A 55,117-nucleotide genomic window follows, 5' to 3' on the forward strand; every position below is an offset into this window, starting at 1 on the left:
GAACAGAGTGCTGCACGGATTCCTTTGAATTTATTGGCAGTAATAGAAATACCAATACCGGTTCCACATACCAGGATTCCCTTTTCGCAGTCTCCATTCTGAATTGCAATTGCAACTCTCTTAGCATAGATCGGATAATCTGTGGAGTCTGTGCTGTCACATCCAAAGTCCTGATATTCTATATGGTTCTCCTCCAAATATTTGATAATTTCCTGTTTCAGTTCATAACCACCATGGTCACATCCTAATGCTATCATTTCTTTTCCTCCTGTGCATTTATAATTTTATGTCCTGCTGCCTTTAAAAGGCGGTTCATAATAGCCTGTCCCATTCTCGGCGTATAAAATGCCTCAGAATAGATCAGATCTACCCGGTCATCATCAAAGTTTCGAAGGACTTCATAAAGATGATGTGCGATCGTTTCTTCTTCTTCTCTGCTTCCGATACTGAATACATCAGCGTGTGCATAACGGTCTTTTGTTTCATTAGTTGCAATCACGCCGACTTTAAGACCTTTCTTCTCTGCTTCTGCACTCAGTCGGTTAATGCAGTCTATTACCTGCTCCTCTGTCCCTTCCACTATGGAAAGATCAGCTTTCGGTGCATAATGACGGTATTTCATGCCCGGTGCCTTCGGATGTACACTGTTATCCGTGATCAGAAGCCCCCGGTCCATACGGACATCCCCCAGCGTTTCTTTCAGCATTTCCAGCGAAATATATCCAGGTCTTAAAACTACCGGAACATCCTCGGTGAAATCTACGATCGTAGACTCCAGACCGATCCCCACCTGTCCTCCGTCAATGATCATATCAATCGCATCACCGAGATCTTCTTCTACGTGCTCTGCCATCGTCGGACTCGGCCTTCCTGATGTATTGGCACTCGGTGCCGCAACAAAACCACCGGCTGCTTTGATAAGTTCCTGTGCGATCCGGTCACTTGGGAAACGGACAGCCACACTGTCCAGTCCTCCGGTCGTCTCCTTCGGTACAATGTCCGCCTTCGGAAGGATCATTGTCAGTGGACCCGGCCAGTATTTCTCCGCCAGAATCTTTGCACCTTGTGGAATCTCTGTCGTAATCTTTGCAAGCTGATCAATCTCTGCAATATGAACGATCAGCGGGTTATCTGACGGTCTTCCCTTCGCTGCATATATTTTCATGGAAGCCTGTGGATCCAGCGCGTTTCCGCCGAGCCCGTAAACCGTCTCCGTCGGAAATGCCACAAGTCCGCCTGCTTTCAGGATGTCTCCTGCTCTTTTTATGGCATCCATATCCAAATTTTCACTGGTCATTGCCACAATCTGCGCTCTCATATCTTATGCTTCCTCTCATTTATCTGTATTGTTTTTCATTATAGTCTAAATCCGTTAATTCTACAAGTCAGTTTATCTTTACGATATAGGTCGGATATTCCGAATCCTGAAATACCACTTCGCCCAGACCTTTCAGCAGGTCATTATTCAGATCGGCGCCGTACTTATTCCGCTCGCACGAACCGACAAAAATATAAGAAACATTGTACTCGTCCAGTAACTCTTTTACTCTTGTCTCATCTGTCGAAGTATATATTTCTTTTATTTCTTCTATTTTCGCATTCAGATCTGCCAGATTGCCTCTCCACAGCCATTCATGTACATACCAGCCCATGATCGTCGGAAGTCCGGTCATTGCAGATACACGTTCATATTCGGAATAGCTGTCACCATTTGCTTCAAGAACAACAGGTGCATCCGAAATATTTTCTTTCAGCCAACGTATACCATTTACATCTTCCGGAAAATCTGTTTCAAGAAATGCCGTTGCATTCAGTCCCTTATACTGTGACGGTTTCCAGACTGTACCAAACCAGGAATGTACACTGTTTCCAAAGTAACCACAGGTCCACACGAATAAAAACAGTCCAATGAATGCCAGCACTTTCAGAATCTTGTTTTTGCCAATGACAAGCAGACGGAAGATGGCATATATCATCGTCATACCAAACATTATATATGCCTGATAAGTCAGTTTGAACATTGTATTTGCCCTGGCATTGCCATTCTCATAAATATCACGGACATATACCAGTTCAGGAATCAGGACAAGCCCAATCGCGCAAAGTCCCATAAGTACTGCGAAAAGATCCGGCAGCCTGATCGATGTAAGCAGATGATAAAGTGATTTCTGCTCTGCTCCTCGTAATTTCTCAATAAGCAGAGAAACTACAAACAGAATTGTCAAAATCCCCGGCAGTCCCCAGAGCACCAGAAGCTGATGTGGCAGAGAATGATGCTTCGCAAGTGCGATTCCCTGTACCATATTGCTGGTATCAAACTGCAACGTAAACGGCAGGATGATCACGGTTGCCAGTGTCATGATTTCCACAGCCTGCGCCGCAGTTACTCCAAGTACCCATCTGATTTTTCCCTTCTGCCCGATGATATTCATAAACAGCGTCGCTCCGCAGGTTACCACAAAATAGATTACAAAATCCCAGTAGTTCGTCCAGTGGAACATTCCAAGGAGTGCACCTGCTGCCAGAAGCTGCGGCATCAGAAGCTGTTTTTTCCAGAATCCCCTCCTGCTCATACTTTCTCCTGAAAGTTCCGTCGTCCTTACTTTCTTCATCCACGCATAGAGAAGCCCCAGAAGAAGTAACACAAACATGATATCGACCACATGTGCATGCAGATCTCCAAGTACGAAGGAATAGCATGGAAATTCATGGATTGTCTTATCCTCTACATCCGGGTTAAATCCGATATAACGTGTGGCATCCGGGAACCAGTAGCTGCTGACTTCCTCACCTTTTAATTTCTGGATAAACGGAATGATCTGTCCGTAAACCACATAATGCATATTGCCGGCTATGGAAACAGAGATTCCCGCCAGGATTCCGGTTACGGATGGCAGTGCCTTTTTCCATCCGGTTCTGATCCTTCCGAGACGGTCAGTTACCATCTGATGCACCAGCGAAAACGGCATTGCAAAAGCAAGACCAGCAACAAATGTCCTCATCAGATTGTAAGTGAGTTCTACTTTTGCGCCGGATAACTTCGTCAGAAATACAGCAAAATACTGTCCGCCATAATAGTAGTTTATTTTTCCCTGTGAATACCAGAGGTCTGTCGCCGGCAGTGTTTTGTTTCGCATCATGGCTTCCATGAAACCATAATCCATAAATTTTTCTGTACCATATGCTGCCGGATGAAATCCAGCAAAATACGTCCAGAGAAGAAATGCTGTAAAAAACAGAAGTTCTTCTGCATATACCAGATCAAGATGTGCAAACGGAATACATTCAAATCCGGCTTTTTGTTCCCTGCCATACAAAATAAGTGAAGCTGCCGCACAGACCAGCGTCACCACAATACAGGTGACTGTCGTAAATTTAATAATTTTTACCGCAACCAGAAACCAGGTAAGGAAACCACTTACGGCAATCGCCGTCACTTTTGAAAACATCCAGCCTCTGTCCTGAAATCTCCGGAACAGTCGCCCGGTCAGCGGCATAGCAGCCACACCAAGTACCAGTGCAAGCAAATACCATGTCCAGAATGTCCACACATCTCCCTGCAGAAGAAATGCTGACAGTGCGACCAGCAACAGTGCCGGTATTATTTTAAAAATCTGTTTGGTTATCGTTTCAGGTTTCATAAATCCTTATTCTCCCATCTTCTGATTCATAAACCAGCGTAAACGCACTGGCAATCGTATCTTCTCTGCAGGCTTCCTGCTCGTATTGCATTCCATCTTCATAAAGAATATATGTGATTTTTTCCTGTTTGACAAGCTTCTTTATTGCCGCCTCATCTGTTGAGCTGTAGATTTCTTTTGCTTTCGCCGCACGGTCATATGTATCATACCCTGCAGACCACGCATAATACGGCCAGCCCATATACATCATCACACCGGACATCGTCACTTCATTGATGCTGTACTCCGGTGTCAGGATCAAATCATTATGAGTCAGATGCTCTGCAAGCCACCCCGTCAGTTCACTCTTCTGATTCACAGTCACACGATGCCCGGAATCATTATCTTTTAAAATAACTATAAAATCATAAATTCCCGTAATGCTCAGCGAAACGGCAAGAAGTACCGCCACGATCTTGCAACAAAGTTGTCTTTTAAACAAATTAAGAACTGCAAGACTCCAGAAAATTGCAAGGAACGCATACGCGATCATAATGTATTTGTGGTTTACTGCAATGTCCGGAGTCAGTGACATACAGAATGCAAAGATCAGTGGAAAGAAAAAACTTACCAGTGCAGCCCTCTGCCTGCGTTCTCTCAGAAAAAACGCGATCAGCACAGCTCCCACAAAAAAGACTCCGCTCATCTGTATAAGATACCAGAGTACTCCTGTAATACTTTTATTTTCTGACAGGAATCCCCAGTAAAAGGACGGACTTACCGCGTCGCCCCAGATAAAGATCTTTGTCTGAAGCACCGAAAAAATCACTGCTGTCACCGCCAGGATCAGATAATCCAGCTTCCCATCGGAAAATACAGCAAATCCCATCAGAATCAGAAGACCGCCGATCACTGCTGCTCCGTTCCAGAAAGAAGTAAGACCCAGAATCATACCGGCAAGCAGTGCAGTTTCTGAATGCACACATAGCCATGCTTTCTTTGTAAAAATGCGTTTTTTTATCCAACGGATACCAGTCTCCGGAGCGCTGCATCCGACTTCGAGCCAGTCCATAAATAACCAGAGCACGATTGCAACGATCAGAAGTCCGAATGCCAGATGGCGCTGATTCAGATATACATTAAAGTTCCAGAGACCCCAGTTTTCATTTGTCGTATAACCGATAAATGTCGTATTATCTCTCAGTGTTTCCCAGAGGTCTCCTGCATTCAGATGTTCTATAACAAAGCGAAAAAAACTTAAAGAACTTCTGAAAAAGAAGAAAAACACTGTCAGTACTCCTGCCGCAAAACTTCCGGCAAGTCGCTTCGCCATATGATACAGAAAAATCAAAAATCCCAGAAGTGCCAGAACACTTACCACATTGTACGCAAAATCCAGACGCAGTCCCAGAAATTCAAGATTTCCCACAAAAAACTGGAACATAAAGTGATACTTTACATCCTGCCCGCCAAAATGCGGATACTGTGTCGGAAAATTGTTTCCCATAGAAAAAGACCGCATCATCGCTGTATGCGGTGCATAATCCCCGTAAACTGTATAACCACTGTACAGCACTCCGTCTTTGATAAAAAAGACATAAAACATGATCCAGGTCAGAAAGACCAGTAAAGCACCGAAAAACACTGCTTCTTTTCGAAACAGCCTGCGCTCCGTAATCATCCCTGTTTCCAAAATCCCCTTAAAAGACCCCGCCTTATGGTATCTTTTCCAGTAAAGGATCACCACTATCAATACCGCCACAGCCATGACAACTGCATTTGCATAGATCAGCGGATGGACTGCACCGGCCTCGCTTGCTGCCCATGCAGTCATATAGGTTGCCCATCCCATTATAAGTACGCCTGTGCCAAAAGCTGCTGCCAGAGTAAGCCAGATCTGATTATATCCTATTTTTTTTGAAAGCAGCAGTCCTGCCAGTTCTTTTCCAATGAGCATACACAGGATTAAATAAATAACACCTAACATCATACACCTCTTCTGTAAATCTCTGTATAAAATACTTTCCATTCATACAGCAACAGTATAGCAAAGGAATTTTCGTATGGCAAACAAACTTCCTTTATTTCGTAGAAGTTCACAATATCTACACGTTTTGCTCTTTACTGCACATTCAGATATGTACGGATTCCTTCCGTGACTGCACCGGCAACTTTTTGCTGATACTCCTTTGTCTGAAGCTTTTGTGCTTCCTCCGGATTGGTCAAAAAACCACATTCCACAATCACGAGCGGTCCGCTGCTTCTTTTCAACAGATAATAACTGGTATTTCCCTTCACTTCTCGCGGGCGGTCCACTTCCAGGTTCTGGTTCAAACTGTTCTGGACTGCCTCTGCAAGTTTTTTTCCTTCCACAGAACCTTCATAATAAAACACCTGCGGTCCATGCACCCCTGAATCCTGATAGCTGTTCTGGTGAATGCTGACAGAAAGCACCGGTGCATGTTCCTGAATCATTGTAACCCGACGCTGCATATCCTGTACTTTTTTATTCGCCGCCCCACTGTCATACAGGCCTTTGTCCTCTTCCCTTGTCATGATGACTGAATATCCGGATTTTTCAAGTGTATCCCGAAGGAACAGCGAAATTGAAAGATTGATACCTTTCTCTTCCAGTCCTCCCATGCCGATCATTCCCGGATCGCTTCCGCCATGTCCCGCATCAACAAGAATCAGCGGCCCGGCTTCCCCCTTCGTCGTTTCTGCCTGATTGACGGAAATAACAGCGGCCTGTCTGGATAACAGGTAAAAACATACCAGCAGCAGACAGGCCATTGTCAGTTCGATTCTGTATTTTTTCATGCAGTTACACCTCTGCATCTTTTATTTTTATGTATATGCACGGAGTTTTTCGCCTAACACCTTACTCGTATTTTACTATTTCTTTTTTCAGGCGTTTCATGATCCGCTTTTCCAGCCTCGAAATATATGACTGTGAGATTCCCAGAAGATCCGCAACCTCTTTCTGCGTTTTTTCCTTTCCTTCCGCATTATTCAGTCCAAATCGCAGACGGATGATTGTCTGTTCCCTCGGACTTAATTTATTGATTGCTTTTGCAAGCAGCGTAATCTCTACTTCGTCCTCCAGTCGTCTTGAAATCACATCTTCATCTGTTCCAAGAATGTCCGACAGAAGAAGTTCATTGCCATCCCAGTCTACATTCAGCGGTTCATCAATCGAAACCTCCATTCTTGTCTTACTGTTGCGTCGCAGGTACATAAGGATCTCGTTTTCTATACAACGTGAAGCATATGTCGCAAGTTTAATATTTTTGACCGGATTAAATGTATTGATTGCTTTGATAAGCCCGATCGTACCAATTGAGATCAAATCCTCAACTCCGACTCCCGTATTGTCAAATTTCTTCGCGATGTACACCACAAGCCTTAAGTTATGCTCGATCAGCAGGGATCTTGCCTCCTGTTCCTGTTCTGTTTTAAGCTTACTGATCACGTAAGCTTCTCTCTTGGGTTCCAGTGGTGCCGGTAAGACATCACTCCCTCCGATATAATACAGTCCCCTCGATCTTGAAAGAACTAATTTCTGAAAAACCTGAAACGGACTATAATCCATCCCTGCTGCCGATCTGCTCATATCCTGCCCCTCCTAATGCAATAATCTGGAATTCAGTAATACTTCGTATTCTTTTCCCAAAGCAAAAGGTTCCGGTGACAGTGCGACAACCGGCTCTTTTATATGAACCGTATTCCCTTGGATCTGAATACAAAGTTCCTCCAGTGTCACAGCCAGAAGCAGCCGCTCTCCCCGTCCCACGGTCCGGCAGGACAGATAGTGTGGCTTAAGCCCGGCTATCTCCGTACTTTTTATTTTCTCAGGCTTTTCCTGCAGGCCTGCAAGTCTTTCTGTCAGATCTTCCGAAAAAAGTATCTTCATACATTTCCACGATGCGACAGACACCGGTGTTCCACTTATCGGATCCAGGAGATGATTTCCTGTATCAAGAAATCCTTCTGTACTCATCTCCTTTCCCTGATATTTAAGCACTACCGGATAAGAGCCGCTTCGTATATGTTCTGCGCTGTCCAGGATTCGAATCAGAAGACTGATTCCCAGATAGGTTCCAAACGCACACAATACAAAAATCACTCCGGTCGTTCGGATATTTCCCATCACTTCCGTCCAGATCCCACCGCTCAAGAATGCAAGCACATAAAATATCAGAACCGCCATTGCAAGTCTTTTCCAGGACCGGATCCTGTATGCAAGTATCAGCATTCCTGCCGCACAGAAAATCTCTACAATGCCCCACATTCGTGGAATCTGTTCTGCCGGTATACAGAGACTGATACTTGAAAAAAGCGCTCCGCCTGCCGCTGCCATAAGACAACGGCATCTGTTCCTGCCTTCTCTTATAAAAAATCCGGTCAGTCGCAGAAGAATATAATCCATCAGAAAGTTTGCCGCAAATACAGCATCTATGTATACATTCTGATACATAAAAAAAGCCCCCTGCAGCCTATAAATCCTTCACTTTGGTAAGTGAACTCATTATAGGTGACAGGGGGTGCGGATTTTGTCAAAACCGCGTGTCGTATGGCAAGAATTTCTCGTGTCCGTTCGACAGATTATTTATTCTCTTCCTGTACCTCGATCTTACGAATCGTTTTGTTTTTGATTTCTTCTTTGATCGCGCTCATGAAATCTCCGAGGTCTTTCATTCCTTCATCACCGAGGTAACGGCTTCTTACGGAAACTTTGCCCTCTTCCTCTTCTTTTGCACCAACAACCAACATGTACGGTACTCTCTCAAGACGTGCTTCACGGATCTTGTAACCCATTTTTTCGGAACGTCTGTCAACAGAGCAGCGGATTCCTTCTTCTTTCATCTGTGCTTCTACCTTGTCAGCATAAGCATTGAACTTTTCGGAGATTGGAATCACACGTACCTGTTCCGGGCAGAGCCATGTCGGGAACATACCTGCATATTTTTCGATCAGCCATGCCAGAGTTCTCTCATAGCATCCCATAGACGTACGGTGAATGATGCACGGACGTTTCTTATCCCCGTTTTCATCGATATAATACATATCAAACTGTTCAGCAAGAAGTGCATCCCACTGAATTGTAATCATAGTATCTTCTTTTCCGTATACGTTCTTTGCGTTGATATCAACTTTCGGTCCGTAGAATGCAGCTTCTCCGACATCCTCTGTAAACGGGATGTTCAGTTCTTCGAGCATCTGACGGATATGTCGTTCTGTCTCTTCCCATACTTCCGGCTCACCGATATATTTTTCTCTGTTGTTCGGATCCCATTTGGAAAGATGATACGTTACATCTTCTTCGACACCCAGAACCTGCAGACAGTACTGTGCAAGTGCAATACAGTCTTTGAATTCTTTGACCATCTGGTCAGGTCTTACAATCAAATGTCCTTCGGAAATAGTAAACTGACGAACTCGTGTCAGACCATGCATCTCACCGGAATCCTCATTACGGAACAGTGTGGATGTCTCACCGTAACGCAGCGGCAGGTCACGGTAACTGTGCTGTTCTGCTTTGTATACATAATACTGGAACGGACATGTCATAGGACGAAGTGCAAATACCTCTTTGTCTGTCTCTTCATCACCCAGAACAAACATGCCGTCTTTGTAATGATCCCAGTGTCCGGAAATCTTGTACAGATCACTTTTTGCCATAAGAGGTGTCTTTGTTCTTACATAACCACGTTTTGTCTCTTCATCTTCGATCCATCTCTGCAGTTCCTGCATCATGATAACACCGTTTGGCATGATCAGAGGAAGGCCCTGTCCGATAACATCTACAGTTGTAAAGATTTTCATCTCACGGCCAAGTTTGTTATGGTCACGTTTCTTGGCTTCTTCCATCTGCTCCAGATGTTCTTTCAGTTCATCTTTTGTAGCATATGCTGTTCCGTAAATACGAGTCAGCATTGCATTCTTTTCGCTGCCTCTCCAGTAAGCACTGGAAGAAGAAAGAAGTTTAAATGCTTTTACACCTTTTACACTCATCAGGTGTGGTCCGGCACAGAGATCTGTCCAGTCTCCCTGTGAATAGAAGGAAATTTCTTCTCCTTCCGGAAGATCTTCGATCAGTTCTACTTTATAAGGTTCGTTTTTCTCTTTGAAATATGCAATCGCATCTTCTCTGGATTTTGTAAAGCGCTCGATCTTTGCACCTTTCTTGATGATCTTCTTCATTTCTTTTTCGATTGCATCAAGGTCTTCACGAGAGAATGGTTCGTGAGCAAAGTCATAATAAAATCCTGTATCAATAGACGGTCCGATAGCAACCTTTGCTTCCGGATATAAGTTCTGTACAGCCTGCGCAAGTACATGAGATGCTGTGTGACGAAGAACAGCAAGCCCTTTTTCATCTTTTGCTGTGAGAATGTTCAGTTCACAGTCACTGTCAAGTACTGTACGAAGATCTACAACTTCTCCGTTTACTTCTCCGGCACATGCAGCACGTGCAAGACCTTCGCTGATGTCATAAGCAATGTCGATTACGGATTTTGCTTCTGAATACTCTTTTTTTGATCCGTCTTTTAATGTGATGATCATAGTTTTGAACTCCTTTTGTGTTTGAATAAATTTGTAAGTTTTTCCACAGGGACGAATGGATTTCTTTATTTTATCAACGTTTTTGTGTAATAGGAACATTACGGAGTAATTTTCTATTACACAAAAAAGTCCCTTACAATACACTTTATGTACTGTAAGGGACGAATAATCTACTCGCGGTTCCACCCTGCTTGCTGCGTCTGTCATAAGGCAGATCCAGCCACTCTTATAAGATGATAACGGAATCACCGGACCGTATTAGGGTCACTCGGAGATGGTCTTCGACTGCTTCCTGTTAAAATACTCTCAGCATGCGTATCTCTCTCTGGAACATTCCACAGTTTACTCTTCTCTTCAACGTGTTTCTTTATTCTGTTACCCATTATATCCACATGCTTTCCATTTGTCAATGGGTGATTTCACTTTTTGGTCAGACCAATATTACATAATCTGACTATAGCTCACCTGCGATTATTTAAAGTACTCTACACCGGATTCAAAGATCTTAATATCCTGCTCTCCATAAATATTGACAGCCACTCCATCGCCACGACGCTCGCTGTGTGCCATCTTACCGAGGATACGTCCGTCAGGACTTGTGATACCTTCGATGTTCATGTAGGAACCATTGACATTCCATTCTTCGTCTGCACTTAAGTTTCCATTCGGAGTTACATACTGAGTTGCAACCTGTCCGTTGGCAAAGAGTTTTGCAAGCCATTCATCGTTGGCAACAAAACGTCCCTCTCCGTGGGATGCCGGGTTACAGTATACACCGCCGAGCTGTGCTTTCTGAAGCCATGGAGACTTGTTGCTTACAACCTTGGTGTAAACCATCTTTGAGATATGACGTCCGATGGTGTTGAAGGTCAGTGTCGGAGAATCCTCTTTCTGTCCGCAGATCTCACCATACGGTACAAGGCCAAGTTTGATGAGTGCCTGGAAACCATTACAGATACCAAGTGCAAGGCCGTCTCTCTCATTAATCAGTTTCATAACGGCTTCTTTGATCTTTGCATTCTGGAATGCAGTTGCAAAGAATTTTGCAGAACCATCCGGTTCATCACCTGCGGAGAATCCTCCTGGGAACATAATGATCTGTGCCTGATCAATTGCTTTCTCAAAGAGTTCTACAGAATCATGGATATCTTCTGCTGTCAGGTTCTTGAATACTTTGACATCCACTTCTGCGCCGGCTCTCTCAAATGCACGTGTGCTGTCGTATTCGCAGTTAGTTCCTGGGAATACCGGAATAAATACACGCGGTTTTGCAACTTTGTGTTTGCATACATAAATGTTTTCTGCATGGTACAGCTCATCTTTTGCCGGTTTTTCATTTTCTTCACCGGAAACTGTCTTGAAGACTCTTTCCAGAGTTCCTTTCCATGCTTCTACAGCTTCTGCCTCAGTGATCACGGTATCTCCGTAGGAGAATTTGCCATCCTCGGTAACTTCACCGATCAGTGTATAGGTAATGGAAAGTTCTCCAACTTTGTCTGCCGGAACTTCCATGATAATGTCACCAAATCCCGGAGCAAAGAAATCTCTCGGATCCAGATTATGCTCGATCTTTACACCAAATGCGTTACCAAATGCCATCTTGGAAACAGCTGCTGCAATACCGTGGCGATCCAGTGCATAGGCAGAAACAACTTTGCCGTTCTGGATATCGTTATGGAGTTTTTCGTACTGATCCATGATTCCTGCGTAATCCGGCAGATCATACTGATCACGCGGTGCACGGAGCCATACAAGTTTGTTTCCTGCTTTTTTGAGTTCAGGAGTGATCACATCCTGGATCTTAGCTACATCAACTGCAAAGGAAACAAGTGTCGGAGGTACATCAATCTCATTAAAGGTACCGGACATACTGTCTTTACCACCGATGGACGGAAGGCCAAATCCCATCTGTGCCGCATAAGCACCAAGGAGTGCAGAGAATGGCTGACTCCATCTCTTTGGATCTTCGGTCATACGACGGAAGTATTCCTGGAATGTGAAGCGGATCTTCTTGTAATCACCACCTGTAGCCACGATTCTTGCTACAGATTCTGTTACTGCATAAGCAGCTCCGTGATATGGACTCCAGGATGAGAGATATGGGTCAAAGCCGTAGCTCATCATGGTAACTGTATCAGTCTTTCCGTTCTGTACCGGAACTTTAGCAACCATACTCTGAGTCTCTGTAAGCTGATACTGACCGCCGTATGGCATAAATACGCTTCCTGCACCGATAGAACCGTCGAACATTTCGACAAGACCTTTCTGGGAGCATACATTGAGGTCAGCAAGTGTCTCCAGCCATTTTGCCTTAACATTGGCAACGTCTGGTCTTTCTTCGAAGAGGTTTCCTTCCTTGTTCGGAATCTCAACCTCTACTGTTGTTTCCTGATGTGCTCCATTAGTGTCAAGGAATGCACGGGAAATATTTACGATTTCTTTGCCTCTCCATGTAAGAACAAGGCGTGGCTCCTCGGTAACGACTGCAACCGGGATTGCTTCGAGGTTTTCTTCGTTTGCAAAGCCAAGGAATTTGTCAACATCTTTTGGATCTACGACAACTGCCATACGTTCCTGAGATTCAGAGATTGCAATCTCTGTACCATCAAGACCGGCATATTTTTTCGGAACTTTATCAAGATCTACACGAAGACCTGCTGCCAGTTCTCCGATGGCAACGGATACACCGCCGGCACCAAAGTCGTTACATTTCTTAATGATATGACTGACTTCTTCACGTCTGAACATACGCTGGATCTTACGTTCTGTCGGTGCATTACCTTTCTGTACTTCTGCACCGCAGACTTCGATAGATGCCTCTGTATGTACTTTTGAGGAACCGGTTGCACCACCAATACCATCACGGCCTGTACGTCCGCCGAGCAGGATAATAATATCTCCCGGATCGGAATTTTCACGGATAACAGCACGTCTCGGAGCTGCACCCATAACAGCACCGATCTCCATACGTTTTGCAACATAATCCGGATGATAGACTTCTTTTACATAACCGGTAGCAAGACCGATCTGGTTACCATAAGAGCTGTAGCCATGAGCTGCACCTCTGACCAGTTTTTTCTGCGGAAGTTTTCCTTTAAGAGTTTCTTTTACGGATACTGTCGGATCAGCTGCACCGGTCACACGCATTGCCTGATATACATAAGTACGTCCGGAAAGCGGGTCACGAATAGCACCACCAAGGCAGGTTGCCGCACCACCGAATGGTTCGATCTCGGTCGGATGGTTGTGTGTCTCATTCTTGAAGTTGATCAGCCACTCTTCTTCTTTGCCGTCCACATCAACCGGAACAACGATACTGCAGGCATTGATCTCATCAGATTCTTCCTGATCTGCAAGTTTCCCTTCAGATTTCAGTTTTTTCATTGCCATCAGGGCAAGATCCATCAGGCAGACAAATTTGTCATCACGATCTTTGTAAAGGACTTCTCTGTCTGCAAGATATTTTTCATAAGTCTTTACGATTGGTTCTTTGTAGTCGCCCTCATCAAACTTCACATCGGTAAGCTCTGTGGAGAATGTGGTATGGCGGCAGTGATCGGACCAGTATGTATCAAGTACACGGATCTCTGTCATAGACGGATCACGTTTTTCTTCGTTTTTAAAGTAATTCTGGATGTGCTGGAAATCCTTGAAAGTCATTGCAAGATTCAGAGAATCATACAGTGCTTTGAGTTCTTCTTCCGGCATATCTTTAAATCCGTCAAAGATCTTGACATCTTCCGGCTCCGGGAATACAGTAACCAGTGTCTCTGGTTTCTCGAGGCCTGTCTCACGGGAATCTACCGGGTTGATGCAGTGATGTTTGATGGCATCAAATTCTTCGGCTGTTATATGTCCTTCTATTACATAAGTAGTTGCAGAGCGGATGATCGGCTGTGCATCCCCTTCCAGGAACTGTACACACTGGACTGCAGAGTCAGCTCTCTGATCAAACTGGCCCGGAAGATATTCTACAGAAAAAATCTTTGCTTCTTCGGATGCCTCGAATTTCTCAAGATAAAGATCATCTACCGGCGGCTCTGCAAACACGGTTCTGCATGCTTTTTCAAAAACTTCATCTGAAATATTTTCTACGTCATAGCGAATCAGCACTCTGACATTTGATACGGATTTGATTCCGAGATAACTGCTGATCTCGTGTTTTAATTCTTTTGCCTGTACTGCATAGGCTGGTTTCTTTTCTACATAAACGCGTCTTACGTTACTCATAAGTAAGAAACTCCTTTCAGATATGTGTTTGTCTTATAGTTATATATTATTTGTGACGCAGACACACTTGTGCTGCTTCAAAATATATAGTATCATAACAAATATCATTAGTAAAATTAATATATCTTATATTTTTTATTACTCAATCTTATCAATCAGGAGGTTCCTATGGACATCAATCTTGAACTCTACAAAGTTTTTTATTATGTTGCCACTTCTTTAAGTTTTTCGGAGGCATCCCGTCAACTTTTTATTTCTCAGTCTGCCGTGAGCCAGTCGATCAAAACACTTGAAAAAAAACTGAATCACACACTTTTTATCCGAAGCACAAAAAAAGTCCTCCTCACACCGGAAGGAGAACTTCTTCTGCAGCATGTCAAACCGGCTTTGCAGATGCTCGTCGAGGGAGAATCCCTGCTTTCCGGTGACAATATGCTGAAGGGACAGCTCCGTATCGGTGCCAGTGACACGATCTGCCGTTATTATCTGATCAGTTACCTTCAGCAGTTTCATCAGGCATTCCCTGATGTCCGAATCAAAGTTACCAACAGCACTTCGATCGGCTGTGTGGAACTTCTGGAAAAAGGCCAGGTCGATCTGATCGTCTGCAATTTTCCGAATTCACGTCTCGGCAATCATATACAGATCCGTGTCTTAAAAGAATTTCAGGATATTTTTGTAGGAAATCCTGAATATTTTCCTTTAAATGACGTGCCCCGTGAGATGAATACTCTGCTTGAGTATCCGATTCTGATGCTGTCCGGCAAGAGTACGACCAGCGAATACCTTCATCAGGCGTTTGCCTCTCAGGGGTTAAACCTGCTGCCGGAAGTCGAACTCAACAGCAACGACCTTCTGATGGATCTCGCCCGCATCGGACTCGGCATTGCCTTTATTCCGGATTATATGCTCTCGCCCGATGATTCCCTAAAACCGATCTCACTTATCAGTGGCCTTTCCCCCAGACAGCTTGTACTTATCTACCATGACGGTCAGCCGCTTTCACAGGCAGCGGAAAGATTTCTTGAAATATTGTAACTTCCGGATGATTGCAGAATAATTTTTTATAATGTAAAAGGCCCGGCAGCCGACGGAGTTTATCTGAAATTCAGATTTTCTCCGCCTCTGTCGGGCATTTATTTACTCTGGCATTACTTCGACTGCCTTCGCGATATATTCGTTGTTGATCTGATCAAATGCTCCGCTGTCAGCCCTGGAAGCATAATCCATATCGATCGGCATCTTGCCTACAACCGGTACCTTCAGCTCTGCTGCAATCTCATCGATGTGACTTTCACCAAAGATCTTGATTGATTTACCACAGTCCGGACATTTTACATAGCTGTAGTTCTCAACAATTCCAAGCACCGGAATCTTCATCATTTCAGCCATGTTGTATGCTTTCTTTACGATCATCTTTACAAGATCCTGTGGGGAACTTACGATCACGATTCCGTCGATCGGAAGTGACTGAAATACTGTAAGCGGTACATCACCTGTTCCCGGAGGCATATCTACAAAGAGATAGTCAATCTTGTCCCATACAACATCGGTCCAGAACTGTTTGACCATGTTTGCAAGGACCGGTCCTCTCCAGATGACCGGAGTGTCTTCTGTAGGAAGAAGCAGGTTGATAGACATTACCTTAATACCGTTGGCAGTCTCCATCGGATAGATACCGTTGTCATCCGCCTGAGCCGCACCTGTAAGACCATACATCTTCGGGATGGACGGCCCGGTGATGTCTGCATCCAGAATACCTACTTTATAACCTTTTGCTGCCATTGCGTTTGCAAGGGAACCTGTCACGAAGGATTTACCTACGCCTCCCTTACCGCTGACAACACCGATCACATGTTTTATATCAGAAAAAATATTTGCCGGTGCAAGAAAATTCTGTGGCTCGCTCTTGCCTTTGCTTGCACATCCTTCGCAGCTTGATTTGCTGCATGAGCTGTTACTGCATTCTTTTGCCATTTTATTGTTACTCCTTTATTTCATAAATCTGTCGATTGCCCGTTCCAGTTCTTTGATTGCATCTCTGTCACCATGCTCCACTGCATCCACAATACAATGCTCAATATGATCCTGAAGGATGATCTTGCCGGTATTGTTGATTGCTGACTTCACAGCGGAAAGCTGGATCAGCACTTCCGAACAGTCCCTGCCGTCCTCTACCATCCGCTTAATAGACTCCAGATGTCCGATTGCTCTGGATAATCTGTTCAGAACTGCTTTCGTCTGTTCATGGCTGTGATGATGACCATGTGGACCGTGAGAATGCTCGATCACTGTCCCGTCCTCACGAACATGTACATGGGTTTCTTTTGTCTCACTCATGTTTTCTCCTTTTGCCTGATTTTCAGGCATTCCGGTATTTTATTGCGTAAATATTATTATACCATAAATACTAAATCTCTGTAAAGGAGCATCGTTGTTTTATCTGAGAAGTCACAATATCAAATACAATCGTACCGTCCGGCAGAACAGTCTTGTCATAACTCACATCTTTTCCCTGAAATTTGTGTCTGACATACTCTTCCGGATCTGCAATCTCTACCTCTTCGACAAACACATCTCGCATCTGATTTCTGGGACACTTATTAAAAATCTCCCAGATCACTTCATATTCTTTCATAGTTTTCCACTCTTTCCGGATTTCAGACATCCAGCATCCACTTTCCTTCGATTTCTTCTGCAAATTCATGTTCCACCAATGCAAGGCAGTCCTTTTCTTCCTGCAAAACCGCCCAGGAAAGGCCGCAGCTTGCCGAGATCTCGCGTGGTACCGGAATCAGTCTTCCGGGAATCTCATGTTCTTTGCAGAAACGCTCCACCGCGATTGCACCACTCGTATTAAAAAAGGTCAGAAGATATCTCGGTACTTTCTTTATCATGGTTTTACGACTTTGGATGCTTTCGCCATCGTTTCTACGATATCATACATATTGGTCACTTCGCCTACTTTGAGTTTCTCAGTCAGTCCGTAATAATTAAGACAGGTGCCGCAGGTCTTGATCGTCACGCCCTGTGCCTCCAGACTCTTTAAATCATCGAGCGAATCGGAGTCTTCTGTCGTAAGCGTCGCACCGCCATTATAAAACAGCATGGTTTTCGGAAGCTCATCAAGCTGTGTCACTGCAAAAAGGAATCCTTTCATCAGGACCTGACCGAGTTCATCATTGCCTCTTCCCATAGTCGCGGTATCCACAGCGATCACAAAATCACCCTTTACATCCGGAATGCAATTTATTTCTTCCGTTGTCTCGACTGAAGGCTTTCTGTCTTTTACACGAAGGGTCACATGAAATTCTCTGTCACTTGTTTTCTCTGCAAGAACCTCCGCTCCGGCATTTTTACCCATTCTTGTAAGATTCTGAACTGCAGTTTCATTATCTACAAGAACTGTAATCTCTGCATCTCCCTGCACACTGTCCAGAACCTTTTTTGTCTTTACAACCGGAATCGGGCACTGCTCGCCCATTGCATTTACTGTATATTTCTGTTCATCCATTTTATTACCTCCTGATGTCTGCTATTTTCTGAAATTAACCTCATTGTAGCAGACCTCTCTGACTTTTGCAACGCAGGTTACTGTTCACTCCGTTCACAGCAACTTGGTCAAAATCCATTCCAAATCACCTGCGGTGATGGGATTTTGCCCCGTATGTCTCGGGATTTTGCCATTGTTCATGGCAAAACACCTCGCGGAATACTACCTGTGAACAGTAACCAACGCAGGCTCCTTTTTAAAAATTTTGTCGAAAAGAATTGAACTTCTTCGAAGAATAGAGTATCATTATTATAATTTTATGAAAACGCTTAGAAATCAAAGGAGAGAAATCATGCAGCTTTTAAAGGACCGTATACTGAAAGATGGAATCGTAAAACCAGGAAATATTTTGAAGGTAGACAGTTTTTTGAATCATCAGATGGATATTACTCTCATCAACGAGATCGGCAAAGAGTTTAAAAGACGTTTCGCAGATTGTCCGATTACTAAAATCCTCACTATTGAGGCATCCGGCATCGGTATTGCCTGTATTACCGCACAATATTTTGATGTACCTGTCATTTTTGCAAAAAAAGCCCAGAGCCTGAATCTTGATGGTGAAATGTACTGTTCCAAAGTGGAATCTTTCACACATAAAAAAGTTTATGACGTTATCCTTTCCAAGAAGTTCCTCGGACCGGAAGACCATGTACTTTTGATCGATGACTTCCTTGCAAACGGATGTGCATTACTCGGACTCATCGATATTGTTAAAGAATCCGGTGCAACTCTTGAAGGTGCCGGCATTGTCATTGAGAAAGGTTTCCAGAACGGCGGGCAGAAAATCCGTGACATGGGTGTACGTCTGGAATCCCTCGCAATCGTAGATTCCATGACAGATGACTCCTTAACTTTCCGTGACTAATCTTAACTACGTAAAAGGAACCCCTGCTAGCTGACAGAGGTTCCTTTTTTGTTTGTCTTTTATATAATTCAATTATTTATTCTTTGTGGAACGTTTTAAAGTTATGCGTTCCTTTGGAGTTGGTGTCACCTTTTCCGTCGGTGTTGGAGTTGCAGTCTCCTCAGATTCTTCGGTAACCTCCGGAGTTATGGTTGCTTCCGGGCTTTCTGTTACCTCTGGCGTAGCAGTAACATCCGGTTCCTCAGTAATCTCCGGTGTCACAGTCGGCTCTGGTGTCGGTGTAGTTTCCGGTTTTACCTCATCTTCTGTATAATATCCGCTATCGATCAGAATCTCGTAATTATCTATATTGATAAGCTGTGGTTCGCACAGATAAGAAGCAATGATCTTTGTACCATTGTCATACTGTTCATAATCATTAACTTCCGGATCGTCTTCTCCATGCAGATATACATTTACCATATCTTCTGCCTGATCTGCCAGTACTCTGCGATCCATAAAGACGCTGCATGCAATTTCACTCTCTGCGATGTCCCTTACTGCATCCGCATCACATCCGACTCCTGTAATCATCGGCCAGTTTTCTCCCGGTGTCAGTCCGTTATTCTGAAGTGCATTCACCGCTCCTTCTGCCGCACCGTCAAAGCCTGTACAGATGATATCCGGTGCCTCTCCGTCCTGATAAGCTTCCTCCAGAATATCTTCTGCACGTGACTGTGCCTTGTCCATGCTCCATCTTAAGATACCGGTCTCTTCAAATGTAATCTGTCCGGATTTGCATACCAGTGTACCGTCATCCAGATACGGCTGCAGTTTTTCCATCAGTCCATTATAGAAAAACAGTGCCTGTGTATCATCCAGAGAGCCCATAAGAAACTCGATTGTCTTTGATTCTTTTGCCTCCTGAAGTTTCTCCAGTTCTTCCTTATCAATGATTTCCTGTCCGATCAGCTGTCCGATCTGACGTCCGCCAAAAGTCACATAATATTTTACTCCATCCGTATTCATAATCAGATCATCATATGCAATTACTGGAATTTCAGCCTCTTTTGCAGCTTTAAGTTCCTCACTTAAGCCATATGGATCTACCGGTGCGATCACCATTGCAGATACGCCTTCCTCTGTCATGTCACTGACCTGAGATGCCTGCTCATCTGCGTCATCCTGTGCATACATGATTACCGGCGCATAACCATCATCCGTAAACTTCGCCTCGAGTTCTTTGGCATCTCTGGTCCATTCATCTTCATTCGGAAGCAGAATCGCAATTTTCTCAGCGTCTGATGCGTCTGTTTCTTCCTCCTGTCCTTCCGCCTCTGTCGGCACCGATGTATCTGTGGCAGTCTCCTCTTTGACTGAAGAATCTTTATCAGAGGAAGTTGCTTTGTCTGAGGAATCTTGATCGGATTTTTTTTCTGTTTCAGTATCAGTCTCTACGTCTTCTCCTGCACCTTCTTTTTCGGTCTGCGCACTTTCACTGGCTGCCTCTGTTGCCTTGTTTTTGCCACAACCGGTGAACATGGTTCCGGTCAGCAATACTCCGAGTATGATACAAACTGCTCTTTTTTTCATGCTGATTTCCTTTCTGTCCTTTATACACCTTTGTACTCTTTTGCAAGAGTCTTGAGATAGTCACGGTATGCTGCTGCCGTCTTTTTGGGTTTCAGGATATGTACATCTTTCCCCATTGCCGTCAGCCAGCCAAAAAACTGCGGACCGCTGATCTGCGGTGCAGTAATCTGAATTTCATCATTTTCTTTTGCTTTGTATTCTGCCACTGTTCCAAAGAATGCCCGCATCTCTTTTTCTTTTGATTTCCGGCACACTAATTTCATTGGCTTCTCTGCTTCCTGAATTTCAGATTTACAAAAGCTCATAAAACCGGTCTCTGTTTCGCCAGAAGCTTTTGAATGGGCAGCTTTCGTCGTTTTATCTGCTGCCGGCTTTTCCTGAAGTGGCGGAACATTTCCATTTTTCAGATAATATCCGCCCGGTCTGCCTCTTTTGAACTCTATATCCAGCCCAAACTCTCGCAGGGCCTCCAGATCATCGTAAATACTTTTTCGTTCTGCTGTAATGTCATACTCTGCAAGTCTGTCAAGAATCTCCTGCATCGTCACGATCTGATCCCGGGATGTGCCTGCCAGAAGATGTTCAAGGATCAGTATTTTTGCTTTCTGATTGTGTGATTTTGCCATTTGTATCCCCTTATCTGTTTTGTATAAATCGATGAAAGATATAATCGTTTGCTTCTTTTTCCTGACGGTCATCAAGCCCTGTAAGTGTCGTCTGATCTCCATATTTGCGCTGAAGGGCTTTCAGGATCAGCCAGTCCGCAAGCTGTGGGTTCTTCGGCAGTAACGGTCCGTGAAGGTAAGTGCCTATTACATTTTTATAAACAACACCTTCATATCCGGTTCTGCCATCATTTCCCTTTCCATACAGGACTTTGCCCAGCGGCTTGTTGTCTTTAATGCAGGTCCTTCCGCCGTGATTCTCGAATCCCACTACCGGCATTTCAAAAAGATCGCTCTTCAGGACAATGTTGCTGATCAGACGGCCTTCTTCCTGTTCTGTATACATATCTACCAGACTCAGGCCATCGATCATACCCTGATCTGTCTTGTAGTAACTTCCAAGCAGCTGATATCCACCGCATATCGCAATAACAACGCCGTTATCCTCCACATATGCCTTAAAATCCTTCTGGATTTCTTTTAATTTCTCACAGACGATCATTTGCTCTCTGTCTGAACCACCGCCCAGAAGCACGATATCCAGTTTGGAAAAATCAATGGTATCGCCCATCTCAAATGCGATCGTCTCAGCTTCAATGCCGCGCCACTGGCATCTCTTCATCAGGCACTGGATGTTGCCTCTGTCACCATAAAGATTAAGAAGCTCCGGGTATAAATGTCCTATTGTTAATTTCATCAGTGTTCTCCCTCCAGCTTCTTAAGTATATTTCTTGTGCTGAAAAGTGCCGTATAGTTTACCAGAACATATAAGTTTCCAGTTCCGTCTGCTACCCGGTCACGGATTGCCTTCTCTACATCAGATTCCAGAATAGATGGAATATCCACATATTTCAATCGCAGGCGCATATCCTGACAGCGGATACCGCTGACGGTGATCGAACGAATACTTTCTTCTCCGAGGCGGTCAAAATCCACATCCCAGAGCCAGGAAATATCGATGCCGTCCTGTGCATTGTCGTTGATTGCAATGATCACGTCTTTCGGATTGGTATCCTGCATAACAGCAGAAATATTCTGGTTAAAACCAGCCGGATTCTTCGCAAGATTCAGAGTCACTCCTGCACCTTTGATGCGGAACTGCTCCATTCTGCCGTTCTCCGGATTAAAGTTTTTGAGCATATCCATAAAATGTTCTGATTTAAAACCTGCGGTGCGGATGCCTGCATAAGCTGCCAGAATATTATATACATTATAGAATCCACGATAATTTGCAACAATTCGATTTCCCTCTACAGAGAAACTGAGCTGATCGCTGACTTTTACATCTTCTGCATCATAATCCGGAACCGGTCGTTTAAAGCCGCATTTCGGACACTGATAATCTCCAAGTTGGCTGTAATGATAAAAGCTGTACTGCAGACGCTCTCCGCATTTCTTGCAAAAACGTCCTTCACGGATCTCATTTGTCTCATTTTTCATGACCGGACGGCTGATTCCATAATAAACGCATGGGTTGCCACTGTCCATTGCCATATATGCTGACAATGCATCATCACCGTTTACGATCAGTTTCATATCAGGGACGGTACGGATCATCTCTTCCAGAATATTCATCGTAATGTCGATCTCACCGTAACGGTCAAGCTGATCACGGAAAAGATTGGTCATCACCATGTAATTCGGTTTCATACGCGGAAAAATATGCCTGGTGGATGCTTCATCTACCTCGATACAGGCATAATCTGCATCAATATGACCGTTTAATCCTGCGCCAAGTGCAAACGCTGCAACAACACCGTTCAGCATATTGGAACCTGTATGATTGCAGACCACCTTCTGTCCCTCTGCTTCCAGAGCTGCACAGAGCATATTGTTTGTCGTTGTCTTACCATTCGTTCCACAGACTACGAATATACCCTTTCTGACTTCTTCTGACAACTCCGTAAGGATCTGCGGATATATCTTCAATGCAATCTTACCTGCCCATGTCACACCCTGACGTCCCATCATTTTGCAACCTGCACCTGCAGCTTTCGCTGCCCAGATTGCGAGTAGCTTTCTTATCTTCATCTTAATTAACCCTTTATTTTCTTCATACTGTTTTGTAACTGATTGTACGCTAAAATGCAGAAATTATCAACCTTAAGGATAAAGTTACAAAAAAAAGGCAGCTTTTTGATGCAAAAAAGGGATGCCTCCGCAGAGACATCCCTTTTAATCATCGCAAAGATTATACTAATTCAATAAGTACTTCCATTGCTGCATCACCTTTACGCGGTCCGATCTTAACGATTCTTGTGTAACCACCGTTACGGCCAGCATATTTCGGTGCGATTTCTTCGAACATTTTCTTTGTCATGTCGACATCTTTGGTATTTTTCTTTCTGCCGGCACCTTTTGCAGGTACTTCTTTAACAGAGTAGAAAACTTTAGCCATCTGACGACGAGCGTGCAGTCTGGACGGAGCATCTTTAGTGATTTCCTTCTGAACTTCATCGTATACGGTAACTTTCTTGCCGTCTACAACTTCTTTCACTCTCTTACCATCAGCATCTTTACGTGCAACTTTTGCAGTTACAGTAACTGTCTCAAAGTTGTCTTTTTCACGTACTGCCATAGCGATAAGACTTTCGGCGATCTTGCGAATTTCTTTTGCTTTTGCTTCAGTAGTAACAATTTTTCCGTGATACAGAAGATTTGTCACCTGGTTTCTTAACAGAGCTTTTCTCTGATCAGATGTTCTGCTTAATTTTCTATATTTTGCCATTTTATTTTCCTCCATCTGCGGGACATCAGAACATGCTTGTTCGGTCTTACTGTCCTGATGCTTAGGCATCCCCGCTACTATTAATCTAACGGTGGATTATTCTTCAGTTGGCTGAAGCTGTAATCCCAGTTCTTTCAGTTTTGCAAGTACTTCTTCCAGTGACTTACGACCAAGGTTACGAACCTTCATCATATCATCAGAAGTTTTGTTGCACAGTTCTTCAACAGTATTGATACCGGCTCTCTTCAGGCAGTTGTAAGAACGAACGGAAAGTTCAAGTTCATCAATGCTCATTTCGAGAACTTTTTCTTTTTCATTGTCTTCTTTTTCGATCATGACTTCTGCGGTCTTAGCGTTTTCGGAAAGATCAATGAAAAGACTGAGGTGTTCGCTCAGAACTTTTGCAGCAAGGCTGACAGCCTCATCCGGATCCAATGTTCCATTGGTATATACATCCAGTGTAAGTTTATCGAAATCAGTTACCTGACCAACACGGGTGTTCTCTACAACCATATTGACTCTGTCAACCGGTGTATAGATAGCATCAACTGCGAGCACACCGATTGGCATATCTTCAGATTTGCCTTTGTCAGCACTTACATAGCCACGTCCACGTGTAATTGTAAGTTCCATAGCCAGTCTGCAGTCTTTGCCACCGTTGAGGGTTGCAATGACCTGATCCGGATTCATGATTTCGATATCCTGATCTGCCTGAATATCAGCAGCAGTTACAACGCCCTTGCCTTCACACTCAATGTATGCAGTCTTCGGTTCATTGTCAGCGCTATTATTTTTGATGGCCAGGCTCTTAAGATTCATAATGATCTCAGAAACGTCTTCTTTTACGCCCGGAATAGAGCTGAATTCATGAAGAACGCCATCAATCTTAACTTGGCTAACTGCTGCTCCCGGGAGGGATGACAGCATAATTCTTCTGAGAGAATTACCAAGTGTAGTACCGTAACCTCTTTCGAGCGGCTCTACTACGAATCTGCCAAATTTTTTATCTTCGGATATTTCCGTAATTTCGATTTTTGGTTTATTAAAATCAAACACTATAAGTCCCTCCTTCTGGGTTTGTCAACATTTGAGGGTATTTAACGAGCTAGTATGCATTATTTGGAGTACAACTCGACGATAAGCATCTCGTTTACCGGAACATCAATTGCTTCTCTTCTTGGAAGTTCTTTTACAGTTCCGCTTAAAGCTTCCTGATTTACATCAAGCCATTCCGGAACAAGTCTTCCGCCTGTTACTTCCAGAATACCTTTGTATCTTTCAGAACCTTTGCATTTTTCTTTGATTTCAATTGTATCACCAGCTTTTACAAGGTAAGACGGAATGTTAACACATTTGCCGTTTACAAGTACATGCTTGTGATCAACGATCTGACGTGCTTCACGTCTTGTTCTTGCAAGACCCATACGGAATACAACGTTGTCAAGTCTGCTTTCAAGAAGAACCATAAGGTTTTCACCAGTCTGTCCCGGCATTCTGTCAGCTTTGTTGTAGTAGTTGTGGAAAGGTTTTTCCAGAACTCCGTAGATGAATTTTGCTTTCTGTTTTTCTCTTAACTGTAAACCGTACTCAGACATTTTTCTGTTTGCACGTTTTAACTGTCTTGTAGATTTTTTATCAATTCCTAAGTAAATCGGATCCAGGCCGAGGGATCTGCATCTTTTCAGAACAGGAACTCTATTTACTGCCATTTCAAGCTACCTCCTAAATTAGACTCTTCTGCGTTTTGGTGGACGGCATCCGTTATGCGGAACCGGTGTTACGTCACGGATACTTGTTACTTCAAGACCACATGCCTGAAGGGCACGGATTGCAGCTTCACGTCCGGAACCTGGTCCTTTAACCATAACATCAACAGTTTTTAAACCATGAATTAAAGCAGCTTTTGTTGCAGTCTCTGCTGCCATCTGTGCTGCATAAGGAGTAGATTTCCTTGAACCTCTAAATCCAAGACCACCAGCACTTGCCCATGAAAGAGCGTTTCCTTCGTTGTCTGTCAGAGTAACAATTGTATTGTTAAAAGAAGACTGGATATGTGCCTGTCCGTGTTCAACGTTTTTCTTTACACGACGTTTTGTAGTCGCTTTTCTGGTTGCTTTTGCCATTTTAAAACTAACCTACACTTTCCTTTGATTATAAATTAATAAGCTTCTTGTCTAAGGAAGTTCGATTCACTCAATTCAGCCTTCGTTATCACCCGGCTTCATTAAGTTTCTTCGAACAAAGTTCACACCAGCCTCAAGCTGCGATTATCAGCTTGCTTTCGCTAAGTGTTCTACTTTTTATTTTTTCTTATTAGCAACGGTTCTCTTAGGACCTTTGCGTGTTCTTGCGTTTGTTTTGGTCTTCTGGCCACGAACCGGAAGTCCTTTACGATGACGGATACCTCTGTAGCATCCGATTTCCTGCAGTCTCTTAATATTCAGAGCGATTTCACGACGAAGATCACCTTCTACCATCATTGTCTCATCAATGACAGCACTGATTTTCTTTACATCATCGTCTGTCAGGTCTCTGACACGAATGTCAGGATTTACACCTGCCTGAGCAAGGATTTTATCTGCGCTTGCTCTACCAATACCATAGATATAGGTAAGGCCGATTTCGATACGTTTTTCTCTTGGTAAGTCTACACCAGCTATACGAGCCATGTACTGTTTCCTCCATTTTCTTTTTGAAAGTATTCTGAACGGTACCACTTGCAGTCTCGCAAGGTGAAATGGGGCACTTCTTCAAAACCTTTCTGATTTTCTAGTTTCCTAATTGGGGTGCCTCGGTAAAACACCCAGTCGTCTTTGGCGAAAGAACGACCTTTCCGAAATTGTGTCCTCACGGACGCTGTTGCCTCTCGGTATTAGGCAATACATGCTTCTTTAATAAGATATTAAAACAGTTCGAACAACCCTTCCGGGTGTATCAAACTGCAGCCGCACGTTTCACAAACTGTCGGATTAACCCTGACGCTGTTTGTGTTTTGGATTTTCACAGATTACTCTGATAGATCCTTTTCTTTTGATGATCTTGCATTTTTCGCAGATCGGCTTTACAGATGATCTTACTTTCACTGGAAATCCTCCTTTTCCGTAATATAGGCTTGAATCTGCAGTTCATACACGCCTCAGCGCGTACATATGATATATTAACATTCGAAATTACAAATTGCAAGTATTATTTTACATTTTCTTTAATTTTTTTATTTCAGTTTTTCTTTAATTCTTTTCCATTCAGCCTCACTTCCACCAGCTTCTCTCCCTTATAAGACAGTTTCAGAGAAAAGAAAGGCTCTTCATCTTTAAGAAGCTTCAGAAAAATCTTATCACCCTCCCACAGACTCAGATCCATAAGATGCGATTTCGGAACCCACTCCATAATGCCTTCCTCACAGTCATGAAATTCTCCTTCAAACTCATCCGCAGTGTAGAGACACATATATTCTGTCCCGAAACCTTCCTGTGAAAATGTAACGATCCCACGAAATCTCCACGAAAGAAGTGTAAGCCCTGTCTCTTCCTTCACTTCCCGAAGAAGACAGTCCTCCGGACTCTCTCCCGTCTCGAAATGTCCCCCGACACCGATCCACTTGCCCGCATTCACATCATGCTTCTTTTTGATCCGGTGCATCATCAGATACGAATCATTTCTTTCTATATAACAAAGCGTTGTCATCGGACTTCGCATGAAAATTCCCCTTTCCTTCCGGCTCAACCTGCATATATCAGTAACCCAGAATACAGCCTATAGTCAACACCCTTCATGCTACCACAACCCAGAACTTCTCTTATTATTTCTTAATAAACAAAGCGGACAAGTCCGCTTCAAACTCCCTGAATCTCTTAATCTTTGAGGGACTTGTTACGCTTTGCGCGCCAGATGCAGTCTGCTTCAGCAGACATGTTCCTCATGCATCTGGTCGCATCCTCGCGGAGCGTTTTTATGTAATAGGAACATTACGGAGTAATTTCCTATTACACGAAAAAACTCCCCCTGCACAGGATGTGGCCAACAGGGGGAGTGTGAGGGGGACAGCGGCCTTCGTAACTCTGAGCCTGTCCCCCTCACGGTCTTACTTATCTCTCCAGATAATCCTTCCCTTGGAAAGGTCATATGGAGAAAGTTCAATTGTTACTTTATCTCCAGGAAGAATACGGATAAAGTTCATACGCAGCTTTCCGCTGATATGTGCCAGCACTACATGCTTGTTTTCAAGTTCAACTTTGAACATCGCATTAGGCAGCTTCTCTAATACAGTACCTTCCACTTCAATTACGTCTGCTTTTGACATTATAAACCTCCTGTGTCACCTGTCATTTTGTAAGAGTCAGAATTTCCGGTTCTCCATCCGTGATCAGAATGGTATTTTCATAATGTGCAGAAAGAGATCCGTCCATTGTTACAACTGTCCACTCATCATCCTCCCACGCAACATCTGCGCGTCCCAGATTGATCATTGGTTCAATTGCAAGTGTCATACCCGGCATCAGTTTGATGCCTCTTCGCTTCTGCGGGAAGTTCGGTATCTGCGGATCTTCATGGAGATGAGTTCCGATTCCATGACCAACCAGGTCACGAACGATACCATAGTTGAATTTCGCTGCATAAGCACCGATTGCCTTGGAAATATCATTCAGATGATTTCCTGCTTTTGCAAATTTTATACCCTCAAAGAAGCTCTGCTTTGTCACTTCCATGAGCTGTCTTGCTTCCGGTGAAACCTCACCTACTGCATAAGTACGGGCAGCATCTGAATGGTAACCCTTGTAGATCAGTCCGGCATCGATCTTGACAAGATCGCCTTCCTGAATGATTTTGTGTCTGGACGGGATCCCATGTACTACTTCATCATTCAGACTGATACAGAATGATGCTGGAAAGCCCTGATAATTTTTAAAGTTCGGAATACAACCCATGGAACGGATCATATCCTCACCGATGCGATCCAGTTCTTTTGTGCTGATTCCCGGCTTAATGTGAGAAGCCAGTTCATCATGAACCTGTTCCAGTAAATGACCGGCATGTCTCATAAGCTCAATTTCATGTTCTGACTTAATTGAAACTGACATCATTATTCTCCCAAGATTTCAACGATTGCCTTAAACACTTCATCCAGTGCGCAGGTTCCGTCTACAGTCTTTAAAACACCCTGCTTTGTGTAGTAATCGATCAGCGGCTGTGTCTGCTCATGATACACTTTCAGACGTTTGGAAACAGTTTCCGGCTTGTCATCATCACGAAGTACCAGTGTTTCTCCACAAGTATCGCAAACATTTTCTGTCTTTGGTGCAGCATACACGATATGATAAGTTGCTCCGCATTTCAGGCAGGCTCTTCTGCCGGACATACGGTTTACAATGTTTTCATCCGGTACATCAACATCAATGGCATAATCAATTTTGCTTCCCAGTTTCTCAAGCGCTGCTGTAAGGCATTCTGCCTGAGGAATGGTTCTCGGAAATCCATCCAGTACATATCCGTTCTTTGCATCATCCTGCTGAATTCTGTCTACTACAAGATCACAGGTTAATTCATCTGGTACCAAAAGACCCTGATCCATATAAGTTTTTGCTTTTGTACCTAATTCTGTACCATTTTTGATGTTTGCACGGAAAATGTCTCCTGTTGAAATATGCGGAATACCATATTTCTCGGCAATCTTCTTCGCCTGAGTTCCTTTTCCTGCTCCCGGTGCACCCAACATAATAATACGCATAAAAAATACCCTCCTTTTTCTTTATGAAGCAAAAAACCAAAAAGGCTGTGATGCTTTCACACCACAGCCTTCGTTTTAGCTGTTCAGAAAGCCTTTGTAATTGCGGACAAGCAACTGAGACTCGATCTGGTTCAAGGTTTCAAGAACAACACCAACAACGATGATGATAGATGTACCACCGAAAGAAACATGTGCTCCGAATACGCCATTGAAGAAGAACGGAATTACTGCCACAATAATCAGGCCTACCGCACCTATAAATATAATATAATTAAGCATATTAGTCAAATAATCTGATGTAGGTTTTCCTGGACGGATACCCGGAATAAAACCACCCTGCTTTTTGATGTTATCAGCAACTTCCAGCGGGTTAAATGTGATGGATGTGTAGAAATATGCAAAGAACACACAAAGTACTACATATACCAACAGACCCCAGCTGTACTGTGGCTGAGACGGGTTACACCAGTTACTTGAAGAGAGACCTCTCAGAATTTCACTTCCAATGCCTGTTCCATTTGCCTTTCCTGCAAACTGTGCAATAACACCAGGGAAGGACATAATAGAAGAAGCAAAAATGATCGGAATAACACCTGCGGTGTTAACTTTCAGAGGAATATTGGTGGCCTGACCACCCATCATCTTCCTACCAACCATCTTCTTGGAATACTGAACAGGAATTCTCCTCTCTGCTCCATTAAGAATAAGGACAAATACAACTACTACCATAATGATTGCAAAAATGATCAGTCCTGCAAGCATTCCTTTTGCAATTGTTTTTCCCTTAATAAAGTTCTCATAAAGAGTTGTCATATCACTTGGGATTCGAGATACGATATTTACTGCAAGTACAATAGAAATACCATTTCCAACACCTTTTTCAGTGATACGCTCACCGATCCACATCAGCATCGCGGAACCGGCTGTCAGACTGACAATTACTACAATTCCCTTTAAAAAGTTCATATCTTTAACGATATTTCCACGGGAAAAACCGATTGTCATGGCAGCTGACTCAAAAAGAGCAAGACCAACTGTGACATAACGGGTAATTGCAGTCATCTTTTTTCTTCCTTCTTCACCATCTCTGTGCATTTCCTCCAGAGCAGGAATTGCAATAGTGAGCAGCTGAATGATAATGGAAGATGTAATGTACGGTGTAATATTCAGCGCAAATACAGACATACTCTCAAAAGAGCCGCCGGTGAAAGCATCAAAGAAATTGAATGCATCACCGGTATTACTCTTGAACCACTGTTTGAAAACGCTGCTGTCTACACCTGGGATGGGCAGCTGTGAACCGATTCGGATGATAAAGATCATCACTAACAGATATAACAGCTTACGACGCATCTCTTTTACTCTAAAAGCGCTTTTAAGAGTCTCAAACATTAGATCACCTCTACTGTACCACCTGCAGCTTCGATTTTTGCTTTTGCGGTTTCGCTGACAGCGTTTACCTTAACAGTAAGTTTCTTTGTCAGTTCACCATTTCCAAGAATTTTAACACCGTCTCCGGCTTTGGAAATTGCTTTGCTAGCCAGTAAAGTATCTACTGTAACTTCTGTACCGTCTTCAAAACGATTAAGAACGTCTACATTGATTGCAATGATTTCTTTAGAATTTCTGTTCTTGAAACCTCTCTTCGGAAGACGTCTGTATAAAGGCATCTGTCCACCTTCGAATCCCGGTTTCTTGTGTCCGGAACGAGCTAACTGTCCTTTATGTCCTTTTCCGGCTGTTTTGCCGTTTCCGGAACCATGTCCACGGCCTCTTCTGAAGTTATCACTGTGTTTAGAACCTTCTGCTGGTCTTAAGTTTGATAATTCCATCTTTGGCACCTCCTTTTATTATTCGATCTCTGGAAATTATTATGCTTCTTCTACTTTTACAAGATGCTGAACCTGCTGGATCATTCCTCTTGTAGCAGCATTGTCAGGCATTTCAACTGTTTTGTGCATTTTTGTAAGTCCCATAGCTGTTACAGTTTTTTTGTGCTTCGGAACTGCACCGATTGGAGACTTAACAAGTGTAACTTTTAATGTGTTTGCCATTATTTTGTCCTCCTTATGCCAGAATCTCTTCTACAGATTTTCCGCGAAGTTTTGCAACTTCTTCCGGAGTTTTCAGTTTGCTTAATCCTTCGATGGTAGCCATAACAACGTTCTGTTTGTTTCTGGATCCCATACATTTTGTACGGATGTTTTTGATTCCTGCAAGCTCAATGACTGCACGGGCCGGACCACCAGCGATAACACCAGTACCTTCCGGAGCACGTTTCAGAAGCATTTCAGCACTTCCGAATTTACCTACATAGTCATGAGTGATGGAATTGTTTTCATCTCTTGCAACTGTAACCAGTTTTTTCATGGCATCTTCTTTTCCTTTGCGGATTGCTTCCGGAATTTCTGCTGCCTTTCCTAAACCTGCACCAACATGTCCGTTGCCGTCACCTACTACAACTAAAGCTGTGAAACGGAAGTTACGACCACCTTTAACAACCTTGGTAACACGTTTGATTGACACTACTTTATCTTCTAACTCTAACTGACTAGCATCAATAAGATTATGTTTCATGTGTCTTTTCCTCCCTTTTAGAATTTCAGCCCAGCTTCTCTTGCTGCGTCTGCCAGTGCCTTAACTTTACCGTGATAGATATAGCCTCCTCTGTCGAAGACAACGCTTTCGATACCAGCTTCAACTGCTTTCTTTCCGATTACAGTTCCGAGGTATGCTGCAGCTTTTACATCATCAGTATTTTCAAGTTCAGCTTTTACATCTTTCTGAAGAGTAGAAGCTGATACTAAAGTTTTTCCTACAGTGTCATCAATGATCTGTGCATACATATGCTTGTTGGAACGGAATACTGCCAGTCTAGGAGTAGTAGCTGTTCCATTGAGATGATGACGGATTCTTCTATGTTTTTTCTCGCGAATTTCCGCTCTGGATGCTTTGTTAATCATATTCTCACTCTCCTTATTTATTTCTTACCAGTTTTACCAACTTTACGTCTGATAACTTCATCAGCATATTTGATACCTTTGCCCTTGTATGGCTCCGGTCTTCTCTTATCTCTGATTTCAGCTGCGTACTGGCCAACTTTTTCTTTGCTGATACCGGAAACAATGATCTTGTTTCCATCAACTTTGGATTCCAGACCTTCTGGATCTTCCATCTCTACCGGGTGAGAATATCCCAGAGAAAGAACAAGTTTCTTGCCCTGTTTCTGTGCTCTATAACCTACACCGTTAACCTCAAGCTCTTTTGTGTAGCCTTCGCTTACACCAACAACCATGTTGTGGATAAGGCTTCTGGTCAGACCGTGTAATGCTTTCATTTTCTTAAGATCGTTTGGTCTTGTAACTACTACATGACCATCTTCAACTTTGATTTCCATTTCTGTCGGAAGCGCTCTTTCAAGTGTTCCTTTTGGGCCCTTAACGGTTACTACGTTACCTGCAGCTACGCTTACTTCAACGCCTGCCGGAATAGCTACCGGAAGTCTGCCGATTCGTGACATAATATTGTCCTCCTTACTTAGATTGTCGGAGAGAAATAAATCCCCTCTGTTTTCAGTCATTTCTTCATCTATCAATGAATAAGGAAGTTCCGTTTACTAAATTCAGACTGCGCTTACGCTTGTCTTCATTAAGTTCCTCGGAACGACCTTCTCACTAAATTCATGCAGCGCCATCAGGCGCAGCATTCATTAAGTGTTCTAGGTCTACCAAACAAACGCAAGTACTTCGCCACCAACCTGAAGTTTACGAGCTTCTTTGTCAGTGATAACACCTTTGTTTGTAGAAAGGATTGCGATACCAAGTCCGCCAAGTACTTTCGGAAGTTCATCCTTACCAGCGTAGATACGAAGACCTGGTTTGGAGATTCTCTTAAGTCCTGTGATGATCTTGTCGTTCTTTGTTTCACCGTATTTCAGGGTGATGTGGATGGTCTTGAATGCGCCATCTTCAACTAAGTCGTATTTTGCAATATATCCTTCGTCTACGAGGATGTTTGCGATTGCGATTTTCATTTTGGATGCCGGAACATCTACTGTGTCATGTTTTGCAGTGTTAGCGTTACGGATTCTTGTAAGCATATCTGCGATTGGATCACTCATTGTCATGTTAGTTTCCTCCTAATTTTCTCTCTTTTCAGACTTTACATGATTTATACTGTAACATTAATCTTATCAAATTTGCACCTCTTCCCTCAGCTAAACTCAACCTTCGTTCACACTCGGTTTCGTTAAGATTCGGGAAGGGCCTCACACTAAATTCATGCTGCGCTTAACAGCTTGCATTCATTAAGTGTTTCCGGCCTACCAGGAAGCTTTTTTAACACCCGGGATCTGACCTTTGTAAGCCAGTTCACGGAAGCAGATACGGCAGATGCCGTATTTTCTCAGGTATGCATGTGGACGTCCACAGATTCTGCAGCGGCTGTATTCTCTTGTGGAGAATTTCTGTTTGCGCTGCTGTTTGATTTTCATTGCTGTTTTAGCCATTCGAATTCTCCTCCTTATTTAGCAAAAGGCATATTGAACTGAGTTAACAGCTCACGAGCCTCTTCGTCTGTCTTAGCAGTTGTAACGAAGATGATATCCATACCTCTTACTTTGTCTACCTTATCATACTCAACTTCAGGGAAGATCAGCTGTTCTTTGATTCCCAGTGCGTAGTTTCCTCTGCCATCGAAAGCATTTGGATTTACACCACGGAAGTCACGTACACGAGGAAGAGCAAGGTTGATAAGACGATCAGCGAACTCATACATCTTCTCACCTCTTAAGGTAACCTTACAACCGATTGGCATACCCTCTCTGATTTTGAAGTTAGCCACAGATTTTTTAGCTTTTGTTGCGATTACTTTCTGTCCTGTAATCAGTTCCATATCAGCAATTGCAGCATCAAGAAGCTTTGCATTTTCTTTGGCTTCACCAACACCCATGTTTACTACGATCTTTTCGAGTTTTGGCACTTCCATAACATTTTTGTATCCGAATTTTTTGGTCATGGCATCCATGATCTCATTTTTGTAAAGGTCTTTTAATCTACTCACCTGTCATGCCTCCTCTCTTAATTAATCGATAACTTTACCTGTCGCTTTAGCAACACGAACTTTTTTGTCTCCATCCATCTGGAATCCAACTCTTGTTGCTTTTCCGTCTACAACGAGCATTACGTTGGAAACGTGAAGAGCAGCTTCTTTTGTGGAGATTCCGCCAGCCTGGTTTGCTGCTGATGGTTTGTTGTGCTTTGTAACCATGTTGACATTCTCAACGATTACGGTGTTGTCTTTTACGTTAACGGCAAGAACTTTTCCTTCTTTGCCTTTATCTTTTCCAGCGATTACTTTAACAGTATCGCCTTTTTTAATTTTCATAGCTGACATTAGGCACCCTCCTATAATACTTCCGGAGCTAAGGAAACAATCTTCATGAATTTCTTCTCACGAAGTTCTCTGGCAACTGGTCCAAAGATACGTGTTCCTTTCGGAGTTAAATCGTCTTTAATGATTACGGCTGCATTTTCATCGAAACGGATGTAAGATCCGTCTTTACGACGAGCGCCTTTTTTTGTACGAACAACAACAGCTTTAACTACATCACCTTTTTTAACAACACCGCCTGGTGTTGCATCTTTAACAGTAGCAACGATAGTATCACCGATGTTAGCATATCTTCTTGTAGAGCCACCCATAACACGAATACAAAGGATTTCTTTTGCACCAGTGTTGTCGGCAACTTTCAGTCTTGTTTCCTGCTGAATCATACTGGTTTCCTCCTTATTTCACTTTCTCTACAACTTCAACCAGTCTCCATCTTTTGTCCTTGGACAGCGGTCTGGTTTCCATAACTTTAACGGTATCACCGATATTGCACTCATTGTTTTCATCATGAGCTTTAAGTTTATATGTTCTCTTTACGATTTTTTTGTAAAGAGGATGTTTTACATGGTCTTCGATAGCAACTACAATGGTCTTGTCCATCTTATTGCTGACAACCTTACCCACACGGGTCTTTCTCAGATTTCTTTCCACGATTATTTCCTCCTATATTCACTATTTCGCAGCGTTAGCCTGCTCAGTGATTACTGTCTGGATTCTGGCAATATTCTTGCGAACCTCTTTGATTCTGCTTGTATTGTCCAACTGATTGGTTGCATTCTGAAATCTCAGATTGAAAAGTTCTTTCTTAGCAGCTACTAATTCTTCATTTAATTCTGCAGCTGATTTTGCTTTTAAATCTTCTACGAATTTATTAATTTTCACTGTTATCACCGCCTTCTAAGTCTGCACGAGAAACGATTTTACATTTACATGGTAACTTGTGCATTGCAAGACGTAATGCTTCACGAGCGATTTCTTCAGAAACGCCTGCGATTTCGAACATTACACGTCCTGGCTTAACAACTGCTACCCAGTATTCAAGGGCTCCTTTACCAGAACCCATACGTGTTTCTGCTGGTTTCGCTGTTACTGGTTTATCCGGGAAAATCTTAATCCAAACCTGACCACCACGTTTGATGTAACGTGTCATGGCGATACGGGCTGCTTCGATCTGGTTAGATCTGATCCAGCAAGGCTCGGTTGCAACAAGACCGAATTCACCATAATTGATTTTATTACCTCTAAGGGCTTTACCTCTCATGGAGCCACGGAACTGTTTACGACGTTTTACTCTTTTTGGCATTAACATTATTTATCGCTCCCTTCCTTATTTCCTTTAGTAGGAAGTACTTCACCGTTGTATACCCAAGCTTTTACACCAACTTTTCCGTAAGTTGTGTCAGCTTCTGCAAATCCATAATCAATGTCAGCACGAAGTGTCTGAAGCGGAATAGTTCCTTCGCTGTAGAACTCTGTACGAGCCATATCAGCTCCACCAAGACGTCCGGATACGGATGTTTTGATTCCCTTTGCTCCTGCTTTCATTGTTCTCTGCATTGTAGATTTCATAGCACGTCTGAAGGAGATACGGTTCTCAAGCTGCAGTGCAATGTTTTCAGCAACGAGCTGAGCATCTTTGTCCGGTCTCTTAACTTCTTTGATATCTACAATGAGTTTCTTATCTGTGTATTTCTGTAATTCAGCTTTAACTTTTTCGATCTCAGAACCGCCCTTACCGATTACGATACCCGGTTTAGCAGTGTAGATGATGATCTTAACTCTGTCAGATGCTCTTTCGATTTCGATTTTGGAAACACCTGCGCTGTAAAGTTTTTTCTTTAAAAATGTTCTGATATTGTAGTCTTCTACAAGATAGTCTGCAAAATCAGCTTCTGCATACCATCTGGAATCCCAATCCTTGATAACACCGACTCTAAGGCCATGTGGGTTAACTTTCTGTCCCATGCTTTTCCTCCTTATCTTTCATCCAGCACGATGGTGATATGGCTTGTTCTCTTTTCGATTCTGTAAGCTCTACCCTGTGCTCTTGGCTGAATACGTTTCATTGTAGGTCCTTTGTTTGCATAGCACGCTGCAACGTAGAGGTTATCTGCGCTCATTCCGTTATTGTTTTCTGCGTTTGCGATTGCTGACTCAAGCAGCTTCTTCAGAACGCTGGAAGCGTATCTTGGATTGTATGTCAGGATACCAAGTGCTGTCTGCACATCTTTGCCACGGATTGCATCTAATACATAGCAGGCTTTCTGAACAGAAATTCTTGCATAAGATAATTTTGCAGACGGTCTTGTCTCTCTATTACTCTCATTTCTGGCTCTCTTAATCTGGCTTCTATGTCCCTTTGCCATTTTTAAGTGCCTCCTTTCGATTTATTCAATATCTGGAATCCGCCATGTTGTCCCACCGGGACAACAGGCAGTTTATTTTAGTTAATGATTAATTCTAGCGAACGCCGGATTTCTTTTCGTCTTTTCCGTGTCCTCTGTATGTTCTGGTTGCAACGAACTCACCAAGTTTATGACCAACCATATCTTCTGTGATGTATACCGGAACATGTTTTCTTCCGTCATGGACTGCAATTGTATGTCCTACGAAGGACGGGAAGATAGTGGAACGACGTGACCATGTTTTGATCACAGATTTATCATTTGCAGCATTCAGAGCGTCAACCTTTTTAAGCAGGCTTGCGTCTGCGAAAGGTCCTTTTTTCAATGAACGAGACATTCTGTACCCTCCTTATTATTTTGATAAAGCTTTTCCATCGCGTCTTCTTACGATGAGCTTGTTGGACTGTTTGTTTTTCTTTCTGGTCTTCAGACCAAGAGCAGGTTTGCCCCATGGTGTACACGGACCTGGACGACCGATTCCGGTCTTTCCTTCACCACCACCATGCGGATGGTCATTCGGGTTCATTACAGAACCACGAACTGTAGGTCTGATTCCCATGTGACGTTTACGTCCAGCTTTACCAACATTGATAAGGTTGTGGTCACCGTTTCCAACAACACCGATGGAAGCACGGCATACCAGCGGAACCATTCTCATTTCTCCAGACGGTAATCTTAATGTTGCATATTTGCCTTCTTTAGCCATCAGCTGTGCACCGTTACCAGCGGAACGAACCATCTGACCGCCTTTTCCAGGATGAAGCTCAATGTTGTGAACCATAGTACCAACTGGGATAAGTTCCAGCGGCAGGCAGTTACCAACACGGATTTCAGCTTCCGGACCGTTCATGACCTTCTGGCCGACTTTCAGTCCTTCTGGAGCAAGGATGTATGCTTTCTCGCCATCTGCATAGCAGATAAGAGCGATATTTGCTGTTCTGTTCGGATCATACTCAATTGTTTTTACTGTAGCAGCGATACCATCTTTTCTTCTCTTGAAGTCGATGATTCTGTATTTTCTTCTGCTTCCGCCTCCGCGGTGTCTTACAGTGATTTTACCCTGATTGTTACGTCCAGAGTTTTTCTTCAGAGATACGACTAATGATTTCTCAGGGGTACTTGTTGTGATCTCAGAGAAATCAGATCCAGTCATATGTCTTCTGGAAGGTGTATATGGGTTATAGGTTTTGATTCCCATGATGTTTCTCCTTTCGAATATTAGTTATCATGCTTTCCAGCATATATCTTACAGAAAGCAGGGAATTATAATCCCTCGAAGATCTCGATATCTTTGCTTTCTTCTGTCAGAGCTACAATCGCTTTTTTAGTTTTAGCTGTTTTACCAACTGTCACACCGCGACGTTTTTTCTTACCATCCATGTTCATGGTGTTAACGCTCTTTACTTTTGTTCCTTCGAACATTTTCTCTACAGCCTCTTTGATCTGAGACTTGTTTGCTTCCGGATGAACCAGGAAAGTGTATTTTTTCTCACCCATGGCGTTCATGGATTTCTCTGTGATTACAGGCTTGAGAATTACATCATAATATTTAATATCTGCCATTATGCGTATACCTCCTCAATGGATGCAACTGCGTCTTTAGTAACCACTACAGTATTGTATTTCATAACATCATATACGTTGATAGTGTTTACAGTTGCAGTCTGTACATCTGCAATGTTTCTTGCAGAAAGAACTACGTTCTGATCATCACCAGCAGTTACGATAAGAGCTTTTTCTGCTTTAAGGTTTGTAAGAACCTTCTGCATTTCTTTTGTCTTAGCTTCTGCAAGTGTAAGGCTGTCTACAACAACCAGTTTATTGTCCTGAACCTTAGAAGTCAGAGCGGATTTCAGAGCTGCTCTTCTTTCTTTTTTGTTCATTTTTACTTCATAATCTCTCGGTACCGGAGCGAATACTACACCGCCACCAGTCCACTGTGGTGCACGGATGGAACCCTGTCTAGCATGACCTGTTCCTTTCTGTCTCCACGGTTTTCTTCCGCCGCCGCTTACTTCAGAACGTGTTTTTGCTTTCTGAGTACCCTGGCGATTATTTGCAAGCTGACGAACAACAGCAAGATGAACAAGATGCTCGTTGATTTCTACACCGAACACTGCATCGTTCAGTTCCATTGTTCCAACTTCATTGCCTTCCATATTATAAACTGTTACGTTTGCCATTCTGATGCTCCTCCTTTCTCATTATAAAGACTTTACTGTCTCTTTGATGGTCACCAGAGATTTCTTAGGTCCTGGAACAGCACCTTTCACTAACAGTAAATTGTTTTCTGTGTCTACGCGAACGATCTCAAGGTTCTGTACTGTAACCTGTACATTTCCCATGTGACCCGGCATGTGTTTTCCCTTGAATACTTTACTCGGATCGGAGCAAGCACCATTGGAACCAGCATGACGATGATATTTGGAGCCGTGAGCCATAGGTCCTCTGGACTGTCCATGTCTCTTGATAGCGCCCTGGAAGCCTTTACCTTTGGAGATTGCAGTTGCATCGATGTGATCGCCGTCTGCAAAGATGTCAGCCTTAATTTCCTGTCCTACAGTGTATTCTGCAGCATTTTCAAATCTGAATTCTTTAACGAATCTCTGTACTGCTACACCAGCTTTGTCAAAGTGACCTTTTTCCGGTTTGTTAACCAGTTTTTCTCTGATCTCGCCGTAGCCAACCTGAACTGCAGCGTATCCGTCGTTTTCCTCTGTCTTAACCTGAGTTACAACGCATGGACCAGCCTGTAAAACGGTTACCGGAATTAACTGGCCATCTTCATTGAAGATCTGAGTCATTCCGACTTTAGTAGCTAAAATAGCTTTCTTCATTTCTTTCTTCCTCCTTATAGCGGATTACCATAAAGGCAATCATATAGTTTTTTGAAACGCCCAAAGGGCATTTAAAACGAGTTTAAAAAAATTATTTGGTTTTCATCTTGATATCAATGTGAACACCTGCCGGCATTTCCAGTCTGGAAAGTGCATCAACTGTTTTCTGGGTTGGTGTCATGATATCGATGAGTCTCTTATGAGTTCTCTGTTCGAACTGTTCTCTGGAATCTTTGTATTTGTGAACAGCTCTTAAGATTGTAACAACTTCCTTCTTAGTAGGAAGCGGAACCGGTCCGCTAACAGTTGCTCCGTTCTTTTTAACAGTCTCGATGATTTTTGCTGCTGATGCATCTACTAACTGATGATCGTAAGCTTTTAAAGTGATTCTCATTACCTGATTTGCCATAAAAAAAGTCTCCTCCTATTCGTACTCAATTATGCAGTACGACAAGCGGCGACTGTACACATCTCCGTGTGTGTCTTTCGACTTCTTTACACACGTCCATCCCGTAGATGGTTTCTGAACTTGTACAGTGACTTGTCGTCAGTTTCCTAACTTGACATTCGCTCCACGGAAAACCCGTCATTTTCTGACGGCAACCTCACGCTTCATAGCTATCATGTCACAGCAAGGATTATTATACACAAGACATATCACTTATGCAAGCCCTTTTTTTATTTTATTTTGTATTTTTATAAATACAATTTAAGCGGTGTAAGATATCGTCTCACACCGCTTTCTTCTATATTATATAGTAGCTTTATTCTTCTTCCTCTTCTGCATTGCCGCCAATAATATCAGAGTAATCAAATAATGTAACCTTTGTAATGGAGTCTCTGACTACATCCGGCGCATCACCTTCTTTTCTGGCTCTGTTGGCAAACTGGGAAGCTGTTCTTCGTGGAATAGCAAGTTTTTTGATTTCAACAGGCTGTTCCTCTTCGATTTCTTCCTCTGGAAATTCTTCTTCTGAAACACTTGGTTCTGCAGGTTCTCCTGATATTTTAGAATAACTTTCAGATACTTCTGTTTCTTCTTCAGCTGTTGCTGCTGCAATTTCCTTTTTAAGAAGCTCATGCGCTTCGCTTGTTGCAACCTGTACATTTCCTACCGGCTGAACAGTTTCTTCTGGTTCGTCATCAAGATCATCTTCATCAATCTCATCTACAAAGCCACCGGTACGGATTTTCTTCTTTTTCTTTTCTTCTTTTTTGGATTTCTTTTTCTTTTCTTTTGTATCCTGCAGAAGTTCTTTATCTTCCTGTTTCATACGTTTCGCACGGGCTTTTTCTTCAGCTTTCAGCTCGCGGGCTGATTTCACATGTCGTGTATCCCCCTGAAGATCTTCATATTCATCATCTTCCGGATCTTTTTTCCAGAGCTCTGCGATAACATATAATATAATAAGAAAGAGAATCACAAGTCCAAGAACGATCAGTCCCTCAACGCTCTCCGTTGCCACCAGCAGATATCCAACTAAAGGGATCGTGATCACAATCTTCGGCACCCAGTTCTTAACGGAAACCGTAATGCTCTCCTGTGCAGAAGTTGTTGTATCAATCACGGTACCTGTATTATTTTCTCTGTTTACGCTTACAAGATTGTATTTGTATGTTTTGCCGTCTTCCTGCACAAGGATTGGAGAACCGGCGGTCACTTCCTCGGTTCTTACCGGAATCGCATACGTTACAGATCCAAGCGGCAGGTTTGTCGCCTTATCTGTCGAATCCATGATCACGGTACGCACTCCAAAGAATGGCGGAAGAGCCATTCCAAGGATACATACGATCGTACATATAACTGCAAAGTGTACAATAAACTTCAAAAATTTTGACATTGGTATCTCCTCGCTTTGGTTCACCTTTATGAAAAGCATTGCACAGGAATTGGTCTCCTTCCGGCAATGCTCTTTATCTGTGATTCGATAATTACTGATTACTTAAATAATTTTCGATGCTTTCCATTGCCGCTTCTTCATCTTCCCCATTTGCAGAAAGCATAATTTCTTCTCCGGCATCCAGTCCTAAAGTCATCATCCCCATAATGCTCTTAGCGTTGACCTTTTTTCTGCCAATCTCAACATAAATCTCACTGTTGAACTGACTCGCTACCTGTACAAGCTGAGCAACCGGACGAGCTTCCAGTCCTGTCGATAAATGAATTGTGATCGGTTTTTTAATCATAATACTTCCTCCTCGTTTGTCCGCAGTTCTTCCGCTATCTCACTGAGTTTGCGAAGCCGGTGATTCACGCCTGACTTTCCGACCTGTGGACTTAACATCATTCCTAATTCTTTTAGTGTAGCTTCCGGATACTGTAATCTCAGCTCTGCAATTTCCGTAAGGCCTTCATTTAAATTATGAAGCCCTGTTTTTTCTTTGATCAGTCTGATATCTTCGATCTGTTTGACTGCCGCACTAACTGTTTTATTGATATTTGCTGTTTCACAGTTTACTTTCCGGTTGACAGAATTACGCATTTCCTTAAGAATACGAATATTCTCAAGATTCATTAATGCAACATTTGCTTCCATGATTGCCAGCATATCCACGATCTGTGCGCCTTCCTTCACATAGACCACATATGACTTCTTGCGCAGCACGATCTTTGCATCAATCTGAAATGTATGGATGATATCCCGTAAGTTCTCTGCCTTAACTTCATCCTGACATACAATTTCAAAATGATAGCCTTTCTCTGGGTCACTGATCGAACCGGATGCCAGAAAGGCACCCCGTACGAATGCACGTTTACAGCAATTCTGCTGCGTGATCAGTCCATTCTCCAGAAACAAAGTTCCCCTGTCAGCCTCATTCACCGAAAGTTTCGTCCCCTGAAGTACATTCTGTACCTGTAAAAGATCTGTAATCTCTACATGATATACATTTCCTTTTTTGAGCATACTGCTCTCGCGAATGGCTATTTCTGTATCTATATTAAATGTTTTTTGCAATAAAGTAAAGTACTTTCTCACCACGGCATTATTTTCTGTCTGAAATCGCAGACTTCCATCTTTCGTAATGCGGCCGCACGCACTGAGAAGTGCTGCTGTTTCCGCAATCCGGCAATGTCTCGCCGTACTTGTCTGTCTGGAAAGTTCTTCTTTCACCATCCCTGAAAAAGACAATTTCCATTCTCCTTTTGCGCTGCTTTATTTTTTCAGCAGAGCATCCTTTCCTATATCACGATGCTCCAGCCTGATTCCGTATTCTCTTGTTTCGATCAGCTTGTCATACAAAACCCGTGCCAGTGTTACAGAACGGTGTTTGCCCCCCGTACATCCGATTGCGATGACAAGACTTGTCTTGCCTTCTTTTGCATAATTCGGAATCAGGAATTTTATCATATCGTCAAGCTTTGCTGCAAACTGCCTTGCAATTTCATTATCCATTACATAATTGAACACGCCTTCATCCTGTCCCGTCAGCGGCCGAAGTTCGTCCACATAATATGGATTCGGCAGAAAGCGTACATCGAAGACAAGATCCGCATCTTCCGGTATGCCGTATTTAAATCCAAAGGACAGAACTGAGATCATCATATTGCTGAACTTACCATTCTCTACAAAAATATTGTTCAGCTCTTTTTTGAGCTCCCTTGTCAGAAGATGTGTTGTATCAATAATATAATCTGCTCTTTTTCTTAAGAATTCTGTTTTCTGGCGTTCCAGCCTTATACCGTCATCCACTCTTCCGGTAAGTGCAAGTGGATGGCTGCGTCTGGACTCTTTATAACGCTTCACAAGAACTTTGTCTTCTGCATCCAGAAAAAGGATTTCGAAAGTATTTCCTTCTGCTTTAAGTTTATCAAGCACCACTTCAAGTTCTTCCAGTGCCTTGCCGCTTCGTGCGTCAATTCCAATGGCTGCATTCTGCACATCTTCTTCCTGCGAACCGCTCATCAGCGAAACGAATTTCCCAACCAGTGCGATTGGAAGATTATCCACGCAGAAATAACGGGCATCTTCCAACATTTTCAGCGCCGTTGATTTACCTGCTCCGGAAAGTCCGGTCACTATTACAAGTCGCATATCTTATCTCCCGTCAAATTCGCCTAGAAATTTTACCTCCGGTTCAAGTTTTACGCCAAATTTCTCGTATACTATATCCGTCACATTTTTCATAAGCGTCACCACATCTTCCGCGGTTGCACCTCCGGCATTGATCACGAAACCGCAGTGCTTTTCAGACACCTGCGCACCGCCGACACGATAGCCGCGAAGATCACTGTCCATGATCAGTTTTCCGGCAAAGTAACCTTCCGGACGCTTAAATGTACTTCCTGCACTCGGATACTCTAGCGGCTGTTTCTCAATTCGCTGCGCGCTTAACTTTCTGCCAAGTGCGGTAATTTCTTCAATATTTCCTTCCTTAAGTGAAATTACTGCTTCCAGTACAATATACCCGGCAGTCTTTATGATACTGGTCCGATATCCAAGTTCCAGCTTATCTGCCGGTATCGTAAGAATCTCACCATCCTGATTCATCACAGTAACTTCTTTAAGGACATCTTTCATTTCACCACCATAGGCACCGGCGTTCATGGTCACAGCTCCGCCAAGCGTTCCCGGAATTCCTCCCGCAAACTCAAAACCGGTCAGAGATGACTTCCTTGCAGTTGCAGCAATTGTAGAAAGAAGTGAACCTGCCGCCGCCCGTATCTCTGTACCCTTCACTGTGATTTCTCCCAGATTACGGTCAAGCTGAATGATCACGCCACGATAGCCATGATCACTGACCAGCAGGTTGCTGCCGTTTCCAAGAATAAAATACGGGAGCTCTGCCTGACGGCACTGCCTGATCACCCATGCGATCTGCTCATAGGATTCCGGCATCACAAACATTTCTGCCGGTCCGCCGATCCGAAATGTCGTGTGATCACACATCGGTTCTTCAAAGCGAACACACTCGTCTCCGAGCTGTTGACAAAATCTCTGTTTTATTTTTTCATTCACAAATTGTGTCCTCTATCTTTCTTTTTTATTTTTTCCGTAAGAAGATCTTTCACCACTTCACTGGCAATCAACATGCCCGCCACACCCGGAATAAAAGAAATACTTCCCGGCTGTATATGCTCATGGTTTTCTTTCTGCCTTCCGATGCGCCGCTCCCTGTATGCCTTTTCTCTGGAACACAGCACCTTAACCTTACGGATATTTTTTTTGCGAAGTTCTGCACGAATAGCTTTTGCCAGAGGATCGTTACTGACTCTGGAAATATCTGCTATCTCAAGTCGTGCAGGGTTGATTTTATTATCTGTTGCAAGACAGGAGATCACCGGGACTTGGCAGTTTCCCGCCCGCTCTATCAAGAGCACTTTGGATGCCGATACATCCATGGCATCCACAATATAGTCAAAGGACTGCAGGTCAAACATTCCTGCAGTTTCTTCATTATAATATGTTTCATATGTGTGAACAAGAATATTCTCATCAATATCCCTGATATGTTCCTTGGCTGTCTGGACTTTCTTGCGTCCTACGGTAGACTGTCCCGCATATAGCTGTCTGTTGATATCAGACTGTACGATATCTTTATGGTCTACCAGTGTAAGGCTGCCTACTCCACAGCGTGCCAGAGCTTCCACTACATAAGAACCCGCACCGCCAATTCCAAAAACTGCAATTTTTGCGCTGCCAAGGCGGTTCACAGCTCTGGTTCCCATCAGAATCTCCATGCGAGAAAATGCATCATACATGTGCAAACCTCCCTATGACTTTCATATTATTTAAACTTTCTCTATCCCCACTCCGTTTAATTATACTATTCACGCAATCGAATGTACAGTTTTTCATATTTTTTTTAGAATTTGCGTATGATTTTCTGCAATTTCCATATAATATCCATCAATTCCCTCTGAAATAACATCTTGCCGAAAGGGGTGCGGTTATGTGGCAGCAGATTTTTCTGATTTTCACGGGCTTAAGTTCCGGTATCATCATTGCCGGTGGTGTCGTCGGTCTGATGATCGGTCTTTCTATCGTTCCACGCTACGCCGGAATCACGCACACCGCGGATCACATGCTGTTATACGAAGACCTGACCTTCCTCGGAGTTGCGCTCGGAAATCTTTTCTGTCTGTTTAAGCCTTCCCTTCCACTGGGGAATCTTTTTCTTATCTTATATGGTGTCTTTTCCGGTATTTTCCTGGGAAGCTGGATTCTTGCCCTTGCGGAAGTTGCCGATGTCTTCCCCGTTTTCTGCCGGAGGATCCACCTCACCCGCGGGCTTCCCGTCATTATCATTGCCATTGCCGCTGGAAAATTTACAGGATGCTTCCTTTTTTACTTTCTCAGATGGCAATAAGCCTTCTCATTATATGCATAAAACACAAAAAAGTCAAAAGAAATCCTGTCTTTTCTCAAATATTTTCATATATCCCAAAAATTTATCAGGAAAGGAATGATTTTATGAAACAACATGCAAACGGAAACAAAACCTATAAAGAAAATCAAAAAAATTACGTAAAATATGTAAACAGCATCACTCCCACACACAGTCTGCCTCTCAACATGATAAAAGCATTTCTGACCGGAGGACTGATCTGTGCGTTCGGGCAGCTTATTCTCAATACCGCCATGACAATCGGCGCAGACCGCGAAACCGCCGGCAACTGGTGCTCTTTACTCCTGATCCTGATCAGTGTCATCTTAACAGGATTAAATCTTTATTCCAAAATCGGCAAATTTGGGGGTGCCGGAGGACTTGTTCCCATTACCGGTTTCGCCAACTCTGTTGCTGCTTCCGCGATCGAATACCGTGCAGAAGGACAGGTCTTCGGCATCGGCTGTAAAATCTTTACGATTGCCGGCCCTGTCATTCTATATGGAATCTTAAGTTCCTGGATCCTCGGAGTCATCTATTTTATTTTTCAACTTGTGGAGGTGATGTAATGTCTGTCGGAAAGCAAACAGGAAAAGCAAGTATTTCTTTTACCGATCCGGTCTATATTCAGAGTACAGCCTCTGTCGTCGGGCCAAAAGAAGGAGACGGCCCGCTAAAAGAATATTTTGATATGATCTGTGAAGATTCCATGTTCGGCGAAAAGACATGGGAAAGCGCTGAAAGCACCATGCAAAAAGAAGCCGCCACACTCGCAATCGGGAAAGCCGGACTTACACCCCACGATATACGCATGGTATTTGCAGGTGATCTTCTCGCCCAGACAATTGCCTCCTCTTTCGGCATTGCAGAAATGGGCATCCCATTCTACGGGCTGTACGGTGCCTGTTCAACCATGGGTGAATCCTTATCCCTCGGTGCGATTGCTGTATCTGCCGGATACGGAGCGCATATCCTGTGCGCTACCTCCAGCCACTTCGCAACTGCCGAAAAAGAATTCCGTTTTCCTCTCGGTTACGGTTCCCAGCGTCCGCTTTCTGCCACCTGGACCGTGACCGGAAGCGGTGCCTGTGTCATCGGCGCAAAAGTCCCCTCTGCCAGTTCTTTCCCCGGAGCATCACCTCTTGTTCATGCAAACGGCTGTGCCGCTATCACCGGCATCACAACCGGAAAGGTGATTGATTTCGGTTTTCGCGATTCGCTCAACATGGGAGGCTGCATGGCGCCTGCGGCATGTGATACCATTTTTCGAAACCTCGAAGATTTTTCACGTTCCCCTGAAGACTACGATGCTATCATCACCGGTGACCTCGGCATGATCGGTCAGCACATTCTTCTTGATCTCCTTGCCGAAAAGGGAACAGATATCTCATCCGTACATCAGGACTGTGGCCTTCTGATCTATGACAATCAGGTACAGGATACTCATTCCGGAGGAAGCGGCTGTGGATGTGCAGCATCTGTTCTCACCGCATGGCTTCTGCCACGTATCGCCAGCGGAGAACTGAAACGGGTTTTATTTGTCCCGACCGGTGCCATGCTCTCAAAAGTAAGTTTTAATGAGGGTGCCCCCGTCTCCGGCATTGCGCACGGAATTATCCTCGAACACATTCCCACTCCATGCAAAGGAGGTAAAAGCTGATGGACTATTTTAATGCATTCTGGACCGGTGGCCTCATCTGTGCCCTTGTTCAGATTCTTCTGGATAAAACAAAACTGCTGCCCGGCCGCGTCATGGTTCTTCTCGTATGCAGTGGTGCCCTTTTAAGTTTTCTCGGGTTCTATCAGCCATTTGCAGATTTTGCCGGCGCCGGCGCCACGGTTCCGCTGCTCGGATTCGGACATACTTTATGGAAAGGTATGGCAAAAGCAATCTCCGAAGATGGATTTCTCGGACTGTTCACCGGTGGTTTTACTGCCTGCGCCCTCGGTGTCTCCGCAGCCCTGATCTTTTCATATTTATCCAGTATGATTTTCCGCCCACAGATGAAAGAATGAGGTGAATTTCATGAGTGATACCCTGTATATACAGACAGACATGAATATTCTTATAAAACATCCTCATGTCTATCTGCAGGACATTGCAAGACTTTCCTGCAGCAATTCCAAAGTCCTCAACCGCCTCCGGGTACTTCCCGTTGCCAACTTAAATCCGGATACTCCCGGGCGCTATACAATGTCTGTGATGGATCTTGTCGATCTGATTCAGAAAAAAGAACCGGATCTTGATATCACTCCTCTTGGAGAACTATCTTTTATCCTAACCTACCAGCCACCGGGAAAACCTCAGATGATTTTTGAAATCCTGAAAGTGGTTTTTATATCACTTGCATCCTTCTTCGGTGCTGCTTTTTCAATCATGACATTCAACACCGATGCCGATGTCGGAACACTTTTTAAGCAGATCTATCAGCAGGTAACCGGAAATGTCTCCAACGGATTTACAATACTGGAAATTTCCTATTCCATTGGGCTTGCTGCCGGTGTTCTTTTCTTCTTTAATCACTTCGGGAGAAAGAAGTTTTCTGCTGATCCCACGCCGATGCAGGTGCAGATGCGGCAGTATGAAGACAATGTAAATACCACACTCCTTGAAGAAAGCAGCAGGAAGGCATCTTCTTCCTGACCGGCATTTTGTAATTCCTTTGTATGATTCAAAATAATTTTGTTGCCTTCTCGCTTTTTTTCGTTTATAATGTACCATATTATCATTTTACAACGTTAAAGGAGCGAAAATATGAAAAAGTTATGGAACAAATGGACCGAAATTGCTCTGGTCAAAAGAATCCTTGTCGGACTTGTACTCGGAGCGATCCTTGGTCTCACAATCCCGGGAGCTACCGGTATCTCCATCCTCGGAGATGTCTTTGTAAGTGCTTTGAAAGCAATTGCACCTCTGCTGGTATTCTTTCTGGTTATCAGTTCTCTGTGTAACGCAGGAAACTCCCACGGCGGTGTTATCAAGACAGTTATCATACTTTACATGTTCAGTACCGTACTTGCCGCTGTCATCGCTGTATTTGCCAGCATGGCAATCCCGGTAAAACTTACACTGGCCACTGCCGCAGCTACAGACACAGCCGCACCACAGGGCATCGCTGAAGTGTTAAACAACCTTCTTTTAAATGTGGTTGCCAACCCGGTATCTTCCCTTGTAAATGCCAACTACGTCGGCATCCTTACGTGGGCGATTCTTCTCGGACTTGCATTCCGTGCAGCAAATGACATGACCAAAAATGTACTGAATGATATCGCAAACGGAACATCTACTGTTGTTTCCTGGATCATCAACATGGCTCCGTTCGGTATCTTCGGTCTTGTATTCAACACTGTATCCACAAACGGTCTGGAGATCTTCACTACTTACGGAAAATTGCTTGCTTTGCTGGTAGGATGTATGCTCTTTATCTACTTTGTGACTAACCCGCTTTTGGTTTACTGGTGTATCCGCCAGAATCCATACCCGCTGATCTTCCACTGTCTGAAGAGAAGTGCGCTGACCGCATTCTTCACCAGAAGTTCTGCTGCCAACATTCCTGTCAATATGAAGGTCTGTGAAGAGATGGGACTTGACCGTGATACTTATTCTGTAACGATTCCGCTTGGTGCTACAATCAACATGGATGGTGCAGCAATCACGATCACCGTCATGACCATGGCAACAGCCTTTACACTTGGTATCCACGTAGATATCCCGACCGCAATCATCTTAAGCCTTCTTGCAGCACTGTCTGCATGTGGTGCATCCGGTGTTGCCGGCGGATCTCTGCTTCTGATCCCGATGGCATGCTCCCTGTTTGGTATTTCTGATGACATTTCCATGCAGGTCGTTGCAGTAGGATTCATCATCGGTGTTATTCAGGACTCTGTAGAAACAGCCCTGAACTCTTCTTCTGACCTTCTTCTGTCAGCATCTGCTGAATTCAGACAGTGGCGTCTGGAAGGAAAAGAGATCAAATTCAAATAATCGTACGCAGACGGTTCAGAATTTTCTTCTCCATCCGCGAGATCTGAACCTGTGATACGCCGAATTCATCTGCTGTTTCCATCTGAGTCATCTCCCGGAAATAGCGCATGTAAAGAAGCTTTCTTTCCTCCGCGTTCAGACTTTTGAGAAGCTCTTCAAGAAAGATCTTGTTCAGAAGTCTGTCGTGGAGGTTTTCTTTTTCCGGGATCTTATCCAGAAGTCTCAGTTCATTTCCCTCCCCCTGATAAATGATCTGATAAATAGATTCCACATCATTTGCCGCATCCATTGTCATTGCCAGTTCTTCCGGCAGCATCTGCACACTCTCTGCCAGTTCCTTAAGCGTTGGTTCCCTCCCCAGTGTTTTTTCCAGCTCTTCTCTTTTTCGCCCAATGCGATACTGATTCTCCTTAATAGATCTGCTAACCTTCAGGATCCCGTCATCCCGCAGGAAACGTTTGATCTCTCCGATGATCATTGGGATAATGTATTATAGTGGAAATTTTGAAATTTCCTTTATCCAATAGGGTAATTATCTTGAATAAGATATATGAAATTTTACACGCAAGAAGATATATCCCCTTGCGATGTATTAACTATAGAAATGTAATTTACTGTAGTGTCAAAAGATCATTATACTCAATTTCAACATAATCATTCGATATTTTAATCTTTTTGATATATTCACGTACAGTCTTCTGTCTTTCATTGAAAGACATGAACTCCCAGCTGTCAGCAACACTTTTGAATGCTTTAGCTCTTGCTGTCATATCTTTAGCTCTGGTGTTCTTTAATGTGTACTGTTCTATCTGTGTATTCAGATTTTCCAGTTCTTTATTGATCTCACCAATTGTCTCCAGCAGGACACTATTATTGGTATCGGATGCATATAAATTATACAGGGATTTCAGCTTACCTTCAAGAACTGATTTTCTCTGGTTCATAGCTTCAAATCCTTTTTGATTTTGCTGTTCTGATTTTTCCTCGATTACCTCATACTCCTTTGATAATTTCAGCATATCACTAACAACAACATCTTCAACTTCAGCTGCATCCAATTTTCCGTTCTGGCAATTTGGATTCTTAACCAAGTGCGGTTTACTATGGTCTAATGAGTAACAGTAAATCATCACTCTTCCACCGCTCCATTTTTGATAACGCATCTTTGCCCCACATAATCCACAATATATTAACCCAGTAAGTAAATACTGTGATTTATGAGAAGTTGCTCTCGTTCTTGTTTTTCGCAATTCCTGAACTTCATCAAACAGTTTTTTATCAACTATCGGCTCGTGAAGACCATCAACGATTTCCTTATTATATTTGAGCTTTCCAATGTATGTCACTCTGGATAACATATCGGACACTTGTTTGTCTCCTTTTAAATCGAACATCTTTGCCAGTGCATACGTGGAATAGCCTTCCTTATATAATTCAAAAATCTTTCTGACTGTTTCAGCATCTTTATTTGGCACAAGAACGTCATCACCGTTATTATAGTCATAACCAAATGGTGGTTTCGTCCCTCTCCATTTTCCGGTTTTGATTCTCTCTGTAATTCCCATCTGTGTACGTTCACGAATATTTTCACGTTCATACTGAGCAAATACAGATAAGATACCTACCATTGCTTTTCCATATGGTGTTGTTGTATCAAAGTTCTCATTTAAAGAAATAAATCCAACATCATTTGCTTCAAACACATCTTCCAGAAGATAAATCGTATCTTTCTGACTTCTGGACAAACGATCAAGTTTAACAACTACAACTGATTCCACTTTGCCCTCTTGAATTTCTTTAATAAGACGTTTCATCTCCGGTCGATTCAGATTGCTTCCTGAATAGCCACCATCAATATACAGATCATAATTATCAATCTCCTGATAATTACAATACTTTTCAAGCTTCTCTGTCTGAGCACCTACTGAATATCCTTCTTCAAACTGAAAATTTGTAGAAACTCTGATATACAATCCTGTTTTTTTATTATTTGAGGTATTCTTTCCAATTCTTATGTTTCTCACCTCGCTCTTTCCTCCTCTCACGTATACTATACCATCCTTCCAGAAAAATTTCAACTTATTTTATTTCTCTAAGTATGTTATACGAAATTTCTTCTTTCAGCTGCATCGACTTTAATATTATCAACTGCTCCCATCTCTTTATTCATCTGATATAAGATCTGACGAACTACCGGGGAATCCAATTTGAATCTTTCTAAATCTTTATCTTCGATCACATTACCATTTGCATCATATCTTCTTACAATTTTTAATGCCATCGCAATCCCTCCCTTTATAAATCATATTCAATCGTCTCTAAAAAATCACCAGAACCGCTCGTCCTGTATTGTCATTCTTTTGTGTTATCTACATTTTATAACGTCGTTTTCTGTTGAATTGTCGAAAGCAGGAATATCATTGCTCGCTTTCGTTCATTCCCATTTGAATCCGTACTGCTTTCAGTACCCGATCCAAACTCCACTTATTTACTCTTCCGCATTTCTCAATAATGCATTTTGTAGAAATGCTCATAACCTGTTCAGCCAATGCCAGGCTTCCTTTTCGGATCCCTGTCATATCGTATTTACTGATAAATACATGTGTTGGTAAATACCGCTTCTTATATATTCTTGATGTCATCGGAACTACTGTAATGACTGAACTGTATGTATTGGCTTTGTTGTTACTTACTACGATCACCGGTCTTACTCCACCCTGAACCGAAGTTGTCGGGAACATACCGAGATCCGCCCATAAGATATCTCCTCTTCGAATCGTCACTTGTCATCTCTCCAATCTTTTTAATTTGTAAAGCATTCATAGCGCTATAGTGGCTCCACAGGAATACGGCAGAGTTCCTTTCCAAGATGGAAAGCTCTGCCGCATAACCTCTATAGCCAATTTGATTATTAAACAGTGCTCGCTCGATTCTATTTATCCTCGATACCCCGAATCGTTACTCCTGCATCTGCAGGAAGGGAATAATAACCTGCCCGGATGCTATACTCCGGACCACAACCCAAAAGCTCTCGTTTCCAGGCTCTGGCAGTTCATAGGTTTACCAGTTACAGACTTCTCAGGGTCTGCAAGTGTATCGCATCTCACACATGTCATCGCATCACCAGCCTGCCGACTGGCTTTGGTCAGTGCTTTTTCGCAGCATTATTGACTCTAAATAGTTTCTTACGTCTTATAATCCTATAGCGGCATCTTCCTCGTGCTCACTGTATGAAATGTCACGTCAGTTATTATTGGATATTCAGTTATCATGGTGCATTTTAGGGAGTCCTTAAAGCTCCTCTAATTACTAAAGTCAAATAACTTCGGCAGATGCAAAAAAATTTCCGAAATTTTTTAAAAAATTTTTTTCATATACATTTCACGCATTTTATTAAGGATCGTTTTCAGCTTGTAAGCTAATACCTGTCTGGAAATCCCCATAATCTCTGCCATCTGTGTCTGTGTCTTGTTTTCAAAGAAAATGCCGTAAATAATCATGCGTTCCTCGGTATTCAGCTGATCGATCACTTTATGAATATCCTGCTGTTCCATTTTCGTCAGTACACTGTGCTCCACGTCACAATTCAGATCCGGGAACTCTTCAATCATGAATCCTTCCCCATCAATGGACTGTCCACTGTAAGGTACTTCCCGCAGCATCTTATCCACGACTTCCCCCAGTTCGTTCTTAATCTCAACTTTTTTTGCCTTGCTACTTCTGTAAAAATTGTTCATCGCATACGCAACTTCTCTTGTAATCTCGATCATTTCTCCATCAATATTTGCGTAGTACTTTCCGTCATAAAAATATGGGTGTTCAATATACATATCCGTTCCTCCTGAATTTGAAATCTTGTTGCTCGTTTCAAATCCAGAAGGCGGACCTCTGTTTAGGATCATGCCTGCTCCGCCTTTATCCTGCCGGGACATACCCGCAGTTATTGGCTGAAAAATTCAGGCACAAAAAAAAGCCCCAGTAGTTTTTTCTTAACTACTGAGACTTTCGTCTCTTTCTTGTATTCAGTTATCTATGCCCTCTTTCATCAGCATAATCATTGTATCAGGATAAAGTTCACAAAGTATCCGCAATACGTTCCCATAAGTTCATGTCATTATTAGAATCGTACATATTTCAGTGTAAAAAGTTCACTGTGTTATTCTTCTACTTCTTTTCCATCTATATATATTTGAAATTTATCAGGATTATTGACAACATCATAGTCCTTTCCATATTCTACAGGTCTGTATTCGGCTGTCATTACCGATTCCCCGTCTTCAATATCCTCTTTCCATAAATAGATGTTCATATCAAGGCTCGTCGCATATCCCCTGTCTGTAGAGAATTTTGTCGAATGAAAAGAATCATCCTTGTACATCTGCAAAAGTTCTCTTGCAAACGCTTCCCTATCCTCAATATTTTCCCGATTAGCGACCACAGTTAAATTTTCATCCCGATTTATGGAAAATGTTCCTACTACATCCGGTTCACCTCTCTTATGACCGGATTCAGTTTTCCCATAAATACTTCCTGCAGCAATTATCAAGATCACTGCTCCTGTTATCACTGCAATTATCTTTTTCTTCATATTTTCATTAATTTCCTTTTAATTGTTTTACTGCGTAATTGATTACTTCTTCCGGTGTG

General features: G+C 43.1%; 71 protein-coding genes and 1 other annotated feature (2 of these 72 running past the window's edge). Of the genes, 8 read left to right on the forward strand and 63 right to left on the reverse strand.

What is annotated here, in order from left to right:
- The 9 genes from rpiB to DWW86_RS09350 all read right to left on the reverse strand — a co-directional run.
- Positions 1–257, reverse strand: the 5' portion of a protein-coding gene (gene rpiB, locus DWW86_RS09305) for a ribose 5-phosphate isomerase B (RefSeq protein WP_117942924.1). Its footprint begins 205 nt before the window's first position; only the first 257 of its 462 coding nucleotides appear in the window; its start codon is at positions 255–257; its stop codon lies off the left edge, out of view.
- Positions 254–1,318: an L-threonylcarbamoyladenylate synthase gene (locus DWW86_RS09310; protein ID WP_117942925.1), complete on the reverse strand. Its 1,065-nt coding sequence runs from the start codon at positions 1,316–1,318 to the stop codon at positions 254–256. The genes rpiB and DWW86_RS09310 overlap by 4 nt, the downstream gene beginning before the upstream one ends.
- Before the next feature lie 67 nt (positions 1,319–1,385).
- Positions 1,386–3,641 (reverse strand): DUF2298 domain-containing protein, encoded by a 2,256-nt coding sequence (locus DWW86_RS09315; RefSeq protein WP_117942926.1) that lies wholly within the window; start codon positions 3,639–3,641, stop codon positions 1,386–1,388.
- Entirely contained in the window at positions 3,631–5,610 is a 1,980-nt protein-coding gene (locus DWW86_RS09320; protein ID WP_286187694.1) for a hypothetical protein, read from the reverse strand. Before DWW86_RS09320 ends, DWW86_RS09315 begins: the two co-directional genes overlap by 11 nt.
- Positions 5,611–5,741: 131 nt before the next feature.
- Complete coding sequence (locus tag DWW86_RS09325) at positions 5,742–6,440, reverse strand: N-acetylmuramoyl-L-alanine amidase (protein ID WP_117942928.1); 699 nt, start codon at positions 6,438–6,440, stop codon at positions 5,742–5,744.
- Positions 6,441–6,501: 61 nt separating this feature from the next.
- Positions 6,502–7,212 carry an RNA polymerase sporulation sigma factor SigE gene (gene sigE / locus DWW86_RS09330; RefSeq protein WP_353652691.1) on the reverse strand — a complete coding sequence of 237 codons (711 nt, stop codon included), beginning with the start codon at positions 7,210–7,212 and terminating at the stop codon, positions 6,502–6,504.
- Between the two features lie 33 nt (positions 7,213–7,245).
- Positions 7,246–8,097 carry a sigma-E processing peptidase SpoIIGA gene (locus tag DWW86_RS09335; protein ID WP_072521723.1) on the reverse strand — a complete coding sequence of 284 codons (852 nt, stop codon included), beginning with the start codon at positions 8,095–8,097 and terminating at the stop codon, positions 7,246–7,248.
- A 128-nt stretch (positions 8,098–8,225) separates the two neighbouring features.
- Entirely contained in the window at positions 8,226–10,187 is a 1,962-nt protein-coding gene (thrS, locus tag DWW86_RS09340) for a threonine--tRNA ligase (RefSeq protein WP_117942929.1), read from the reverse strand.
- Positions 10,188–10,341: 154 nt separating this feature from the next.
- Positions 10,342–10,554, reverse strand: a binding site (T-box leader).
- Between the two features lie 104 nt (positions 10,555–10,658).
- Positions 10,659–14,417, reverse strand: coding sequence for a phosphoribosylformylglycinamidine synthase (locus DWW86_RS09350; protein ID WP_117942930.1), 3,759 nt, complete (start codon positions 14,415–14,417; stop codon positions 10,659–10,661).
- 168 nt (positions 14,418–14,585) lie between these two features.
- On the opposite strand from DWW86_RS09350, the gene DWW86_RS09355 reads away from it, so the two are divergent.
- On the forward strand, positions 14,586–15,455 hold the full coding sequence (locus tag DWW86_RS09355; RefSeq protein ID WP_117942931.1) for a LysR family transcriptional regulator: 870 nt from the start codon (positions 14,586–14,588) through the stop codon (positions 15,453–15,455).
- Positions 15,456–15,557: 102 nt separating this feature from the next.
- Here the strand turns inward: DWW86_RS09355 and DWW86_RS09360 are convergent, their stop codons facing one another.
- The 5 genes from DWW86_RS09360 to yedF all read right to left on the reverse strand — a co-directional run bounded on the left by DWW86_RS09360 (position 15,558) and on the right by yedF (position 17,931).
- Entirely contained in the window at positions 15,558–16,394 is an 837-nt protein-coding gene (locus tag DWW86_RS09360) for an Mrp/NBP35 family ATP-binding protein (protein WP_117942932.1), read from the reverse strand.
- A gap of 15 nt (positions 16,395–16,409) precedes the next feature.
- Positions 16,410–16,757 carry a metal-sensing transcriptional repressor gene (locus tag DWW86_RS09365; protein ID WP_015542282.1) on the reverse strand — a complete coding sequence of 116 codons (348 nt, stop codon included), beginning with the start codon at positions 16,755–16,757 and terminating at the stop codon, positions 16,410–16,412.
- Between the two features lie 70 nt (positions 16,758–16,827).
- Complete coding sequence (locus DWW86_RS09370) at positions 16,828–17,055, reverse strand: hypothetical protein (RefSeq protein WP_072523365.1); 228 nt, start codon at positions 17,053–17,055, stop codon at positions 16,828–16,830.
- A gap of 22 nt (positions 17,056–17,077) precedes the next feature.
- Entirely contained in the window at positions 17,078–17,314 is a 237-nt protein-coding gene (locus tag DWW86_RS09375; RefSeq protein ID WP_072521728.1) for a putative Se/S carrier protein, read from the reverse strand.
- Positions 17,311–17,931, reverse strand: a complete 621-nt coding sequence (gene yedF / locus DWW86_RS09380) for a sulfurtransferase-like selenium metabolism protein YedF (RefSeq protein ID WP_072521729.1) — start codon at positions 17,929–17,931, stop codon at positions 17,311–17,313. The genes DWW86_RS09375 and yedF overlap by 4 nt, the downstream gene beginning before the upstream one ends.
- Positions 17,932–18,262: 331 nt before the next feature.
- On the opposite strand from yedF, the gene DWW86_RS09385 reads away from it, so the two are divergent.
- Positions 18,263–18,835, forward strand: a complete 573-nt coding sequence (locus DWW86_RS09385; protein WP_072521730.1) for a xanthine phosphoribosyltransferase — start codon at positions 18,263–18,265, stop codon at positions 18,833–18,835.
- Between the two features lie 72 nt (positions 18,836–18,907).
- On the opposite strand, the gene DWW86_RS09390 is transcribed toward DWW86_RS09385, so the two are convergent.
- The 42 genes from DWW86_RS09390 to DWW86_RS09595 form a co-directional block, all read right to left on the reverse strand.
- The gene (locus DWW86_RS09390) at positions 18,908–20,407 is read right to left on the reverse strand and encodes a substrate-binding domain-containing protein (protein ID WP_072521731.1); all 1,500 of its coding nucleotides are present in this window, start codon (positions 20,405–20,407) and stop codon (positions 18,908–18,910) included.
- Between the two features lie 20 nt (positions 20,408–20,427).
- Complete coding sequence (locus DWW86_RS09395; RefSeq protein WP_072521732.1) at positions 20,428–21,033, reverse strand: hypothetical protein; 606 nt, start codon at positions 21,031–21,033, stop codon at positions 20,428–20,430.
- Between the two features lie 10 nt (positions 21,034–21,043).
- Positions 21,044–21,769 carry a type 1 glutamine amidotransferase gene (locus DWW86_RS09400; protein WP_072521733.1) on the reverse strand — a complete coding sequence of 242 codons (726 nt, stop codon included), beginning with the start codon at positions 21,767–21,769 and terminating at the stop codon, positions 21,044–21,046.
- Positions 21,769–23,103 carry a MurT ligase domain-containing protein gene (locus tag DWW86_RS09405; RefSeq protein ID WP_072521734.1) on the reverse strand — a complete coding sequence of 445 codons (1,335 nt, stop codon included), beginning with the start codon at positions 23,101–23,103 and terminating at the stop codon, positions 21,769–21,771. Before DWW86_RS09405 ends, DWW86_RS09400 begins: the two co-directional genes overlap by 1 nt.
- 160 nt (positions 23,104–23,263) lie before the next feature.
- Complete coding sequence (locus DWW86_RS09410; RefSeq protein WP_072521735.1) at positions 23,264–23,800, reverse strand: bL17 family ribosomal protein; 537 nt, start codon at positions 23,798–23,800, stop codon at positions 23,264–23,266.
- 96 nt (positions 23,801–23,896) lie between these two features.
- Positions 23,897–24,856, reverse strand: a complete 960-nt coding sequence (locus DWW86_RS09415; protein ID WP_072521736.1) for a DNA-directed RNA polymerase subunit alpha — start codon at positions 24,854–24,856, stop codon at positions 23,897–23,899.
- Positions 24,857–24,915: 59 nt separating this feature from the next.
- Positions 24,916–25,509, reverse strand: coding sequence for a 30S ribosomal protein S4 (gene rpsD, locus DWW86_RS09420; protein ID WP_072521737.1), 594 nt, complete (start codon positions 25,507–25,509; stop codon positions 24,916–24,918).
- An 18-nt stretch (positions 25,510–25,527) separates the two neighbouring features.
- The gene (gene rpsK, locus DWW86_RS09425) at positions 25,528–25,923 is read right to left on the reverse strand and encodes a 30S ribosomal protein S11 (RefSeq protein WP_072521738.1); all 396 of its coding nucleotides are present in this window, start codon (positions 25,921–25,923) and stop codon (positions 25,528–25,530) included.
- A 177-nt stretch (positions 25,924–26,100) separates the two neighbouring features.
- Positions 26,101–26,469 (reverse strand): 30S ribosomal protein S13, encoded by a 369-nt coding sequence (gene rpsM / locus DWW86_RS09430; RefSeq protein WP_015542265.1) that lies wholly within the window; start codon positions 26,467–26,469, stop codon positions 26,101–26,103.
- A 300-nt stretch (positions 26,470–26,769) separates the two neighbouring features.
- Positions 26,770–26,883, reverse strand: a complete 114-nt coding sequence (gene rpmJ, locus DWW86_RS09435) for a 50S ribosomal protein L36 (protein ID WP_003497809.1) — start codon at positions 26,881–26,883, stop codon at positions 26,770–26,772.
- A 133-nt stretch (positions 26,884–27,016) separates the two neighbouring features.
- The gene (locus tag DWW86_RS09440) at positions 27,017–27,496 is read right to left on the reverse strand and encodes an NUDIX hydrolase (RefSeq protein WP_072521739.1); all 480 of its coding nucleotides are present in this window, start codon (positions 27,494–27,496) and stop codon (positions 27,017–27,019) included.
- Between the two features lie 385 nt (positions 27,497–27,881).
- Positions 27,882–28,100: a translation initiation factor IF-1 gene (infA, locus tag DWW86_RS09445; RefSeq protein WP_005428560.1), complete on the reverse strand. Its 219-nt coding sequence runs from the start codon at positions 28,098–28,100 to the stop codon at positions 27,882–27,884.
- A gap of 22 nt (positions 28,101–28,122) precedes the next feature.
- Positions 28,123–28,878, reverse strand: a complete 756-nt coding sequence (map, locus tag DWW86_RS09450) for a type I methionyl aminopeptidase (protein ID WP_072521740.1) — start codon at positions 28,876–28,878, stop codon at positions 28,123–28,125.
- A gap of 2 nt (positions 28,879–28,880) precedes the next feature.
- On the reverse strand, positions 28,881–29,525 hold the full coding sequence (locus tag DWW86_RS09455) for an adenylate kinase (protein WP_072521741.1): 645 nt from the start codon (positions 29,523–29,525) through the stop codon (positions 28,881–28,883).
- 75 nt (positions 29,526–29,600) lie between these two features.
- A complete protein-coding gene (gene secY / locus DWW86_RS09460) occupies positions 29,601–30,917 on the reverse strand; it encodes a preprotein translocase subunit SecY (protein ID WP_072521742.1) in 1,317 nt (438 codons plus the stop codon).
- The gene (gene rplO, locus DWW86_RS09465; RefSeq protein WP_072521743.1) at positions 30,917–31,357 is read right to left on the reverse strand and encodes a 50S ribosomal protein L15; all 441 of its coding nucleotides are present in this window, start codon (positions 31,355–31,357) and stop codon (positions 30,917–30,919) included. Before rplO ends, secY begins: the two co-directional genes overlap by 1 nt.
- 39 nt (positions 31,358–31,396) lie before the next feature.
- Positions 31,397–31,579 carry a 50S ribosomal protein L30 gene (rpmD, locus tag DWW86_RS09470; RefSeq protein ID WP_015542260.1) on the reverse strand — a complete coding sequence of 61 codons (183 nt, stop codon included), beginning with the start codon at positions 31,577–31,579 and terminating at the stop codon, positions 31,397–31,399.
- A 13-nt stretch (positions 31,580–31,592) separates the two neighbouring features.
- Complete coding sequence (gene rpsE / locus DWW86_RS09475) at positions 31,593–32,102, reverse strand: 30S ribosomal protein S5 (protein WP_015542259.1); 510 nt, start codon at positions 32,100–32,102, stop codon at positions 31,593–31,595.
- A gap of 17 nt (positions 32,103–32,119) precedes the next feature.
- On the reverse strand, positions 32,120–32,488 hold the full coding sequence (gene rplR, locus DWW86_RS09480) for a 50S ribosomal protein L18 (protein ID WP_015542258.1): 369 nt from the start codon (positions 32,486–32,488) through the stop codon (positions 32,120–32,122).
- A gap of 17 nt (positions 32,489–32,505) precedes the next feature.
- Entirely contained in the window at positions 32,506–33,045 is a 540-nt protein-coding gene (rplF, locus tag DWW86_RS09485; RefSeq protein ID WP_015542257.1) for a 50S ribosomal protein L6, read from the reverse strand.
- 204 nt (positions 33,046–33,249) lie between these two features.
- Positions 33,250–33,651 (reverse strand): 30S ribosomal protein S8, encoded by a 402-nt coding sequence (gene rpsH / locus DWW86_RS09490; protein ID WP_072521744.1) that lies wholly within the window; start codon positions 33,649–33,651, stop codon positions 33,250–33,252.
- A gap of 195 nt (positions 33,652–33,846) precedes the next feature.
- The gene (locus DWW86_RS09495) at positions 33,847–34,032 is read right to left on the reverse strand and encodes a type Z 30S ribosomal protein S14 (protein WP_005424988.1); all 186 of its coding nucleotides are present in this window, start codon (positions 34,030–34,032) and stop codon (positions 33,847–33,849) included.
- A 14-nt stretch (positions 34,033–34,046) separates the two neighbouring features.
- Entirely contained in the window at positions 34,047–34,586 is a 540-nt protein-coding gene (gene rplE, locus DWW86_RS09500; protein ID WP_072521745.1) for a 50S ribosomal protein L5, read from the reverse strand.
- 21 nt (positions 34,587–34,607) lie between these two features.
- The gene (rplX, locus tag DWW86_RS09505) at positions 34,608–34,919 is read right to left on the reverse strand and encodes a 50S ribosomal protein L24 (protein WP_072521746.1); all 312 of its coding nucleotides are present in this window, start codon (positions 34,917–34,919) and stop codon (positions 34,608–34,610) included.
- An 11-nt stretch (positions 34,920–34,930) separates the two neighbouring features.
- On the reverse strand, positions 34,931–35,299 hold the full coding sequence (rplN, locus tag DWW86_RS09510; protein WP_005424985.1) for a 50S ribosomal protein L14: 369 nt from the start codon (positions 35,297–35,299) through the stop codon (positions 34,931–34,933).
- A gap of 13 nt (positions 35,300–35,312) precedes the next feature.
- A complete protein-coding gene (gene rpsQ / locus DWW86_RS09515; protein WP_178732084.1) occupies positions 35,313–35,570 on the reverse strand; it encodes a 30S ribosomal protein S17 in 258 nt (85 codons plus the stop codon).
- Positions 35,571–35,588: 18 nt separating this feature from the next.
- On the reverse strand, positions 35,589–35,798 hold the full coding sequence (gene rpmC / locus DWW86_RS09520; protein ID WP_022067328.1) for a 50S ribosomal protein L29: 210 nt from the start codon (positions 35,796–35,798) through the stop codon (positions 35,589–35,591).
- Complete coding sequence (gene rplP / locus DWW86_RS09525) at positions 35,788–36,225, reverse strand: 50S ribosomal protein L16 (RefSeq protein WP_072521748.1); 438 nt, start codon at positions 36,223–36,225, stop codon at positions 35,788–35,790. The genes rpmC and rplP overlap by 11 nt, the downstream gene beginning before the upstream one ends.
- Entirely contained in the window at positions 36,225–36,881 is a 657-nt protein-coding gene (gene rpsC, locus DWW86_RS09530; protein WP_072521749.1) for a 30S ribosomal protein S3, read from the reverse strand. The genes rplP and rpsC overlap by 1 nt, the downstream gene beginning before the upstream one ends.
- A gap of 11 nt (positions 36,882–36,892) precedes the next feature.
- The gene (gene rplV / locus DWW86_RS09535) at positions 36,893–37,282 is read right to left on the reverse strand and encodes a 50S ribosomal protein L22 (RefSeq protein WP_005424978.1); all 390 of its coding nucleotides are present in this window, start codon (positions 37,280–37,282) and stop codon (positions 36,893–36,895) included.
- Positions 37,283–37,376: 94 nt separating this feature from the next.
- Positions 37,377–37,658 (reverse strand): 30S ribosomal protein S19, encoded by a 282-nt coding sequence (gene rpsS, locus DWW86_RS09540; protein WP_015542253.1) that lies wholly within the window; start codon positions 37,656–37,658, stop codon positions 37,377–37,379.
- Positions 37,659–37,673: 15 nt separating this feature from the next.
- Positions 37,674–38,519 (reverse strand): 50S ribosomal protein L2, encoded by an 846-nt coding sequence (gene rplB / locus DWW86_RS09545; RefSeq protein ID WP_072521750.1) that lies wholly within the window; start codon positions 38,517–38,519, stop codon positions 37,674–37,676.
- Between the two features lie 65 nt (positions 38,520–38,584).
- Complete coding sequence (gene rplW, locus DWW86_RS09550) at positions 38,585–38,884, reverse strand: 50S ribosomal protein L23 (RefSeq protein WP_005424975.1); 300 nt, start codon at positions 38,882–38,884, stop codon at positions 38,585–38,587.
- Positions 38,884–39,504: a 50S ribosomal protein L4 gene (gene rplD, locus DWW86_RS09555; RefSeq protein WP_072521751.1), complete on the reverse strand. Its 621-nt coding sequence runs from the start codon at positions 39,502–39,504 to the stop codon at positions 38,884–38,886. The genes rplW and rplD overlap by 1 nt, the downstream gene beginning before the upstream one ends.
- A 21-nt stretch (positions 39,505–39,525) precedes the next feature.
- Positions 39,526–40,158 (reverse strand): 50S ribosomal protein L3, encoded by a 633-nt coding sequence (rplC, locus tag DWW86_RS09560; RefSeq protein ID WP_072521752.1) that lies wholly within the window; start codon positions 40,156–40,158, stop codon positions 39,526–39,528.
- 91 nt (positions 40,159–40,249) lie between these two features.
- Positions 40,250–40,567: a 30S ribosomal protein S10 gene (rpsJ, locus tag DWW86_RS09565; RefSeq protein WP_015542248.1), complete on the reverse strand. Its 318-nt coding sequence runs from the start codon at positions 40,565–40,567 to the stop codon at positions 40,250–40,252.
- 355 nt (positions 40,568–40,922) lie between these two features.
- Entirely contained in the window at positions 40,923–41,999 is a 1,077-nt protein-coding gene (locus tag DWW86_RS09570) for a hypothetical protein (protein WP_117942933.1), read from the reverse strand.
- Positions 42,000–42,090: 91 nt separating this feature from the next.
- Positions 42,091–42,345, reverse strand: coding sequence for an HPr family phosphocarrier protein (locus tag DWW86_RS09575; protein WP_072521754.1), 255 nt, complete (start codon positions 42,343–42,345; stop codon positions 42,091–42,093).
- The gene (whiA, locus tag DWW86_RS09580; RefSeq protein WP_072521755.1) at positions 42,342–43,289 is read right to left on the reverse strand and encodes a DNA-binding protein WhiA; all 948 of its coding nucleotides are present in this window, start codon (positions 43,287–43,289) and stop codon (positions 42,342–42,344) included. Before whiA ends, DWW86_RS09575 begins: the two co-directional genes overlap by 4 nt.
- Positions 43,290–43,313: 24 nt before the next feature.
- Positions 43,314–44,192 (reverse strand): RNase adapter RapZ, encoded by an 879-nt coding sequence (rapZ, locus tag DWW86_RS09585; protein WP_072521756.1) that lies wholly within the window; start codon positions 44,190–44,192, stop codon positions 43,314–43,316.
- 3 nt (positions 44,193–44,195) lie between these two features.
- Positions 44,196–45,116 carry a UDP-N-acetylmuramate dehydrogenase gene (murB, locus tag DWW86_RS09590; protein WP_117942934.1) on the reverse strand — a complete coding sequence of 307 codons (921 nt, stop codon included), beginning with the start codon at positions 45,114–45,116 and terminating at the stop codon, positions 44,196–44,198.
- The gene (locus DWW86_RS09595) at positions 45,113–45,859 is read right to left on the reverse strand and encodes a tRNA threonylcarbamoyladenosine dehydratase (protein ID WP_072521758.1); all 747 of its coding nucleotides are present in this window, start codon (positions 45,857–45,859) and stop codon (positions 45,113–45,115) included. Before DWW86_RS09595 ends, murB begins: the two co-directional genes overlap by 4 nt.
- Before the next feature lie 191 nt (positions 45,860–46,050).
- On the opposite strand from DWW86_RS09595, the gene DWW86_RS09600 reads away from it, so the two are divergent.
- The 6 genes from DWW86_RS09600 (at position 46,051) to sstT (ending at position 50,470) form a co-directional block, all read left to right on the forward strand.
- A complete protein-coding gene (locus DWW86_RS09600) occupies positions 46,051–46,467 on the forward strand; it encodes a stage V sporulation protein AB (protein ID WP_117942935.1) in 417 nt (138 codons plus the stop codon).
- Between the two features lie 104 nt (positions 46,468–46,571).
- On the forward strand, positions 46,572–47,054 hold the full coding sequence (locus tag DWW86_RS09605) for a SpoVA/SpoVAEb family sporulation membrane protein (protein ID WP_072523366.1): 483 nt from the start codon (positions 46,572–46,574) through the stop codon (positions 47,052–47,054).
- Positions 47,054–48,145 (forward strand): stage V sporulation protein AD, encoded by a 1,092-nt coding sequence (locus tag DWW86_RS09610; protein WP_072521760.1) that lies wholly within the window; start codon positions 47,054–47,056, stop codon positions 48,143–48,145. Before DWW86_RS09605 ends, DWW86_RS09610 begins: the two co-directional genes overlap by 1 nt.
- On the forward strand, positions 48,145–48,501 hold the full coding sequence (locus DWW86_RS09615; protein ID WP_072521761.1) for a SpoVA/SpoVAEb family sporulation membrane protein: 357 nt from the start codon (positions 48,145–48,147) through the stop codon (positions 48,499–48,501). The genes DWW86_RS09610 and DWW86_RS09615 overlap by 1 nt, the downstream gene beginning before the upstream one ends.
- A gap of 10 nt (positions 48,502–48,511) precedes the next feature.
- Positions 48,512–49,129, forward strand: a complete 618-nt coding sequence (locus tag DWW86_RS09620; protein ID WP_072521762.1) for a stage V sporulation protein AA — start codon at positions 48,512–48,514, stop codon at positions 49,127–49,129.
- A gap of 111 nt (positions 49,130–49,240) precedes the next feature.
- On the forward strand, positions 49,241–50,470 hold the full coding sequence (gene sstT / locus DWW86_RS09625) for a serine/threonine transporter SstT (protein WP_117942936.1): 1,230 nt from the start codon (positions 49,241–49,243) through the stop codon (positions 50,468–50,470).
- On the opposite strand, the gene DWW86_RS09630 is transcribed toward sstT, so the two are convergent.
- The 7 genes from DWW86_RS09630 to DWW86_RS09665 all read right to left on the reverse strand — a co-directional run.
- Entirely contained in the window at positions 50,463–50,948 is a 486-nt protein-coding gene (locus DWW86_RS09630; protein ID WP_286187695.1) for a sigma-70 family RNA polymerase sigma factor, read from the reverse strand. The two genes, sstT and DWW86_RS09630, sit on opposite strands and share 8 nt — an antisense overlap.
- A gap of 133 nt (positions 50,949–51,081) precedes the next feature.
- Complete coding sequence (locus DWW86_RS09635) at positions 51,082–52,494, reverse strand: recombinase family protein (RefSeq protein ID WP_055057334.1); 1,413 nt, start codon at positions 52,492–52,494, stop codon at positions 51,082–51,084.
- Positions 52,495–52,571: 77 nt separating this feature from the next.
- A complete protein-coding gene (locus tag DWW86_RS09640; RefSeq protein ID WP_117942937.1) occupies positions 52,572–52,751 on the reverse strand; it encodes a hypothetical protein in 180 nt (59 codons plus the stop codon).
- Positions 52,752–52,887: 136 nt separating this feature from the next.
- Positions 52,888–53,253: a type II toxin-antitoxin system PemK/MazF family toxin gene (locus tag DWW86_RS09645; protein WP_117942938.1), complete on the reverse strand. Its 366-nt coding sequence runs from the start codon at positions 53,251–53,253 to the stop codon at positions 52,888–52,890.
- A 573-nt stretch (positions 53,254–53,826) separates the two neighbouring features.
- Entirely contained in the window at positions 53,827–54,300 is a 474-nt protein-coding gene (locus DWW86_RS09655) for a sigma factor-like helix-turn-helix DNA-binding protein (protein ID WP_172590466.1), read from the reverse strand.
- 326 nt (positions 54,301–54,626) lie between these two features.
- Positions 54,627–55,058: a hypothetical protein gene (locus DWW86_RS09660; protein ID WP_054335625.1), complete on the reverse strand. Its 432-nt coding sequence runs from the start codon at positions 55,056–55,058 to the stop codon at positions 54,627–54,629.
- Between the two features lie 7 nt (positions 55,059–55,065).
- A protein-coding gene (locus DWW86_RS09665) for a sporulation initiation factor Spo0A C-terminal domain-containing protein (protein WP_054335624.1) crosses the window boundary here: on the reverse strand, positions 55,066–55,117 show its 3' end. Its footprint extends 161 nt past the window's final position; only the last 52 of its 213 coding nucleotides appear in the window; the start codon falls outside the window, past its right edge; the stop codon is at positions 55,066–55,068.

The sequence above is a fragment of the Ruminococcus sp. AF17-22AC genome (assembly GCF_003460065.1).
Classification (GTDB): domain Bacteria; phylum Bacillota; class Clostridia; order Lachnospirales; family Lachnospiraceae; genus Blautia_A.

Excerpts from the sequence above, each read along its gene's own strand:
- DWW86_RS09310 (WP_117942925.1), bottom strand. The coding sequence starts at position 1,318 with ATGAGAGCGCAGATTGTGGCAATGACCAGTGAAAATTTGGATATGGAT.
- DWW86_RS09315 (WP_117942926.1), bottom strand. The coding sequence starts at position 3,641 with ATGAAACCTGAAACGATAACCAAACAGATTTTTAAAATAATACCGGCA.
- DWW86_RS09320 (WP_286187694.1), bottom strand. The coding sequence starts at position 5,610 with ATGATGTTAGGTGTTATTTATTTAATCCTGTGTATGCTCATTGGAAAA.
- DWW86_RS09325 (WP_117942928.1), bottom strand. The coding sequence starts at position 6,440 with ATGAAAAAATACAGAATCGAACTGACAATGGCCTGTCTGCTGCTGGTA.
- sigE (WP_353652691.1), bottom strand. The coding sequence starts at position 7,212 with ATGGATTATAGTCCGTTTCAGGTTTTTCAGAAATTAGTTCTTTCAAGA.
- DWW86_RS09335 (WP_072521723.1), bottom strand. The coding sequence starts at position 8,097 with ATGTATCAGAATGTATACATAGATGCTGTATTTGCGGCAAACTTTCTG.
- thrS (WP_117942929.1), bottom strand. The coding sequence starts at position 10,187 with ATGATCATCACATTAAAAGACGGATCAAAAAAAGAGTATTCAGAAGCA.
- DWW86_RS09350 (WP_117942930.1), bottom strand. The coding sequence starts at position 14,417 with ATGAGTAACGTAAGACGCGTTTATGTAGAAAAGAAACCAGCCTATGCA.
- DWW86_RS09355 (WP_117942931.1), top strand. The coding sequence starts at position 14,586 with ATGGACATCAATCTTGAACTCTACAAAGTTTTTTATTATGTTGCCACT.
- DWW86_RS09360 (WP_117942932.1), bottom strand. The coding sequence starts at position 16,394 with ATGGCAAAAGAATGCAGTAACAGCTCATGCAGCAAATCAAGCTGCGAA.
- DWW86_RS09365 (WP_015542282.1), bottom strand. The coding sequence starts at position 16,757 with ATGAGTGAGACAAAAGAAACCCATGTACATGTTCGTGAGGACGGGACA.
- DWW86_RS09370 (WP_072523365.1), bottom strand. The coding sequence starts at position 17,055 with ATGAAAGAATATGAAGTGATCTGGGAGATTTTTAATAAGTGTCCCAGA.
- DWW86_RS09375 (WP_072521728.1), bottom strand. The coding sequence starts at position 17,314 with ATGATAAAGAAAGTACCGAGATATCTTCTGACCTTTTTTAATACGAGT.
- yedF (WP_072521729.1), bottom strand. The coding sequence starts at position 17,931 with ATGGATGAACAGAAATATACAGTAAATGCAATGGGCGAGCAGTGCCCG.
- DWW86_RS09385 (WP_072521730.1), top strand. The coding sequence starts at position 18,263 with ATGCAGCTTTTAAAGGACCGTATACTGAAAGATGGAATCGTAAAACCA.
- DWW86_RS09390 (WP_072521731.1), bottom strand. The coding sequence starts at position 20,407 with ATGAAAAAAAGAGCAGTTTGTATCATACTCGGAGTATTGCTGACCGGA.
- DWW86_RS09395 (WP_072521732.1), bottom strand. The coding sequence starts at position 21,033 with ATGGCAAAATCACACAATCAGAAAGCAAAAATACTGATCCTTGAACAT.
- DWW86_RS09400 (WP_072521733.1), bottom strand. The coding sequence starts at position 21,769 with ATGAAATTAACAATAGGACATTTATACCCGGAGCTTCTTAATCTTTAT.
- DWW86_RS09405 (WP_072521734.1), bottom strand. The coding sequence starts at position 23,103 with ATGAAGATAAGAAAGCTACTCGCAATCTGGGCAGCGAAAGCTGCAGGT.
- DWW86_RS09410 (WP_072521735.1), bottom strand. The coding sequence starts at position 23,800 with ATGGCAAAATATAGAAAATTAAGCAGAACATCTGATCAGAGAAAAGCT.
- rpsD (WP_072521737.1), bottom strand. The coding sequence starts at position 25,509 with ATGGCAGTAAATAGAGTTCCTGTTCTGAAAAGATGCAGATCCCTCGGC.
- rpsK (WP_072521738.1), bottom strand. The coding sequence starts at position 25,923 with ATGGCAAAAGCAACCAGAAAAGCGACTACAAAACGTCGTGTAAAGAAA.
- rpsM (WP_015542265.1), bottom strand. The coding sequence starts at position 26,469 with ATGGCTCGTATAGCTGGTGTAGACTTACCAAGAGAAAAACGTATCGAA.
- DWW86_RS09440 (WP_072521739.1), bottom strand. The coding sequence starts at position 27,496 with ATGCGAAGTCCGATGACAACGCTTTGTTATATAGAAAGAAATGATTCG.
- infA (WP_005428560.1), bottom strand. The coding sequence starts at position 28,100 with ATGTCAAAAGCAGACGTAATTGAAGTGGAAGGTACTGTATTAGAGAAG.
- map (WP_072521740.1), bottom strand. The coding sequence starts at position 28,878 with ATGTCAGTTTCAATTAAGTCAGAACATGAAATTGAGCTTATGAGACAT.
- DWW86_RS09455 (WP_072521741.1), bottom strand. The coding sequence starts at position 29,525 with ATGCGTATTATTATGTTGGGTGCACCGGGAGCAGGAAAAGGAACTCAG.
- secY (WP_072521742.1), bottom strand. The coding sequence starts at position 30,917 with ATGTTTGAGACTCTTAAAAGCGCTTTTAGAGTAAAAGAGATGCGTCGT.
- rplO (WP_072521743.1), bottom strand. The coding sequence starts at position 31,357 with ATGGAATTATCAAACTTAAGACCAGCAGAAGGTTCTAAACACAGTGAT.
- rpmD (WP_015542260.1), bottom strand. The coding sequence starts at position 31,579 with ATGGCAAACACATTAAAAGTTACACTTGTTAAGTCTCCAATCGGTGCA.
- rpsE (WP_015542259.1), bottom strand. The coding sequence starts at position 32,102 with ATGAAACATAATCTTATTGATGCTAGTCAGTTAGAGTTAGAAGATAAA.
- rplR (WP_015542258.1), bottom strand. The coding sequence starts at position 32,488 with ATGATTAACAAAGCATCCAGAGCGGAAATTCGCGAGAAAAAACATAGA.
- rplF (WP_015542257.1), bottom strand. The coding sequence starts at position 33,045 with ATGTCACGAATCGGCAGACTTCCGGTAGCTATTCCGGCAGGCGTTGAA.
- rpsH (WP_072521744.1), bottom strand. The coding sequence starts at position 33,651 with ATGACAATGAGTGATCCAATCGCAGATATGCTTACAAGAATCCGTAAC.
- DWW86_RS09495 (WP_005424988.1), bottom strand. The coding sequence starts at position 34,032 with ATGGCTAAAACAGCAATGAAAATCAAACAGCAGCGCAAACAGAAATTC.
- rplX (WP_072521746.1), bottom strand. The coding sequence starts at position 34,919 with ATGTCAGCTATGAAAATTAAAAAAGGCGATACTGTTAAAGTAATCGCT.
- rplN (WP_005424985.1), bottom strand. The coding sequence starts at position 35,299 with ATGATTCAGCAGGAAACAAGACTGAAAGTTGCCGACAACACTGGTGCA.
- rplP (WP_072521748.1), bottom strand. The coding sequence starts at position 36,225 with ATGTTAATGCCAAAAAGAGTAAAACGTCGTAAACAGTTCCGTGGCTCC.
- rpsC (WP_072521749.1), bottom strand. The coding sequence starts at position 36,881 with ATGGGACAGAAAGTTAACCCACATGGCCTTAGAGTCGGTGTTATCAAG.
- rplV (WP_005424978.1), bottom strand. The coding sequence starts at position 37,282 with ATGGCAAAGGGACATAGAAGCCAGATTAAGAGAGCCAGAAATGAGAGT.
- rpsS (WP_015542253.1), bottom strand. The coding sequence starts at position 37,658 with ATGTCTCGTTCATTGAAAAAAGGACCTTTCGCAGACGCAAGCCTGCTT.
- rplB (WP_072521750.1), bottom strand. The coding sequence starts at position 38,519 with ATGGGAATCAAAACCTATAACCCATATACACCTTCCAGAAGACATATG.
- rplW (WP_005424975.1), bottom strand. The coding sequence starts at position 38,884 with ATGGCAGATATTAAATATTATGATGTAATTCTCAAGCCTGTAATCACA.
- rplD (WP_072521751.1), bottom strand. The coding sequence starts at position 39,504 with ATGGCAAACGTAACAGTTTATAATATGGAAGGCAATGAAGTTGGAACA.
- rplC (WP_072521752.1), bottom strand. The coding sequence starts at position 40,158 with ATGAAGAAAGCTATTTTAGCTACTAAAGTCGGAATGACTCAGATCTTC.
- rpsJ (WP_015542248.1), bottom strand. The coding sequence starts at position 40,567 with ATGGCAAATCAGGTAATGAGAATCACTTTAAAAGCTTACGATCATCAG.
- DWW86_RS09570 (WP_117942933.1), bottom strand. The coding sequence starts at position 41,999 with ATGTCAAAATTTTTGAAGTTTATTGTACACTTTGCAGTTATATGTACG.
- DWW86_RS09575 (WP_072521754.1), bottom strand. The coding sequence starts at position 42,345 with ATGATTAAAAAACCGATCACAATTCATTTATCGACAGGACTGGAAGCT.
- rapZ (WP_072521756.1), bottom strand. The coding sequence starts at position 44,192 with ATGCGACTTGTAATAGTGACCGGACTTTCCGGAGCAGGTAAATCAACG.
- DWW86_RS09595 (WP_072521758.1), bottom strand. The coding sequence starts at position 45,859 with ATGTATGATGCATTTTCTCGCATGGAGATTCTGATGGGAACCAGAGCT.
- DWW86_RS09600 (WP_117942935.1), top strand. The coding sequence starts at position 46,051 with ATGTGGCAGCAGATTTTTCTGATTTTCACGGGCTTAAGTTCCGGTATC.
- DWW86_RS09605 (WP_072523366.1), top strand. The coding sequence starts at position 46,572 with ATGAAACAACATGCAAACGGAAACAAAACCTATAAAGAAAATCAAAAA.
- DWW86_RS09610 (WP_072521760.1), top strand. The coding sequence starts at position 47,054 with ATGTCTGTCGGAAAGCAAACAGGAAAAGCAAGTATTTCTTTTACCGAT.
- DWW86_RS09615 (WP_072521761.1), top strand. The coding sequence starts at position 48,145 with ATGGACTATTTTAATGCATTCTGGACCGGTGGCCTCATCTGTGCCCTT.
- DWW86_RS09620 (WP_072521762.1), top strand. The coding sequence starts at position 48,512 with ATGAGTGATACCCTGTATATACAGACAGACATGAATATTCTTATAAAA.
- sstT (WP_117942936.1), top strand. The coding sequence starts at position 49,241 with ATGAAAAAGTTATGGAACAAATGGACCGAAATTGCTCTGGTCAAAAGA.
- DWW86_RS09630 (WP_286187695.1), bottom strand. The coding sequence starts at position 50,948 with ATGATCATCGGAGAGATCAAACGTTTCCTGCGGGATGACGGGATCCTG.
- DWW86_RS09640 (WP_117942937.1), bottom strand. The coding sequence starts at position 52,751 with ATGGCATTAAAAATTGTAAGAAGATATGATGCAAATGGTAATGTGATC.
- DWW86_RS09655 (WP_172590466.1), bottom strand. The coding sequence starts at position 54,300 with ATGTATATTGAACACCCATATTTTTATGACGGAAAGTACTACGCAAAT.
- DWW86_RS09660 (WP_054335625.1), bottom strand. The coding sequence starts at position 55,058 with ATGAAGAAAAAGATAATTGCAGTGATAACAGGAGCAGTGATCTTGATA.